Source organism: Marinobacter sp. ELB17 (assembly GCF_000169375.1).
Taxonomy (GTDB): Bacteria; Pseudomonadota; Gammaproteobacteria; order Pseudomonadales; family Oleiphilaceae; genus Marinobacter.
Window position 1 is genome coordinate 115,344 of sequence record NZ_AAXY01000002.1, and the last position, 57,671, is coordinate 173,014.

At 56.0% G+C, this 57,671-nt stretch carries 47 protein-coding genes, 4 tRNA genes and 1 pseudogene (1 of these 52 only partly in view); 16 read left to right on the forward strand and 36 right to left on the reverse strand.

Going from position 1 to position 57,671, the window contains the following annotated elements:
* The 13 genes from fliM to MELB17_RS03345 form a co-directional block, all read right to left on the reverse strand.
* Window positions 1-215: the beginning of a flagellar motor switch protein FliM gene (gene fliM / locus MELB17_RS03285; RefSeq protein WP_007348714.1), read on the reverse strand. The gene continues 781 nt to the left of window position 1, outside the view; the window shows 215 of its 996 coding nt (coding positions 1-215); its start codon is at window positions 213-215; its stop codon lies beyond the left edge, outside the window.
* 71 nt (window positions 216-286) lie between these two features.
* The gene (gene fliL, locus MELB17_RS03290; protein ID WP_007348715.1) at window positions 287-796 is read right to left on the reverse strand and encodes a flagellar basal body-associated protein FliL; all 510 of its coding nucleotides are present in this window, start codon (window positions 794-796) and stop codon (window positions 287-289) included.
* Window positions 797-876: 80 nt separating this feature from the next.
* Window positions 877-2,178, reverse strand: a complete 1,302-nt coding sequence (locus tag MELB17_RS03295) for a flagellar hook-length control protein FliK (protein WP_157133241.1) — start codon at window positions 2,176-2,178, stop codon at window positions 877-879.
* A gap of 145 nt (window positions 2,179-2,323) precedes the next feature.
* Window positions 2,324-2,767 (reverse strand): flagellar export protein FliJ, encoded by a 444-nt coding sequence (gene fliJ, locus MELB17_RS03300; protein WP_007348717.1) that lies wholly within the window; start codon window positions 2,765-2,767, stop codon window positions 2,324-2,326.
* Complete coding sequence (gene fliI / locus MELB17_RS03305; protein ID WP_007348718.1) at window positions 2,767-4,206, reverse strand: flagellar protein export ATPase FliI; 1,440 nt, start codon at window positions 4,204-4,206, stop codon at window positions 2,767-2,769. Before fliI ends, fliJ begins: the two co-directional genes overlap by 1 nt.
* The gene (locus tag MELB17_RS03310) at window positions 4,187-4,963 is read right to left on the reverse strand and encodes a flagellar assembly protein FliH (RefSeq protein WP_007348719.1); all 777 of its coding nucleotides are present in this window, start codon (window positions 4,961-4,963) and stop codon (window positions 4,187-4,189) included. Before MELB17_RS03310 ends, fliI begins: the two co-directional genes overlap by 20 nt.
* On the reverse strand, window positions 4,963-6,006 hold the full coding sequence (gene fliG / locus MELB17_RS03315; RefSeq protein ID WP_036183496.1) for a flagellar motor switch protein FliG: 1,044 nt from the start codon (window positions 6,004-6,006) through the stop codon (window positions 4,963-4,965). The genes MELB17_RS03310 and fliG overlap by 1 nt, the downstream gene beginning before the upstream one ends.
* Entirely contained in the window at window positions 5,999-7,708 is a 1,710-nt protein-coding gene (gene fliF, locus MELB17_RS03320; protein ID WP_007348721.1) for a flagellar basal-body MS-ring/collar protein FliF, read from the reverse strand. The genes fliG and fliF overlap by 8 nt, the downstream gene beginning before the upstream one ends.
* A 70-nt stretch (window positions 7,709-7,778) precedes the next feature.
* Window positions 7,779-8,147, reverse strand: a complete 369-nt coding sequence (gene fliE / locus MELB17_RS03325; protein ID WP_007348722.1) for a flagellar hook-basal body complex protein FliE — start codon at window positions 8,145-8,147, stop codon at window positions 7,779-7,781.
* Between the two features lie 308 nt (window positions 8,148-8,455).
* Window positions 8,456-9,946: a sigma-54-dependent transcriptional regulator gene (locus MELB17_RS03330; protein ID WP_007348723.1), complete on the reverse strand. Its 1,491-nt coding sequence runs from the start codon at window positions 9,944-9,946 to the stop codon at window positions 8,456-8,458.
* 68 nt (window positions 9,947-10,014) lie between these two features.
* The gene (locus MELB17_RS03335; protein WP_007348724.1) at window positions 10,015-11,247 is read right to left on the reverse strand and encodes a sensor histidine kinase; all 1,233 of its coding nucleotides are present in this window, start codon (window positions 11,245-11,247) and stop codon (window positions 10,015-10,017) included.
* Between the two features lie 267 nt (window positions 11,248-11,514).
* The gene (locus MELB17_RS03340) at window positions 11,515-12,966 is read right to left on the reverse strand and encodes a sigma-54 dependent transcriptional regulator (protein ID WP_007348725.1); all 1,452 of its coding nucleotides are present in this window, start codon (window positions 12,964-12,966) and stop codon (window positions 11,515-11,517) included.
* 146 nt (window positions 12,967-13,112) lie between these two features.
* Window positions 13,113-13,439 carry a hypothetical protein gene (locus MELB17_RS03345; RefSeq protein WP_007348726.1) on the reverse strand — a complete coding sequence of 109 codons (327 nt, stop codon included), beginning with the start codon at window positions 13,437-13,439 and terminating at the stop codon, window positions 13,113-13,115.
* Between the two features lie 378 nt (window positions 13,440-13,817).
* Between MELB17_RS03345 and MELB17_RS03350 the strand changes: the two genes are divergently transcribed.
* Complete coding sequence (locus tag MELB17_RS03350) at window positions 13,818-14,294, forward strand: DUF6586 family protein (protein ID WP_007348727.1); 477 nt, start codon at window positions 13,818-13,820, stop codon at window positions 14,292-14,294.
* Window positions 14,295-14,342: 48 nt separating this feature from the next.
* Window positions 14,343-14,615 carry a hypothetical protein gene (locus MELB17_RS03355; RefSeq protein WP_007348728.1) on the forward strand — a complete coding sequence of 91 codons (273 nt, stop codon included), beginning with the start codon at window positions 14,343-14,345 and terminating at the stop codon, window positions 14,613-14,615.
* A 42-nt stretch (window positions 14,616-14,657) separates the two neighbouring features.
* Here the strand turns inward: MELB17_RS03355 and MELB17_RS03360 are convergent, their stop codons facing one another.
* Both MELB17_RS03360 and lexA read right to left on the reverse strand, forming a co-directional pair.
* Window positions 14,658-15,122: a cell division inhibitor SulA gene (locus MELB17_RS03360; protein ID WP_007348729.1), complete on the reverse strand. Its 465-nt coding sequence runs from the start codon at window positions 15,120-15,122 to the stop codon at window positions 14,658-14,660.
* A 42-nt stretch (window positions 15,123-15,164) separates the two neighbouring features.
* A complete protein-coding gene (gene lexA / locus MELB17_RS03365) occupies window positions 15,165-15,773 on the reverse strand; it encodes a transcriptional repressor LexA (RefSeq protein WP_007348730.1) in 609 nt (202 codons plus the stop codon).
* 202 nt (window positions 15,774-15,975) lie between these two features.
* Between lexA and MELB17_RS03370 the strand changes: the two genes are divergently transcribed.
* A complete protein-coding gene (locus tag MELB17_RS03370) occupies window positions 15,976-16,977 on the forward strand; it encodes an amidoligase family protein (protein WP_007348731.1) in 1,002 nt (333 codons plus the stop codon).
* Window positions 16,970-17,701, forward strand: a complete 732-nt coding sequence (locus tag MELB17_RS03375) for a gamma-glutamyl-gamma-aminobutyrate hydrolase family protein (protein ID WP_007348732.1) — start codon at window positions 16,970-16,972, stop codon at window positions 17,699-17,701. The genes MELB17_RS03370 and MELB17_RS03375 overlap by 8 nt, the downstream gene beginning before the upstream one ends.
* A gap of 29 nt (window positions 17,702-17,730) precedes the next feature.
* On the opposite strand, the gene MELB17_RS03380 is transcribed toward MELB17_RS03375, so the two are convergent.
* Both MELB17_RS03380 and MELB17_RS03385 read right to left on the reverse strand, forming a co-directional pair.
* Entirely contained in the window at window positions 17,731-21,534 is a 3,804-nt protein-coding gene (locus MELB17_RS03380; protein WP_007348733.1) for a translocation/assembly module TamB domain-containing protein, read from the reverse strand.
* A complete protein-coding gene (locus MELB17_RS03385) occupies window positions 21,531-23,294 on the reverse strand; it encodes an autotransporter assembly complex protein TamA (RefSeq protein ID WP_007348734.1) in 1,764 nt (587 codons plus the stop codon). Before MELB17_RS03385 ends, MELB17_RS03380 begins: the two co-directional genes overlap by 4 nt.
* 184 nt (window positions 23,295-23,478) lie before the next feature.
* Between MELB17_RS03385 and MELB17_RS03390 the strand changes: the two genes are divergently transcribed.
* Entirely contained in the window at window positions 23,479-24,486 is a 1,008-nt protein-coding gene (locus MELB17_RS03390; RefSeq protein WP_036183503.1) for a hypothetical protein, read from the forward strand.
* Window positions 24,487-24,682: 196 nt separating this feature from the next.
* The gene (locus MELB17_RS03395) at window positions 24,683-27,739 is read left to right on the forward strand and encodes an EAL domain-containing protein (protein ID WP_157133242.1); all 3,057 of its coding nucleotides are present in this window, start codon (window positions 24,683-24,685) and stop codon (window positions 27,737-27,739) included.
* On the opposite strand, the pseudogene MELB17_RS03400 reads toward MELB17_RS03395, so the two are convergent.
* From MELB17_RS03400 to MELB17_RS03410, 3 genes and pseudogenes are all read right to left on the reverse strand, one after another.
* Window positions 27,729-27,917, reverse strand: a pseudogene (locus MELB17_RS03400) (hypothetical protein); the annotation flags it as partial. The gene MELB17_RS03395 and the pseudogene MELB17_RS03400 sit on opposite strands and share 11 nt — an antisense overlap.
* 57 nt (window positions 27,918-27,974) lie before the next feature.
* A complete protein-coding gene (locus tag MELB17_RS03405) occupies window positions 27,975-28,298 on the reverse strand; it encodes a hypothetical protein (RefSeq protein WP_007348738.1) in 324 nt (107 codons plus the stop codon).
* Window positions 28,299-28,463: 165 nt separating this feature from the next.
* Window positions 28,464-28,540: transfer RNA gene (locus MELB17_RS03410), tRNA-Met, on the reverse strand.
* Window positions 28,541-28,905: 365 nt separating this feature from the next.
* On the opposite strand from MELB17_RS03410, the gene MELB17_RS03415 reads away from it, so the two are divergent.
* On the forward strand, window positions 28,906-30,309 hold the full coding sequence (locus MELB17_RS03415) for a 3-oxoacyl-ACP reductase (protein WP_007348739.1): 1,404 nt from the start codon (window positions 28,906-28,908) through the stop codon (window positions 30,307-30,309).
* A 66-nt stretch (window positions 30,310-30,375) separates the two neighbouring features.
* On the opposite strand, the gene MELB17_RS03420 is transcribed toward MELB17_RS03415, so the two are convergent.
* The 4 genes from MELB17_RS03420 to MELB17_RS03435 all read right to left on the reverse strand — a co-directional run bounded on the left by MELB17_RS03420 (window position 30,376) and on the right by MELB17_RS03435 (window position 31,846).
* Window positions 30,376-30,451 (reverse strand) — tRNA-Val (locus tag MELB17_RS03420).
* A 7-nt stretch (window positions 30,452-30,458) separates the two neighbouring features.
* A tRNA-Asp gene (locus MELB17_RS03425) sits at window positions 30,459-30,535 on the reverse strand.
* Window positions 30,536-30,601: 66 nt separating this feature from the next.
* Window positions 30,602-30,677: transfer RNA gene (locus MELB17_RS03430), tRNA-Val, on the reverse strand.
* A gap of 176 nt (window positions 30,678-30,853) precedes the next feature.
* Window positions 30,854-31,846: a hypothetical protein gene (locus MELB17_RS03435; RefSeq protein WP_036183413.1), complete on the reverse strand. Its 993-nt coding sequence runs from the start codon at window positions 31,844-31,846 to the stop codon at window positions 30,854-30,856.
* A 109-nt stretch (window positions 31,847-31,955) separates the two neighbouring features.
* On the opposite strand from MELB17_RS03435, the gene purE reads away from it, so the two are divergent.
* The 5 genes from purE to MELB17_RS03460 all read left to right on the forward strand — a co-directional run bounded on the left by purE (window position 31,956) and on the right by MELB17_RS03460 (window position 37,473).
* Window positions 31,956-32,447: a 5-(carboxyamino)imidazole ribonucleotide mutase gene (gene purE, locus MELB17_RS03440; protein WP_007348741.1), complete on the forward strand. Its 492-nt coding sequence runs from the start codon at window positions 31,956-31,958 to the stop codon at window positions 32,445-32,447.
* 230 nt (window positions 32,448-32,677) lie between these two features.
* Window positions 32,678-33,796, forward strand: coding sequence for a 5-(carboxyamino)imidazole ribonucleotide synthase (locus MELB17_RS03445; protein WP_007348742.1), 1,119 nt, complete (start codon window positions 32,678-32,680; stop codon window positions 33,794-33,796).
* Window positions 33,797-33,890: 94 nt separating this feature from the next.
* Complete coding sequence (locus tag MELB17_RS03450; RefSeq protein WP_007348743.1) at window positions 33,891-34,469, forward strand: superoxide dismutase; 579 nt, start codon at window positions 33,891-33,893, stop codon at window positions 34,467-34,469.
* A gap of 349 nt (window positions 34,470-34,818) precedes the next feature.
* Window positions 34,819-35,403, forward strand: coding sequence for a LemA family protein (locus tag MELB17_RS03455; RefSeq protein ID WP_007348744.1), 585 nt, complete (start codon window positions 34,819-34,821; stop codon window positions 35,401-35,403).
* A gap of 15 nt (window positions 35,404-35,418) precedes the next feature.
* The gene (locus tag MELB17_RS03460) at window positions 35,419-37,473 is read left to right on the forward strand and encodes a M48 family metallopeptidase (protein ID WP_007348745.1); all 2,055 of its coding nucleotides are present in this window, start codon (window positions 35,419-35,421) and stop codon (window positions 37,471-37,473) included.
* Between the two features lie 40 nt (window positions 37,474-37,513).
* On the opposite strand, the gene gspD is transcribed toward MELB17_RS03460, so the two are convergent.
* The 4 genes from gspD to MELB17_RS03480 form a co-directional block, all read right to left on the reverse strand.
* Window positions 37,514-39,436, reverse strand: coding sequence for a type II secretion system secretin GspD (gene gspD / locus MELB17_RS03465; protein ID WP_007348746.1), 1,923 nt, complete (start codon window positions 39,434-39,436; stop codon window positions 37,514-37,516).
* Window positions 39,437-39,677: 241 nt separating this feature from the next.
* Window positions 39,678-41,330, reverse strand: coding sequence for a chaperonin GroEL (gene groL, locus MELB17_RS03470; protein ID WP_007348747.1), 1,653 nt, complete (start codon window positions 41,328-41,330; stop codon window positions 39,678-39,680).
* Between the two features lie 82 nt (window positions 41,331-41,412).
* Entirely contained in the window at window positions 41,413-41,700 is a 288-nt protein-coding gene (gene groES, locus MELB17_RS03475; RefSeq protein ID WP_007348748.1) for a co-chaperone GroES, read from the reverse strand.
* 201 nt (window positions 41,701-41,901) lie between these two features.
* The gene (locus MELB17_RS03480; protein ID WP_007348749.1) at window positions 41,902-42,423 is read right to left on the reverse strand and encodes an FxsA family protein; all 522 of its coding nucleotides are present in this window, start codon (window positions 42,421-42,423) and stop codon (window positions 41,902-41,904) included.
* A 443-nt stretch (window positions 42,424-42,866) separates the two neighbouring features.
* Here MELB17_RS03480 and iscB point away from each other — a divergent pair, with 443 nt between their 5' ends.
* The 3 genes from iscB to MELB17_RS03495 all read left to right on the forward strand — a co-directional run bounded on the left by iscB (window position 42,867) and on the right by MELB17_RS03495 (window position 45,439).
* The gene (gene iscB / locus MELB17_RS03485; RefSeq protein WP_083796338.1) at window positions 42,867-44,210 is read left to right on the forward strand and encodes an RNA-guided endonuclease IscB; all 1,344 of its coding nucleotides are present in this window, start codon (window positions 42,867-42,869) and stop codon (window positions 44,208-44,210) included.
* Window positions 44,211-44,267: 57 nt separating this feature from the next.
* A complete protein-coding gene (locus MELB17_RS03490) occupies window positions 44,268-45,029 on the forward strand; it encodes an SDR family oxidoreductase (protein ID WP_007348751.1) in 762 nt (253 codons plus the stop codon).
* Between the two features lie 137 nt (window positions 45,030-45,166).
* Window positions 45,167-45,439, forward strand: a complete 273-nt coding sequence (locus tag MELB17_RS03495) for a helix-turn-helix transcriptional regulator (RefSeq protein ID WP_007348752.1) — start codon at window positions 45,167-45,169, stop codon at window positions 45,437-45,439.
* On the opposite strand, the gene MELB17_RS03500 is transcribed toward MELB17_RS03495, so the two are convergent.
* The 8 genes from MELB17_RS03500 to MELB17_RS26040 all read right to left on the reverse strand — a co-directional run bounded on the left by MELB17_RS03500 (window position 45,440) and on the right by MELB17_RS26040 (window position 54,690).
* Window positions 45,440-45,805, reverse strand: a complete 366-nt coding sequence (locus MELB17_RS03500; RefSeq protein WP_007348753.1) for an MGMT family protein — start codon at window positions 45,803-45,805, stop codon at window positions 45,440-45,442.
* A gap of 4 nt (window positions 45,806-45,809) precedes the next feature.
* Complete coding sequence (locus MELB17_RS03505; protein WP_007348754.1) at window positions 45,810-47,156, reverse strand: AmpG family muropeptide MFS transporter; 1,347 nt, start codon at window positions 47,154-47,156, stop codon at window positions 45,810-45,812.
* 74 nt (window positions 47,157-47,230) lie between these two features.
* Entirely contained in the window at window positions 47,231-47,713 is a 483-nt protein-coding gene (locus tag MELB17_RS03510; RefSeq protein ID WP_007348755.1) for a YajQ family cyclic di-GMP-binding protein, read from the reverse strand.
* A 91-nt stretch (window positions 47,714-47,804) separates the two neighbouring features.
* Window positions 47,805-49,016 carry an argininosuccinate synthase gene (locus tag MELB17_RS03515; RefSeq protein WP_007348756.1) on the reverse strand — a complete coding sequence of 404 codons (1,212 nt, stop codon included), beginning with the start codon at window positions 49,014-49,016 and terminating at the stop codon, window positions 47,805-47,807.
* Window positions 49,017-49,101: 85 nt separating this feature from the next.
* Window positions 49,102-49,500, reverse strand: a complete 399-nt coding sequence (gene fliS / locus MELB17_RS03520) for a flagellar export chaperone FliS (protein WP_007348757.1) — start codon at window positions 49,498-49,500, stop codon at window positions 49,102-49,104.
* Window positions 49,501-49,557: 57 nt separating this feature from the next.
* The gene (gene fliD, locus MELB17_RS03525) at window positions 49,558-51,540 is read right to left on the reverse strand and encodes a flagellar filament capping protein FliD (protein ID WP_007348758.1); all 1,983 of its coding nucleotides are present in this window, start codon (window positions 51,538-51,540) and stop codon (window positions 49,558-49,560) included.
* A 291-nt stretch (window positions 51,541-51,831) separates the two neighbouring features.
* Window positions 51,832-52,308, reverse strand: coding sequence for a flagellar protein FlaG (locus MELB17_RS03530; RefSeq protein ID WP_007348759.1), 477 nt, complete (start codon window positions 52,306-52,308; stop codon window positions 51,832-51,834).
* A 69-nt stretch (window positions 52,309-52,377) separates the two neighbouring features.
* Window positions 52,378-54,690, reverse strand: coding sequence for a flagellin (locus MELB17_RS26040; protein WP_007348760.1), 2,313 nt, complete (start codon window positions 54,688-54,690; stop codon window positions 52,378-52,380).
* Window positions 54,691-55,085: 395 nt separating this feature from the next.
* Between MELB17_RS26040 and MELB17_RS26285 the strand changes: the two genes are divergently transcribed.
* A complete protein-coding gene (locus tag MELB17_RS26285; protein WP_007348761.1) occupies window positions 55,086-57,620 on the forward strand; it encodes a flagellin in 2,535 nt (844 codons plus the stop codon).
* The last annotated feature ends 51 nt before the right edge of the window (window positions 57,621-57,671 follow it).

Consider the following 57,671-nt stretch of genomic DNA (forward strand, 5'->3'; position numbering starts at 1 on the left):
CGCAGCAGGTTGAACAGGCTAATGCGGGTATAGCGGGCAAAACGCTCGTTAATCATTTCCAGTGTCGGCATGCGCCCGCGGACGATGCGGTCCTGGCTGGCCAAATCGTAGCTTTTTACACCGCCTTCGTCGGTGTCGTCTTCGGTGTCGATGTCACCGTCGTCTACTCCATGAAGGAGCGCATCGATTTCGTCCTGAGACAGCAAGTCCTGCATAGTCGATTCCGCTGTGTAGATTCCAGCCGCATGGCGGCTATATCAAACGTCCACCTTACTGAACAACAAAATTACTGAACAACAAAGTTGCTGAACAATACCTGGCGAATAGCGGCTGCGTTCTCGTTCGCCAACAGCTCATTGACCTTGTCAGTCATCGCCTGTGCTAGCTCCTGGCGGCCCTCTAGGGCGCGCAAGCTGTTAAAGCTGCGACTGCCCATTAGCTGAATCAGCTGGCTGCGCAGCAATGGCAAATGCACTTTGGCGGCGTCCAGCACCGCCTGGCTTTCCGCTTCCAGTGACACATGTACCTGAGCGTAACGCTGGCGGCCTTCAGCTTGCACGGTGGTCAGCAAGGGTTTTTCCAGGTCCAGATAAACGCTGGGTAGAAATTCCGGTTCTTGGACCTGTTCATCAGCGGTTTCATCACCACCCATGCCGGGCAGGCTGCCATTCATAAACCAGAGCGCACCGGCCACAGCCAGACCAATGGCCAGTAAAATCAAAAAGCCCAGCAACACAAAGAGCTTGAGTTTGCTTTTTTTCGCTACGGGTTCATCAGCGCTGGTGTTCTCCGCCATAAGTAATCGGTCCTGTAAAACTCAAATAAGCCGTTGCGCGCAGTTTACCGTTCAGCCCAGCCCTGGGCAAAACAGTTTGCCTAGGCAAACACGTCAACCTCACCACGCCAGCTCAAATCCAGCTGCCCGCCTGCTAAAATGACGTCCTGACCACCAAGTTCAGACGCCAGGCCATCGCCACCGCGGCGGCCCTGGCCACCGTTACTGCCGGCCTCCGCATTACCTTGTCCACCGGATTGCTGACGGGACTGGTCAGACACATCAAATCGCTCCAGCGAAACGCCCTGCTCACTCAGCATCTCACGCAAACGGTGGGAATGCTGTTCTAACTGATCGCGCACCATTGGGTTGGCCGCGTGCACCGTTATGCTGGCCTGATCGTTGTGCATACGCACCTTTACTTCCATCGGGCCCAGGTCTGCCGGGGACAGATGAATTTCAGCCACCGACATGTTGCGCGCGGTAAGCCAGCTGAGTTTGCCCATCACCTTGTCGCCCCAATCGGCCTGGCCCACCGGCACGTCTACAGACGTAGTGTAACCGCGCAGAGCCAGTGCCGGATCGGTCTGCACCCGGGCGGCGCTGTTGGGCTGCTGCAACAGACTGTCGGCGCTGCCTTGCAGACGGCTGTCGGCCACCAAATTGGCGCCGTCTACCGGGCGCAGGCTTTCCCCTTTGCGCAATGTGTCGGTGAGGGCCAGGCCCGCGGCTTGGCTGGCGCTCAAGCCGGTCGCGGCGCCCTCTGTACCGCCCTTTATAACGCCAGGCGCCGCCAGCGGATTCAGTGATTGCCCTGGAATGCCTGCGACCGGCATGGCGCCGGCGCTGGCCAAGGCAACGCCGGCGGCGCTATTAATAACCACCGCGCTGCCAGCGGCACCAGGGGCAGGGGCCGGCGCCAGCATGGCCTGCAATTCCATAAAGGTGAGGGCCACCGGTTCCGTATCGGGCAGGTCTGCGGTGTCGGTATTTTCGGCAGAGTTGTTCTGCGGGTTGGTTATAGCCCCAGGCTCGGTGTTCTCGCTTTGGGGTTCATTGACCTTGCCAACGTCGTCCGCTTCGGCCTGGCTGCTACGGTCAGCATCGACAGGTTTTTTGGCGGTATCCGCTGCCTGGGGATTAGCAGCGTTTTTATCCGCTGCGTTGGCCCTATCGGCGTCGGCTTTTGAGTCTTTCGCAGCCGCTTGCTGAGCGGCAGAACGGTTTTTAACCTGATCCTGACGTGCCAGGGTTTGCGTGTGTTCACGGGACACGTCTTGGTAACGGCTGTTGCCGCCGTTGCCACTGTCGGCGTAACCGCCGTCACGACTTTTTGCCGGGCGACTGGCCGCCTGCTCGCTGATTGCGCTGGCAGAGCCTTGGGGGAGAAGCATTTGGGACATGGCAACCTCTTGCCGCGTGTGGCCGCGTAGTAGCTTGAAAGTAGCTTGAAAGTAATCCAAAAACCGGAAAACGGCGTTCAATGGCCGTTATTCCGCGTAAGTAACAAAGCTAAAAGAGGTGTAGCAAGATCGGTGCCAGAGCGCGTCAGCGGGGTCGGCCCAGAAACGCCCGGCCTGCGGCTTCGTCAGCCTGCTTCTGTTCGCGAGAATCTTGCTCACGTTGCTCCTGCTGGCGACAGGTTGTGATGAAATTCTCCATGCCACGGCGTTTTTCCCAGGCTTTCAACCATTCGTTGCGACGAACTTCAAACACCTGATTTGCCTGTTCAAGCTGAACCTGCTGCTGCCCGATTAACTGGTCAAGCTGACCCATAAACGCCTGCCAGGCTTGCAACCGGCTAACCGCAATCACGCCCTGCTGGCCGTCACGAATTTGCTGGCGATATTCCTGATGATAGCGCTGAAGCTCCTGAATTTGCTGCTCCCGTTGAGCCATCAGGGTGCGAGCCTCGCCCATGCGTTCCAGCGCCTGTTTCTCTTTGCGCTGTTCCACCGCCAGCACCACCCCAAGGCGTTGCGAGCGCTGCATTATGGATTACTCCCGGCGGCGGTTGGGTTTGGCGCAGCCACCTGCATGCGTTCGGGCGAACGCCGCTCCGGCACCACCGCAAGCAGTTGCTCAACGCTGTCGTTCAGCGAGGTTTTTTCACTGAGCCCCTGCTTCAGGAACTGCCGCATATTGGCAATGTGCGCAATGGCAAAGTCGGTTTCCGGATCGCTGCCTTTGACATAAGCGCCCACGCTGATCAAATCCCGCGCCTGCTGGTAGCGTGAATACACCTGTTTAAAGCGCTGCGCCCGGGCGAAGTGCTCGGGCTCGGTCACCTGGGGCATAACCCGGCTGATGGACGCTTCAACATCGATAGCCGGGTAGTGGCCTTCTTCCGCCAGCCGCCGCGACAAAACAATATGGCCGTCCAGAATGGCCCGGGCGGCATCGGCAATCGGGTCTTGCTGATCGTCGCCTTCGGTCAGTACCGTGTAAAAAGCAGTAATGGAACCGCCGCCGGGGCGACCGTTGCCGGTGCGTTCCACCAACTGTGGCAACTTGGCAAATACCGATGGCGGGTAGCCCTTGGTGGCCGGGGGTTCACCCACTGCCAGGGCAATTTCACGCTGGGCCTGGGCATAGCGTGTCAACGAATCCATCAGCAGCAGCACACGCTTGCCCTGATCACGGTAAAATTCGGCAATGCGTGTGGTCAGCATAGCCGCGCGCAGGCGCATCAGAGGTGAGTCGTCGGCGGGTGAGGCCACTACCACGGAACGGGCCAGGCCTTCTTCACCCAGAATGTCTTCAATGAATTCTTTCACTTCGCGGCCGCGCTCGCCAATCAACCCGACCACGGTGACGTCGGCGTTGGTAAATCGGGTCATCATGCCCAGTAGCACACTTTTGCCCACGCCGCTGCCGGCGAACAGGCCAAGGCGCTGGCCCTGCCCCACGGTAAGCAGCGCGTTAATGGCACGAATGCCCACGTCCATAGGTTGGCGCACCGGCGCTCGGTTCAGCGGGTTGATGATATCGCCGCTGAGCGACACGCGGGCTTCGGCGTGCAGCGGGCCTTTTCCATCCAGCGGCTCGCCACTGCCGTCAACTACTCGCCCAAGCAACTGATTGCCCACCGGCACCCGGCTAGTGGAAGACAAGGGCACCACCAAAGCGCCAGGGCGAAGGCCTTCAATGGCGGTCAGTGGCATCAAATACACTTTTTCATCTTCAAAACCGACCACTTCGGCTTCGACCACGCTACTGCCCTGACTCTGGATCACGCAGCGGTCGCCCACCACCATAGGCACGCCCACGCATTCCAGCGTAAGCCCAACCATGCGGGTCAGGCGGCCAGCCAGTTCCGGCGTTTGTTGTGCCTGTACGTTGCGGCTACGACGGTTCAGGCGTTCGGCAAGGCTGCCAGACAAGCTACCAGGTGAGCTGTCAGGTAGGGCATCAGAGAGCGGAGCTGTCATCGCCGAGCTCCTGGGATTCGTTTGTGCTGGCATCGTTTACCAAGGCGTAAACCACCTGTTGAAAACGTTTTTCAACGGTGAAATCCACCAGCGAGTAGCGGGTTTCCACGCGGCAACCGCCGGGGCTGACAGCGGCATCTTCCACCAATTTCGTGGACGCATCAAGCCGCGCCAAAGACGCTTGCAGCGGTTCAATATCCTGGGGATTGGCGCTGATGCGCACGGTTTCAGTGGTGGATGGCAGTGCCGCCATAGCTTGGCGCACCACCTGCAAAATATGGCTGGAGTCCTGGGAAAGCTCGCGCTGCACAACCGCTTTGGCCACGGCAGTCGCAAGCTGAACCAACGCCTCTTCCAGGTCGTTTTGCTGCTGGCGAATGGGTAATACCAGTGATTCCATCACTAAGTCGAGGCGCTTTTCCAACGCCTGCATCTGCCGCTTGCTGTGTTCGCGTTCCGCGAGCTCGCCTTTCTCGCGGCCTTCAACAGTGCCAGCCTTCACGCCTTGAGCAAAACCTTCTTCACGGCCTTTGGCAAAACCTTCCTGATGGCCTTTTTCAAGCCCGGCCCCGCGGCCTTCCGCTTCCGCCTGTTGGTGAATATCCTGCAGCTCCGCGGCGGTCAGCGGTTTGATATCACGCTCTTCTTCACGGGGAACTTCGTTGCCACGGGCGTCAAGCAGGGGCAACTCCCAACGCTCGTAAGCGGTGAGCTGTTCTTTCGGGATGCGGCTGCGGTCGTTGCGGGAGTCGGCCATTACATCATTTCTTCGCCGCCGCCACCGAGGATGATTTCACCGGCTTCGGCCATGCGGCGGGCGATGCTTATAATGTCTTTTTGTGCGCCTTCTACTTCACTCACTTTAACCGGGCCCTTGGTTTCCAGATCGTCCTGCAAGAGTTCAGCGGCACGCTTGGACATATTCTTGAAAATTTTGTCTTTGACTTCTTCGTCGGCGCCCTTGAGCGCAATCACCAGCACCTCAGACGACACTTCACGCAGCAAGGCCTGAATGCCACGGTCGTCCACGTCCTTCAGATTGTCGAATACAAACATCAAGTCTTCAATGGTGGTTGCCAGATCCGGGTCGGTTTCCTTGATGGATTCCAGCAGACTGGATTCAATGCTGCGGTCCATAAAGTTCATGATGTCGGCGGCGCGCTTTACGCCGCCAATCCGGCTGGTTTGCGCCGAGGAGCTGCCAGAGAACTGTTTTTCCAGAATGTCGTTCAGTTCCTGTAACGCCTGGGGCTGTATGGTTTCCAATGTCGCAACGCGCATCATTACATCTAATCGCACTTTCGGGTCCAGAGCAGCCAGGATTTCGGCAGACTGGTCCGGGTCAAGATAGGAGATAACGATGGCCTGAATTTGCGGGTGTTCGTAACGGATGATATCGCCCACCGCGCGGGGCTCCATCCACTTCAGAGTGTCTAGCCCGGTGGTATTGCCACCAATCAGAATACGGTCAATCAGGCTGGCGGCTTTGTCGTTACCCAGAGCCTGGGTCAGCATGGCACGAATGTAATCGTCGTTGCCCACGCCCAGGCCGGTCTGGCCGCCCACGGCGTCGATAAAGTTGTTGAGTACGCCACTGACGTCGTCTTTGCTGATATCGCGCATTTGTGCCATCGCCATTCCAACTTTCTGCACTTCCTTCGGGCCCATGTGCTTTAGCACTTCCGCAGCGTCGGCTTCGCCCAGCGACATCAACAGAATGGCCGCCTGCTCTACCCGCGAGATTTTGCGTGCGGGTTTCGCCGGCGCGCTGCCGACGCCCTGGTTTACCTCATCAGTCATCAACATTCACCCATTGGCGCATTACCTGTGCAACCCGTGCCGGATCTTCGGCAATCAGCCCTTTCAGGGCATTGAGCTGCCTATCATAGCCCCCTGTGCTGCCGGGTAAAAGCAGGTCGTCCTGATTGGCCATGGCTCGGCGCAGAGAATCGCCGCCTTCGATGCCGTCCAGATCGCCGTAACCTTCATTACCGCTACCGGCCAAGCCTCTATTGCCGCTCGCCAGATTTTTCAGGGTGGGCCGCAACAGGCCCAATACCAGCACCAGAACCACCAGGCCGGCCAGAAGCTGTTTCATCAGGTCCCAAAACCAGGGTTGCTGCCAAAAACGGGGGGCGTCATATTCCAGCACCTGTTCCGGGGCAAACGCGGTATTCATCACTGTGACGCTGTCACCGCGGGCCGCCGAATAGCCCACTGCGTCGCGCACCAGCATGCTCAGGCGCTGCAGTTCCTGCTCCGGCCAGGGCTCGTAAGTAACCGCGCCGGTGTCCGCATTGACCACTTTTATATCATCCACCGCCAAGGCGACGGTCAGGCGCTTGATCCGGCCCAGTTCCTGGCGAACGTAGCTAACAGTGCGATCCATTTCGTAATTGCGGGTGGATTCGCTGCGCACATCGACTGGCGCCGGCGCAGGCTCGGCACCGTCAGCATTAGCGCCGGCATTGGCTTGTTGCGGCACAGTCGCGTTCGCGGGGGGCTGGTTCGACAGAGCTCCGGGAATGCCAATGGGGCCGTCACCAGCGCTGCGCCTTTCGGTTAACTGGCGTTCGCTGCGAACCGCCTGCTGTTCCGGGTTGAACAACTCTTCGGCTCGTTCCACCGAAGAGAAATCAAGATCTGCGGACACCTCGGTGCGATAGCGGCCTTCCCCTACAATTGGCGAAATCAGCGACGACACCCGGCGGCTCAGGCGCTCTTCCACCCTGTCGGTGTAGTCGTACTGGTCGGACATGCGATCAGTGTCGGTTTCAGCGTCGGCGCCGGTCAGCAGATTGCCATTCTGATCAACCACGGTCACACCGGACTGGGTCATCATCGGCACGCTGCCAGCCACCAGATTAACAATGGCAGCAATGTACTCCTGCTCCGGGCGGCGCCCGGCAAACACTTCCAGAAACACCGAGGCTGACGGCTCGCGGGCATCGCGGATGAACACCGAACGCTCAGGAATGGCAAGGTGCACTCGGGCGCTGCGCACGCCGCGCATGCTGGCAATAGTCCGCGCCAGTTCGCCTTCCAGGCCGCGGCGATAGCTGATGGTTTCCATATATTGGGAGGTACCCAGGCCACGGTCCTGATCCAGCAATTCAAAGCCCAGGGTTTTTTGGTCGGTAACGCCTTCAGCCGCAAGTCGCAGGCGCGCGTTATATACCTGATCGGCCACCACCAGGAGTGCACCGGTACGCGGGTCCATTTTATAGTCGATTCCGCTGCTGTCCAGAATGCTGGTAACGTCCTGCGGGTTGTACGATGACAAGTCACCCAATACCGGCTGGTAGTTGGGTTCCTGGGCCCAAAGCACCACCGCCACACCCAGAGCAACGCTGGCTGCCAGGCCCACCATCAGGCCAATCTGACGCAGCAAGTCCAGTCTATTGAAGCCCATGAAGGCGCGACTGCGGCCTTCGCCGCTGCTGTCTGCTGCGGAGGCCGCCGGCAAATTCGATTGTGTGGTCTGTGCAGGCACGCTGGCCATGATGCTGCTCTCCGGTTAAACCTTGATTCGATGGACTAACAAAATCCTGACACGCTCTGAAACGCGCTGGTTATACCGGCATGTTCATGATGTCTTCGTAAGCTTTGACGACCCGGTTACGGACCTGGGTCAGCGCCTCAAACGACACCGATGATTTCTGCGCGGCAATCATTACCCGGGTAATATCCACGTTGGGCTCGCCCATGTCGTAGGCTGTGCGCAGATCACCCGCGGTTTTCTGCGCATCCGCCACATTGCCAACAGCCTGCCCCAGCATAGAGCTAAAACTTGCCGTTCCGTTGGTTTCGCCTACTTCGCGCGGGCCATCAATACGGCCGCGCACAGATTGATTCTGCTCTACCTGCTGGTTCTGCGTCATTTGCGAACGCAGGTTGCGGATGTCGGCAAGAACACTGTTGATATCGGCGCGCTGAACCATAACTTTCTCCCGGGCTACCCAGATGGAGTTGGGTTATCTATCTCGTTACCGAAGATTGAGCAAAGCTCAGACCAACTTTTTAAAAGTGTTTTTAATCAGTAGGATACCTTTTCATTAACGCCCAAAAACCTCGACTTCAAAAGGTTGGAACGGATAAGCGTCGAAGTTTTGACAGGAATCGGGGAGCCTGCGGCCGAACAAAAAAGGCACCCAAAAGGGAGCCAGGAAGGAGTGCTGCGTAAAAAATAGTACTGAATAAAAAGAAGTGCTGCGTAAAAAAGCGGTTAGGGAAACCGGCGGCCCTTAAATCAGGCCAAAGCCATTTCCGCGTCCAGATCAATACCGGCCTCTCGGATCTGCGCCAGCTTGTAGCGCAAGGTGCGGGGGCTGATGCCCAACTGCTCGGCGGCGCGGTTACGGCGACCACGCTCCTGGCGCAGAGTCTGAATAATAAGTCGGAATTCCTGCTGGCGCAGATCGCCTTCAAGTGTCCCTAGGGAACCTTGCTGGTTTGCCATAGCTCCCGCTGTGTCAACTGAGTCGGGCACTGCCGGCTGCGAAACCAGATGAGCTGCGTGCGAATCAGCGGTAGTTGATTCCACATCTACTTTTGCGGCCGCTGATACCATGGGCGCTATTGGGGCAACGGGTGCTGCAGCGCGCGCGCTGATGCCTAAGTCCAGGCACAGGTCGTCAACGTGAATCACATTGCTCTGGTGCAACACTAGCGCTCTTTGTATGGCGTTATCCAATTCGCGTACATTGCCCGGCCATGGGTGAGCCAGCATTGCCTCGCGGGCGTCAGCCGCAAACCTGACGCCATTGAGTTTCAGTTTGCGGCTGTGATTTTTCAACACCGCATTAGCCAGGGGAAGAATGTCCAGCGGCCGCTCACGCAGCGGTTGCCAATGCATGGGAAACACCGTCAGTCGGTAGTACAGGTCTTCACGAAAACGGCTTTCGCGCACGTGTTCGGCCAGATCCCGGTTGGTGGTGGCAATCACCCGCACATCCAGAGCAATGGTTTTTCGCCCACCTACCCGCTCCACTTCCCGCTCCTGCAGCACTCGCAGCAATTTGGATTGCAAGCCTGGGTCCATTTCCGACACTTCATCCAGCAAGATCGTTCCGCCGTTGGCTTGTTCGAACTTGCCTGGTGATGACGCGATGGCACCGGTAAAGGCGCCTTTTTCATGGCCAAAGAGCATGGCTTCAAGCATGTTTTCGGGAATGGCTGCGCAGTTGATGGCAATAAACGGCTTGGTGGCGCGGGGGGAATGCTGGTGAATATAGCGCGCAAGCACCTCCTTGCCGGTGCCGCTTTCACCTGAGATCATGACCGTTGAGTCGCTGTTGGCTACCTTGATTGCCAGCTGGAACATGCGTTTGCTGACCGGGTCTTCTGCCACCGGCTGATCGCTGTCGGCCTGGCGCTTGCCGCCGGTAATTTTGCTAACCGCGTCGACCAGGGTATGGCCTTCAAACGGCTTTACCAGGTAATCAATGGCACCGGCCTGCATAGCCGACACCGCATGGCTAATCTGGCCGTAGGCCGTCATCAGCATCATCGGCAGCCCCGGGTACAGGCGCTGTACTTCAACCAGCAATTCGTGGCCAGACAGCCCCGGCATATTAACGTCGCTAACCACCATGTCGACTGGCACCTGGGACAGCTGCCGCAGAGCTTCGTGGCCGTCTGCCGCCTCATGAACGCGAAATTTGGCCAGCTCCAGGGTTGTCACCAAGGCTTCGCGCAGGTCACGGTCGTCCTCAACAATCAGAATCCGGGGCTTGGTCATGGTGCTGTTCTCCACTGCGTATTCGATAGTGCGTGCCGGTGCGGCTCGCCAGATTTAATCAAGTGCTGCTATTGATTCGTGCGATTCAACAATGGCAGGTAAATCGTGGCCTGAGCCCCGCCTTGGCCGTTTGAGATCATCGCAAAGCGGCCTTGATGTGCGCTCACTACCGCTTGTACGACCGCCAGGCCAAGGCCGGTGCCGTGGGATTTTGTGGTGTAGAAAGCTTCTTGCAATCGCGGAGCCATAGCCGGGTCAAACCCCGGGCCGTTATCGCTTACCTCGATGGCCAACTCATGATCACAACCGCGAAGGTTCAGGCGCACGCTGGTTGCCCCTGCTTCGATGCTGTTGTTGACCAAATTGGTACAGGCACCAACCAGAGCGTCACGGTTACACAACAGGTGGCCCTCAGCCCCCCGTGTGTCCAGAATTAGCTGAGCTCCACTGCGTTCAGCAATGGCGTCTACTGCAGACTTCAGTGCAACCGCCAGAGTGGTTACCGACAGTTCTTCCGCCAAACGGGTTTCACCGCGGGCAAAAATAAGCATGTCGCGCACCTGCTGTTCCAAATGCGACAGGCGCGACATGAGTCGGTTGGCACAGCGCTGGCGCATTTCTTCATCCAGATCGGCTTCGGTCAGGTGACCGCCGTACAGAATTGCCGCCGACAGGGGCGTGCGAATCTGATGGGCCAATGAAGCGACCATCTTGCCCATCGCGGATAAGCGCTGGGCATGGGCCAGCTGTGACTGCAGCTGTCGGGTTTCGGTCATATCCGTCAGCAAAATTAACTGACCGGGCTGATTTTCCATGGTGCGAATTTCAATACTGACCCGACGACCGTCTTTCAGTGAAATTTCGTGACCGTCGTCCTGGCGTGGCGCAAAGCAGCGCTGAATCACACCAATCCAGTGCTCGCCATCCAGCGGCTCACCCAAAAGGCCGATGGCCGCAGGGTTGGTTTGAGTAACCACACCCTGGCTGTCCAGCACCACCACGCCGGCTGGCAAGGCCTTCAACAGCGTGGTGAGTTGGTCTGCCAACTGTTCTTTTTTCTCCAGCTCTTGCTGGCGCTGCAGACTCTCTTCCGATAATTCGCCGGAAAGCTGGTTAACACGAGACTCCAGAGTGCGGTAAGAATCGGTGATCTGGCGCGACATACGGTTGAACATGTCCAAAGCGGAGTCTACCGCGTCATCACTTTGCTGCGGGAATAGCGCCGTTACTTTGCCATTCACATCGGCGGCGGCGTTAGCCGGTGCATTGGTCTGCCCGATTGCAAATTGTGCGTGATTCATAACCCTTTCCCTTACCCAAGGTGATCGATATTGGCGCTGCGCAGACCGCTCACTGGTGATTCGTTATGATTTACCAAGCTAGCTTCATGCCAACTCAATATTTCTTAGGATTTTCAATAGGAAAGAATTTTTAGAAAAAGGCAGATGACGGGTTTCCGTCACTTTAAAACGACAAAAGCGCCAGCGGTTACAAACCGTTGACGCCATTTTAAGATTGCTGCACCGGTGTTTTCAGCCGGCTGATCGAACCTCTGGGGCATCGCGCCCTCAGGCTTGGCCCGCCTCTTCACGAAGACCGTACTTGCGGACTTTTTCCACCAAGGTGGTGCGGCGAATACGTAATTTTTCCGCAGCCCGGGCCACGACTCCGCCGGCTTCGTCAAGCGCCTGCTGGATCAATTCACGCTCCAGGTTACCCAAATAGTCTTTCAAATCGAGCCCATTAACCGGCAATAACGCAGGTGAATCTAACCCAACCGAGCCAGACGAGAGAGATGATAGGTCAGGCTCATCAAAATCGACGTGATCTTCGTCATGGTCGTCAACGTAGCGAAATTTTTTCGGCAGTTCCTGCACACCAATCACCCCAAACGGGTTCATGATTGCCAGCCGCTCTACCAAGTTGGCTAGCTCACGCACGTTGCCGGGCCAGTCGTGACGACACAAATTCAGAATGGCAGCGGAGTTCAGGCGCAGCGATCCGCGTTTTTCTTTTTCCATGCGCGCAACCAGTTCGTTAATCAGCAGCGGAATGTCCTCAACCCGATCGCGCAGCGCCGGCATCTCAATGGGAAACACATTCAGCCGGTAATACAGATCTTCGCGGAAGCTCCCACTTTGAATCATGTCTTCCAAGTGTTTGTGGGTGGCGGCGATGATGCGCACGTTGGCAAATTTGGTGTGGTTGCTCCCGACCCGCTCGAACGTACGTTCTTGCAAGACCCGCAAAATCTTCACTTGCATATTCAACGGCATGTCGCCTATTTCGTCCAGAAACAGGGTGCCGCCCTCGGCCAACTCAAAACGACCCACTCGAGTGGTTATCGCGCCGGTGAACGCGCCTTTTTCATGGCCAAACAGCTCGCTCTCCAGCAGTTCCGCAGGAATGGCGCCGCAGTTTACCGGCACAAAGGGTTTATCGCGGCGGCTGGAATGGTAATGCAGATTACGTGCGACCACTTCTTTGCCGGTACCGGATTCGCCCGTCACCAACACACTGACTTCTTTGTCTGCCACCTGCTCCATCAACTGGCGTACCTGCTGCACCTTGCGGCTGGTACCCACCAGTGAGCGGAACAACTGAACGCCGCGCATCTGGCCGCGCTTGCGGGCTCGGCTGTAGTGGTCTTGGAACACCTGGGCACGGTATAGCGAATCAATAAATTTGGTGTAACCCAATGGCCACTCCAGGCGCGCAATAATTCGCCCACGCTGTTCGTCATTCAGACCGGAAAAATCAGAGTCGCCAATACACAGCACGGGGATGCTGGGAGACCATTTGCACAAAGCCCTGATCGTGGCTTCGGCGCTGGCATCGTCGCCTTGCACGATGACCACAGAGACCGCCTGTGCGTCTGCCTCGTCGGCGCCTGACAACACATCGCGTGCCTTGCTGCCAGCCAACCAGCTCTCTTCGCCGAGAAACTCGAGAATGGTCGTAATATCGCGGCAGCGGTCAGCAGCTTCACTGAACACCAGCACTGTGTTGGATTTCAACATTCCAGGCCATCTCTTGTAGGTTTTGTGCGACATTTAAGACCTTAACCGCCTCGGAGTCAATTTTATGACGCCGAGCCCTACAAAATCTTGCTTACACGCGCCAGCGATCTGGCGCTGCCCGCAATCTGGCTACTGCCCCGTCTGGCTCAGGGCCGAGACGAGGACACTTTATGGTAGGCTTTAGCTGCGCTGCTATTACGGTTGACTTCTTTCAATTCGAGCTGTGCTGCGGCCTTGGCCTGGCGGGCAGAGCCGTCAGCGGCGTCGACAAACTCTTGTACCCTCTGTAATTGACTGCGCACGGTTTCAGCTGGCAGTTGCCCTTGTTCTAACGCTTCAAGCAGCGGTTCGATAGCGGGCTTTATCACTGGGTTCAGACGGCTAATCAACTCCCAGTCCTGGTCTTTCAGAGCCTGCTGCATGTGCTCAAGAAGCTGGTCCAGGTGTGCCATTGCAGGATGGTCTGCGGCCATTGTTCATTGCTCCTGTGCAGTGATCTGCAACCGGGTGCGAAACCCAGTGTGCTTACATTTAACCATATTACACCTTAGCAACGCACAACAGCACGACGTACAACAGCCGCGGCGAGTCGCCATGACCTAACCCAGGCAAACATCTCAGGTATTTGTTGTTTGATTTGAACGGAGGTTTTAAGACACAGCTACGCTTTTTTTGGCGGCTTTTGACTGTTCGGGCAAACTTCTCAAAACTGAAGTAGACAGCGGGCACCGCGGCTTTGAAACTGTTATAGTATGCTGCTTATTTCCGGCTTTAGAGAATTCCGGTGCCCGTGAATTTCACAGCGTCCATTACGCTAACATTAACAGCAGCAACAGCAGTCGCGAGGGTATATGGCAGCAGCGTGGCATTCCCATCTTGCCGGTAAACTGGCACTGGCGCAGACATTGTTACGACTTGCGGTTAACAGCAATCAGCCCTTACAGCAGGAAGCTTGCAAACAAGGTGCCATTGAACTCATGCTGCGATCGCGAACGCTGCTGCTGTATACCCTGGCAGTGTGCTATCAGCAACGCAAAGGGCAACCCCAAAGCATTGACCAACTGGGCAAGCTGATCGGAGCCGATGCGCCGGAAGCTCAGCAACTGCTGGCATTGCAAGCCAGCGCTGACAGTTGGTGGAACCATCTGGAGCAACTTGGAGACGCGCAGAACCGGCCACCTGCGGCAAAAAAAACCGTCAGCAACGACAACATTATTGCCATCACTGCGGCCGTTGGCGCAGACCGTTCGCTGGCATCGGTTCAAGCCAGCCTAAGCGCAATAAAGCAATTTTCAGCCGATGTGGAAGCAAGACACAGCGAATGGTAAAACATCCCCGCGTACACTTTCCCATTGGCGAACATAAAGGTTCGGATCATGTCACCATCGTTTTTTGAAATTATTCAACTCAGCAATGGCGACTACGCTTTGCGCCGCGTTGACGACGACGGCGCGCCATTGGTGCGTATCAGTTTTTCCGAAGAAGCCAAAGACATGATGGACGACCGCCAGATGCAAGTGGCCAAAGCCATGATTGCGGCAGGCATTGACGCAGCGGGCGATAGCGCCCAGGACCTGGACTGGGATAGCACTGACAGCGGCAGCGACGTTGAGTGGTTTGATGCGCCCCACAGTCCGACGCTGCACTAACGCTAACGTAAAACTCTATTAACGTTGGCGCACCACTCTTTACTAACGTTGACGCAAAACGACGCCATGGCTATTGCCCGCGGCGGATGCCGCCTGGAGTGCCTCGAAACACGCTTTGTTCAGCTTTTCGGTCCACAGCACCACCGCATGGCATGTGCCCACGCTGAGGGCCCGCTCCGCCAACTTGAGCGCTGGATGCTCGGCGCTGGAACGCAAAACCAGCAGCTCACCCGCAATAATGCCGTGCATTTTTTGCCATTTGCTGACCAGCTCTTGAGGTGGGTCAATCCATGCCAACCAGCGCTTTTCCTGGTTCAGCTGGGTCAGCATTGGCAGTAACAGCTGAAAATTTTCCACTTGGCCCTGGGGCAAGATGATTTCGGTGACGTTACCAGCAGACACCGGGGCTGGCCGGGGCTGAACTCGCACAGGCGGCGCCTGCTCTGCCACTCGCGCTGCGATCTGTTGCTGATATGCAAGATTGCCGTTAAAGCTCAGTTGTTCCATGATTCCCCGCCCTTCTTTGTGTCGGTTTACTGTCGCTACGGATCAGTGCAGGTCTGAGCGGCGGATAACGCCAACGCCCAACCCTTCAATGAACAGATCCTGCTCGGTCAGATCTACTTCAATCGGCGCGAAGTCGTCGTTTTCCGCCACCAGATACACTTTGTTACCTTCTTTACGAAAGCGCTTCACGGTCACTTCATCACCTACCCTGGCCACCACAATCTGGCCGTTGTGAACGTCCTGAGTGCTGTGTACTGCCAGCAAGTCACCGTCTAGAATCCCGATATTCTTCATGCTCATACCACGCACTCGCAGCAGGTAATCCGCCGCCGGCGAAAAAAAGCCAGGCTTTAAAGTGCAGTGGTCTTCCACGTGCTCCTGAGCCAGAATCGGGCTACCGGCTGCCACTTGGCCAATCACCGGCAAACCCAGGTCCTGCTCGCTTTCTGGCAGGCGAATACCGCGGCTGGCGCCGGGCACCATTTCAATAGCGCCTTTGCGTGCCAAAGCCCGCAAATGCTCTTCTGCCGCATTGGCGGAGCGGAAACCCAGCTCAGCTGCAATTTCGGCGCGGGTGGGCGGATACCCGGTTTCATCCAGGTAGCGGCGGACGATATCCAGCACTTGGGACTGCCTGGCAGTGAGTTTCATATTTGGGATCCGCTGCGTCATAAAATACCCTGTTTGTTTATACAGTGGTTTGACTATATACAGTGTTTTATCCAGTGTAAACCCTGTTTATGGCATTTTCCCCACTTGCTCGGTTACCAGAGTCAGGCACCTAATATGCTATGGTAATTCTGTCGTTACAGGCCGCGCTTGCAGCGCTGAAGACTGATTGAAAGGTGTAATAATGACGCAAAAGAACGTCTGCAGAATTCCCTCTGTAACCCACACTGCCGGCGGAGCAGAGCGCCGGGTTGGTGTAGAAATCGAGCTTTCGGGTTTAAGCTATGAAGCGCTGGTGCACGAAGTCGCCAATCTGCTGAACGGCGCGCCGCAACCGCGGTCGCGCTACGTAACCGCAGTAGACACGCCACTGGGCGAGTTCGTGATCGAGCTGGATTCTGATTCCATTAAAGATCTGGACCTGACCGGGGCCGACGTGCCGGAAAGCCTGCGCGAGATTGGCGGGCAGGCTATGGACGTAATCGACGCCGCAGCCGAGCGTATTGTGCCGCTGGAAATTGTCGGGCCGCCCATCGGTTTTTCCCAGGTGGAAGAGGTTGAGCGGCTGGTCAAAGAACTGCGGAAACTTGGCGTTCTGGGCAGCCGCGAGTCCATTTATTATGCCTTCGGACTGCAACTGAACCCGGAACTGCCAGATTTACAGGCGCCCACCATTACGCGCTATTTACAGGCGTTTGCAGGCTTGTACGAGTGGCTGAAAAAGCGCCATCAACTGGATATCAGCCGGCGTTTTACACCCTACATAGAGCCCTGGGCGACTCGCTACACAGAACTGCTGATGAAAGATGACTACGCGCCATCGTTGGAACAGTTGATGGAAGACTACCTGCAGCACAACCCCACCCGAAACCGGGCACTGGATCTGTTGCCGCTGTTTGCCCATCTGAATGCACCGTTGCTGGCGCGGTACGTAAAAGACCCGCGCATCAAAAAACGGCCCACCCTGCATTATCGGCTACCGGATTGCGACATCGACAACCCGCAGTGGAATTTTTCTTCGGTATGGAATGACTGGGTAATACTGGACGACATTGCCAACAACAGCGAAGACCTGGCGCAACTTCGGGCTCAGTTTCGCGATTCCGGCACTATCAGCCTGCACAATCTGACCCACAGCAAACCGGAGACCATTCACCACTGGCTTGAACACAAAGGCTATGTCTGAATCGATATCTGAACGGATGGAAAAAGAGTCCCCGCCCGGGCTGACCATCGGCATCAGTGGCCCGCGCCGACGCGGACTGGCCCAGCGGTTGATTATGCTGGCGCTGCACATGCAAGGCGCGCGCACCCATTACATACGCCCCGGTGCCAGGGTGAACGTGAGCCTACTGGACGGCCTAGTGCTTTCCGGCGGCACTCACGTGCAACCGACGCTCTATGGCCAGTACCCCATGGTAACGGCAGATTACGATAAACGCCGTGATGAAACCGATCAGCGCCTGCTGACAGAAGCGGAAACCCTGGACCTGCCGGTGCTGGGAATATGCCGCGGCGCACAGTTGATTAATGTGCATCGCGGCGGCTCCCTGTGCCAAAACGTGACTCCACTGCGGCAGAACACACGCCATCGCCCGCTGCTATTGCCCCTGCAAACCGTTAAGGTGGTGGATCACACTCGCCTGAGCCAGATCATGCGGGCGCCGGTTATCGGTGCAAATCGTATTCACAGCCAAACCATTAAAAGACTGGGGCAAGACCTGCGCGTAGTGGCTGTGGATAACGATCTGTTCGTGCAGGCCATCGAAAATACCCGTGGCCAGTGGCTAATGGGGGTGCAATGGCACCCAGAGTATCTGCTTTACCACAGCGGCCACCGCCATATACTCCGCCATTTTGTAGACGAAGCCTGTCGCCTGAAAATGGCCAGACTGAACGCCGAGCCTTAGCCGTGCGTTAACCGTTTTTTAACCGTGCTTTAAAAATCCCGGGTATAAAAAATGTCCAGCGAGGCCGCCAGACCACTGGCGGCCTCGAGATAGAAATAGCGCCCTAAATCGTACCGCAACGCCACCGTGGTCACCGGCTCAAAAATGCCCACGCCGTAACGGATGCTGAGTTCGTCGGTCAGATAACCGCTGGCCACCACCGCGGTCTGGTCGCCGCTGCCCTCGGCTTCAAGGGTTAAATCACGAATGCCAAACTCTGCGCCCAACGCGCCCGTTATCTTGTTGGCTTGGTTCAGACCCAATGACAGCGCTGCGCGACTCATTTGACCGTCGTCTTGCTGGCTTTGCGGGGCACGGCCCAGAATCAGGTACGACAGCGCATCGGTTTGCGGCATCTCCGGGCTGGAAAACACTTCGGTCTCCGGCGACTGCACCGGCCCCTTCAACCGCAGCCCTGCGACGACCGACCCGACCGTGCGCACAGCTTCCAGTTCCAGATAAGGCTGGCTCAGGTTGCCTACAAACAGCAACCGGGCTTTACGCAGGGTCAAATCCTGGCCATAAGCCTCAAAGCGGCCTTTGTTGAGCCGCAAAGTGCCGCGGGTATCCATATTGTTGCCAATCCGCAGGGTTCCGCTAAGGTCGCCGGTAGCGCCGAACGCCGCAAACGTGACCTTGTCATCGGGGCTGCCTACGTTCACCACCACGTCCATCGTTAACGAGCGAATCACCGGCTCGGGTTTTTCAACCCCCACAATCACTTCGTCATCAGACACAGATACCGCCCGCAGCGGCAGCCCGCGGATTTCTATAGCGCCACGGGGCACATTAATACGGCCGTTAACCAACAATTCCCCACCGGAAAAGGCGATGGTCAAGTCCGGCGCGACTTCCAGCTCGGCGTAAGGCTCAATGTTGATGGGCAGGCGTTCGCCGCGCAAAGACACGCTGCCGCTGGGCAGGTCGCTTTGCCAGTCAAGCTCGCCCTGAAGCACCAGCTCGCTGCGTTCATTGGCTCGAATCACACCATTAAGGTTGGCGTTGTAGCCTAGCATTTCAACGGTGACGTTGATTTGCTCCATGGCCAGGGGCAAACGCGGGTCGATCACCCGGCCGTCAGACAGGGTTAATTCGCCATTCACCGCGGGCCGCATTAGCGGGCCAGACAGCTTACCCCGGCCGTTAATCTGGCCGGCTACCTCTTCCAGACCGGTGAAAATGCCCAACAGCGCAATGTCCATGCCGCTGAGCTGGAAGTCGCCGCTAAGGGTGCGTTCGGACGCAGCCGGATCGATACTCAGGTCTGCCTTTAGTGATCCCAGTTTTGGCCCGGCCAACGCCAACACTAATTGCGCCTCAGACGGCTGCAACGTCAAGCGGGTAGACAATGCGCTGTGGCGCAAGGTTTCCCAGTCGCCATCCAGCAGAATTTCGAAGTCACCCGCGCCCGCATCCAGCTCTATCGTGCCGCTGGGTCCTCCAACGCCCATGGAAAAATCGATGCGGCCATTGATATTGGCGTGCCAGCGCAGATTTTCCGGCAACAATGGCGCCAGCGCCTTCGACGGCAAGTTAATGATGCGGTATTCAACATCTGCCACCGGCAACAGCGTCTGGTCGCCGGCGCACAAAGCGCTTTGCTGCCACTGCCAGCAATGTTCGGCAAAAGTCAGTTGCGGCTCGGTGCTTCCTGTCGCGGCCTTGAAAAACAGGGCTGCGGGCTGGCGCAGCTGCCAGCGTTGGTCCTGCCCGGTTACCAGCACCTCACCGCGCCTGAGCTCGCCTTGCCATTGCTGCCACTGCTCACCCGCCGCACCAGCCAGCGCCAAGCGAACTTCAACCTCGCGGTGAATCATGTCCAGAACCAGCTTATGTTTCTGGCGCGTGCCATCCAGCGTTGCGTCCAGCTGCTCAACGGTCTGGCCACCGGTTTCAATACCTCGGGCTTGAAGCCGGCTGCGGATTGCCCCCGCCGCATCAAGGTTGGCGCTAAATTCCACGCCCGCAAGTTGCAGCTGATCTGCCCAGGCCAAAGCCGTTGCTGAAATACGGATATCCGCCTGGGGCTGCTGCAACGTGCCTTTTACTGTTAAACGGGCGCTGGCCTGCCCGCGCAGACTTTCCAGAATCGCTTCTGGCTCAGGCAAATTCAGGTCCAGCTCGGCTTGTAACTGCTGGCCCCACTGCCCTTTGCCAGCCAAGGTGTTGTCGCCAATAGCCGCATTTAATTGAGGCACCTGCCAAAGCCCGTCTGCGGCACTGGCTTTAATCTTTATACGGGTGGTTTGCCCACGCCACAGGCCGGCCAGATCTACGTCTGCGGACATCTCTGGCATGCTCGCCGATTCTGGCCACTGGCCACTGGAACGGATGCTGCCATCCAGACTGGCCTGCAATTGCGGCACCCAATAACCCGGGTTGAATTTCTGCATCTCCAGCGTAGCCTGCCACGATAGCGGCTGCGCCAGACCAACGTTGGCATTACCCATCAATGTGCCGGCGCCGGTTTGCACCTGTAAGCGGGAAACAGTCAGTTGCTGCAGATCGCCCTCAAGTTCCGACTCCAGGCTGGTATCTCCGGCAGGGCCGCCGGCAGTAGCCGCCAGCGTGGCGGTATAGCGTTGGTCTTGCCAGTTTGCCCGCAGCTTCAAGGTATCAATGTTGACCGGAGGTTCCTGCATATCCGGCAGCAACGTGTGCCAGGGAAAGGCGTTCATGGTCAGATTGGCATCGGCGGCCAGCTCGGGCAGCCAGGCTGCGCTGCCGGTCAGCGCCAAGGTCCCGTCGCGCCCGGCGTTGTCTGCAGCCAATGTCAGCTCCATATTGTCGGCGCCCTGGGTGGTCACTTTTCCAGCAAGGTTAAGCTCAACCGGGCCAGTGGTTCCTGGCAAAGTAGCCTGCACGCTGGTTTCGAAACCGTTGGCTAAAGAGCCCTGCAACGCCAAGTTCAGACTGTTCAGCGTGAGCGTTGGTGGTAAAGAGGGGGCTGCCAAAAAAGTATCTGAACGAATGTTCAGGCTAGCGGGCAGGTCTGCCCGCAGTGGTTCAACGCTGCCTTCCAGAATTGCGTCGAGGTAACCCTGACTGCTGCCGCGAACGCGCAGGTCGCGCACGCTGCCCGCCAAAGCCAGGTCTATAGTCCAGTGATCCCCCGAGGGCGGTGGCAGTACGGCACTGAAGTCCAGCGCAACCGGCCAGTCGCCGCGGGTTTGAACCCGCCCGGATGCGGTTAGCTGAATGCCGTCACGCTGATAAAACGCCCGGTCTATCAGCCAGCTTTCACCGGCACCGCCGGCAACCAGCTCTACCGTGTCCCAGATTTTGTTGCCGTTAACAAAAAACTCGCCCAGGCGAATCTGGTCTGCGCGAATACCCAACGGCAGACCGATGTCGGGCAGCAGAATGTCCGATCTGGGGCTATCGTCTTCGTCGGCAGACGGCTGCAGATTCAGCTCTATGGTTTGCGCTCGTAGATGGTTCACACACAGCCGCTTTTGCAGTAAGCACTGCGGCGACCACTGCAAATCCGGCGCCTGCAATTGCAAATCAACGCCGTAACCACGCCAGCTTAAAGAGGTAGCCTGCCAGCGGCCCAACAACGAGCCCTGCCCGGCTTGCACTTCCAGCCCCGGGGTCTGCTCAATAAACCAGGCCGTGCCGGTTTCCGAGCGCAGCGCCAGCAGCACAAAAGTCAAAAGCAAAAGCGGCAACAGCAGTACGATGGCAGTCACAATAAGCACCCAGAACCACCAGCGCTGGCGCCGCGGTTTTTCCGTGGCTGCGGACTTGGCTGACGGCTGCGGCTGCTGTTTTTGATTCTGTTCTGTATTCACAATTCCGGCCCCATGGAAAAGTGTATGCGCCAATCACCGCCGAATTCCGGGTTCAGGCCCTTGGCAATATCCAGCCGCAGCGGCCCTACCGGACTTATCCAGCGCACACCAACGCCGACTCCGGTGGCCAGTGGATCAAGCAACTGATTAATGGCATTGCCGTGGTCCACAAACAGCGCAGAACGCCAATTATTAACAAACTCGTACTGGTACTCAACACTGCCAGCAATCAGATAGCGCCCGCCTTCGGTGGCACCATTATCATTTAGTGGCGACAGGGTTTCATAGCCGTAGCCGCGCACGCTCTGATCACCACCGGCAAAAAACCGTAACGACGGAGGCACATCCGTGAAGCTGTTGGTTCCTAGCCCGCCGATTTGGAAACGCGCCAGAAAACGGTGCTTGTACGCCAGCGTGGTCAGGCCCTTGGCCGAGGCCTTGATGTGTAAAATGTCGGCCGCAGACAGCAAGGCCCGATGAGCACCGCTGACGTCGATGCGCAGGTTATAACCCTTTGACGGGTCCAGCGCCGAGTCTTGCACCAACCTGGAATAACTGGCACCGGGCAGCAGCAGGCTACTGGTGCCGGTTTCGTCGTCGTCACCGATCGTGTATCTCTCGCCTTCCCAGCGCAGCGACAAAATTTGGAGCCAGTCGGTTTCAAATCGGTGTTGCCACTGCAGACCCACAGTGGCCAGCTCCGATTCAACGTCTTCGATGTCCTCACGCTGCAAACCGCCACCGAAGCGCAGGCGGTCGGCCATTGGCGGGTCCAGCGGGATTTCATACCAGGCGCTGACGCTCTGCCGAAGCTGCGCGAGCTCGGTGTCGGCACTGCGGCTGTGGCCCTGCGGGTTTACCCAATGCTCGCGCCAGTTACCGCGAAAACGCGGCCCTACGTCGGTCGAAAACCCCACGCCGGCAGACAACGAGCGGCGTTCGCGACGGGTGAGCTCAACCTGCACCGGAATGACGCCGTCTTCCGCACTTTTTGGAACGGCGTCAATATTAACCCCGGCAAAATAACCGCTTGCGGACAGGTCGCTGCTTAGCTTGGCAATTTGATCGGCGTGATAGGGGGTGCCCGGCTCAAAACTGACAAACTTGTCCAGAAGTTCTAACTCAAACCAATGGCCTTCGGCAAAGGCAACCTCGCCCAGGCGATAGCGCTCACCGCTGTCATACGCTAGAGCAATGTCAGCTTCGAGGGTTTGCGGGTTTACGGTCAGTGCACGGGTGGTCAGTTTGCCGTCAAAATAACCGCGGCGGCGAGCGCGGGTAGGCAAAGTATTGCGCAGGGCGTCGTAATCGCCATGATTGAGTATGTCGCCCAACGCCGGCTTGGCCGGCAGGTTGCCACTAAATCGGGAGTCTTTTGCCCCCGGCCCGCCAATATCGACTTGCCGTGTTTTTACCCGCACCGGTTCACCGGGCACAACGGTTAGAAGCAGGCGTGGCTGATTGTCAGCGTCGGCATCGCCCGGCTCCAGCTTCCAGCTGATCTCTGGGTTGTAATAACCCAGTGCCTGCAGCGCTTCGCTGACCTGACTTACCGCGGTAGAGGCATAACGCCGCAAATTACTGGCGCTGCGCCCGTCTACATCGCCAATAAACGCTTCGGCGTTATCCTGCAATTGCGGATAATTGCCCTGCACCTGTACTTTCACCTGCTGGCCCAGAGCTGGCATTGACACGCCAACCAGTGCGAGCATTACAAGCACGGTGCGCCGCAGGCTGGCCAGAATTTTTTTTGATGCCATGGAGTGAATTCTGTTCCTAAGCCGCCAGGAGTCTATGCAATCTGGCGCGCCTGAAATTTTTTATAAGATGCCGCAGTGTAGCTTACCCACTGCTGACAAGTCGTTCAGCCACTTAAAATGCGCTAACCTTGGCGGGCAACCCTCTTTAAAACGCTCACACATTACCAGCCGGACCTCTTTCATCATGTTGAATATAAACCGTCAAAAACTCAGATCCAGCCGTGAGTTTATCTGGTTTCTGCTGGATTTTCTGATGCTGGGCCTGTTGATGGTGAATATGGCCTTCATCATCTGGGATTCCATTTACAGCTTTGTCGCCATTCAAAATACCTTGAAAGAGATCTTGCCGGCATTGCAAGCGGCTTATCAGCCAATTCACGAAAACTTTATTTTTTACGACTTAGTGTTTGTAGCCGTCTTTTTGACGGAATTTTTTGTCCGCTGGGGCCACGCTGCGAAAACCCGCGAATACGGCCGATGGTACTTCTACCCATTCATTCACTGGTACGACTTGGTGGGCTGTATACCGATCGGCGGCTTCCGTATTTTACGCTTGCTGCGGGTAATCTCGATTGTGCACCGGTTACACCGCTACGGCATCATCGATATTACCCAGTATCGGGCTTATCAGTTCATCAACTTCTATTACGAAGCGTTCATGGAAGAGATTTCAGACCGGATCGTTTTAAAAGTCATCAGTGGCATTCAATGCGAAGCCGGCCGGGGTTCACCGCTGGTGAGCCAAATTCAGCAGCAGGTGCTGTATCCGCGGCGGAAAATGATCAGTAACTGGCTGTCTGCCCGGGTTGCGAAGGCCGCCGCAGAAAGCTACGTGCCGAACCGCGGCGCCCTGCGCAACTATCTGGAAGCTCGGGTTGACCACGCTCTGCAGCAAAACATCGAACTATCGCGCTTGAAGCTGTTACCGGTAGTTGGTGGAACCATCGCCCGCACCCTGGAAGACTCGGTGGGGGATATTGTCGCCAACATTGTTCATCAAATTCTGGAAGACCTGGCCTCAAGCGCCAATCACGCATTTATTGAAGACTTGGTGGCAGCTGTGTTGCCAAACAGCGAATCAGCGCGCAAGGGGCACCAGGCTAACCAGGCGTTGATCGAGATGATTCAAGAAATTCTGGAAGCCGTAAAAACGCAGGTAAAGGTCAAACGCTGGCGCGAAAACCTACCGTGATAATGAGGACCAAAGCCCGGGTGCCGATAAGAACGCCCAGGCTTGCTGTTCTTTTTCTCCAACGTTAGGGTTATTATTCAGTAATTCTGTGACATAAATCTGTAGGCCCGCTGTTATAGTAAATAAGGCGAATCAACACTAGGTTAGCGTTTACGCCTGCTACCCATTTCTCTAATTTCACAATTTCTGGATGAACATGTCACCGCAGAAACCCGCCGACTCAGAAAAAAAGCGGTTACAGGAAACCGGATTCATTCAACCCCAGGGCGTGTTACTGGCACTGGATAGCCAGTTCTTCATCCAGCACTGCAGCGAAAACGTTGATGAATTGCTGCAATTACCTTACACCGCAGTGCTCGGCCGCAATTTCGACGAGTTCGCCAACACCGCCGACATCGAACAGATACTCAGCCTGAAAGGCCTGGGTGACTGGCGCTCTTCCGGGGTGCTGAATCTGCGCATCCGCCGGGGCAACAACTGGTTGAACTGCAACGCAGCGGTCTCTTATGACAACCACCACTGGCTGGTAGAACTGGAACTGCAGGCCGAGGCTCAGGATCAGAACGCGTTTTTCGGCCAGGTGTTCATACCCACACGGGATCTGCTGTGGCAGCTTAACCGCGAGCAGGACCTAAACAGTTACACCCAAAAAGTGGCAGAACTGGTGCGCCAAGTGACCGGTTACGATCGGGTGATGATGTATCAGTTCGATCACAACAGGGATGGCGAAGTGATCGCAGAAAGCCGTTCAGCGCAAATGAACAGCTATCTGGGAAACCGTTTTCCGGCGCCGGATATTCCGGCCCAGACCCGGGCGCTTAATAGCCAAAATCTGACGTGGGTGACCGCTAACAGAAAGTGCGCCGCGGTGCCTGTGCATGGCGCCCCGGATATCGGTACTGACCAGCCCCTGGATATGACCTATTCGGCATACCGTTCGCTGCCACTGGTTCACCTTGAGTATCTCGGCAATATGGGTGTAGCAGCTGCTCTGACCATTTCGCTGACCCAGAATGGCAGGCTCTGGGGCATGCTGACGTGTCATCACAACACCCCGAAAAATGTAACTCTGCGAGAGCGAGAGCTGTACGAATTTATCGGTAGAACAATTTCCATCAAGTTGCCAGATTTGCAGCGCAATGAGCAGCCACTGCTGCAACCAGAACAGGATTTCCGCAGACTGGCGGAGCTGTCCCATGATATGACCGTGCGTTTGCAGGGCGACGGTACGATTAGTTATGTTTCGTCAATTGTGAAAACCCTGCTGGGCCACACCGTAGAAAGCCTGCATGGAACACCGTTCACCCTTTTGCTGAACGATGAAGGCGTCGACACCTTCGAACGGGCCCAGCGAGCGCTGGAGCAAGCTGGAGTAACGCAAAAAATCACCCTCAAACTTCGGCATACAGACCGCCATTCAGTGTGGGTAGAAACCACGATGTGGCAGCCTGAAAGCGGTGCCGGCCCTGGTCAAGGCGTGGTTCTAACCGCTCACGATGTGAGCCAGCGCCAGAAATATCAGCTGCTTATCGAGGAGCTACACCAACGCAATAGCCTGCGACAACAAGACCAAGACGGCAATGATCAGCAACCGGTTACCAGCCAAACCTTTTTAGACCAGACGTCTGAAGCCGTGGTTATTGCCGGTGCCGATGGACGAATCCAGTCCGTTAACCGCTCGTTCTGTGAAATTACCGGTTACACCTCAAAGGAAGCGATAGGCGGTAGCCCTTCGATTCTAAAGTCAGGGATTCACACGACTCATTTTTATGAAGCGTTGGGGCTCTGCCTGAGCGAAAACGACCGTTGGAAAGGTGAAATCTGGAACCGCCGCAAAAATGGCGAGGTCTATCCTCAGCTGGGCAGCATTTCCATCATTCGTAACGACGACGGCAGTATCCGCAACTATGTGGCGGTTTTTTCCGACGTATCCAAAACCAAAGAAGCCGAAAACAATCTGTTTTTTGCTCAGAACCACGACCCGCTTACGGGCTTGCCTAACCGTCAGTACTGTCTGGATAAAGTCAGCCATGTGATTGCGGAAAGAGCTCAGACTGTGCATGAGGTTGCTGTTGTGTTTCTGGACATTGACCGATTCAAACTGCTCAACGATGCTCGAGGCCATCACACCGGTGATAGCTTTCTGCGAGCGGTCGCCCGGCGCCTAGCCGAAGCTTGCCCGAAAAATGGTCTGTTGTGCCGCTGGGGCGCCGATGAGTTTGTGCTGGTGCTGGAGCAGGTCACAAACCGTGATCGCATTGCGGTTATTGTGCAGACGCTATTCAATGCGCTAGCCAAACCGCTGAAGCTCGAAGGCCATGAACTGATCCCCTCCGCTTGCGTGGGCATAAGTTTCTACCCCGAAGATGCCGCCGACGCCCAGGGGCTGATGCAAGCCGCGGAAACCGCGTTGTATCTTGCTAAGGAACGCGGGCCATCCAGCATTGAGCTGTTTACACCGTTGCTGGCCGAGCGCCTGCAACGTAAATTCGAGGTGGCCAGCGAACTTCGCCGGGCAGTTCAGAACGACGAACTGACGCTGAATTATCAGCCTCAGGTGGATTGCAAGACTGCGGCGCTGCTCGGAGTTGAGGCGCTGGTGCGTTGGCAGCATCCGGTGAACGGCTTGATGTCGCCCGCCACGTTTATTCCGTTGGCCGAAGAGCTGGGGCTAATCGGGTTACTGGGCGACTGGGTACTCGAAAAAGCCATGGCGCAAATGGCCCGCTGGCGCGACCAGGGCCACCCTATTCCGCAGGTGGCGGTGAACATTGCGCCACAGCAACTGGTGCCGGGATTCGCCGATCATATCCGCGACCTGCTAGCCAAACATCAATTACCGGCAAGTATGCTGGAACTTGAGATTACCGAAGGCGCTCTGGAGCGGGATGACCGCATCATCGGGTTGTTACAGGCATTGCGGGACATGGGCGTTCTGTTGGCCATCGACGATTTTGGCACCGGCTATTCATCCCTGGCCCACATCAAGCACCTGCCGGTAACCTGCCTCAAAATTGACAAGGTGTTTATAGACGACTTGCCAGACGACGCCTATAACGTTGCCATTATCAGAACCGTTTTGGCTTTGGGCCACAGCCTTGGCTTTAGGGTGCTGGCCGAAGGGGTGGAAACCGAAGAACAGTTCCTGTTCCTGGTGGAACAAGGCATCGACACTATCCAAGGTTACTATTTCGGTAAGCCCATGGAAGCCGGCGCATTGGAGCAGTGGATAGACAACCGTACTAAAGGGTAAGCGGTAGAGGATGAAAGCCAGACGTCGTATTCGGAGAAGTACCCGCTGCCAGTGGCAACTTCCAGACTTCCAGTTCTACCTTGCTGTTTGGCTCTACGGTGCGAATCATCGCCGGGTGGTCGTCGTTAATGGACCATAGGCGATAGTGGCCGTCAGTTTTGTCTTCGCGCACAAAAACGCCGCCGGCGTTGGCAGGTTACAATTCAGGTTCCGGTACGCCCACCAATAGCCTGCATCAGGGTGCTGAAGTCAGGTTGTCCAGCCATTGCTCGGCAGGCTGGCCGAAGTTGATTGCACCCTTTCCACGCCGGTGGCAATAGTCGTGGTGCAATTTTCTGGCCAACAAGGTACGAATGCTGTCTATTTCAATGATTTCCTGAGGCTGGGGGTTAGCCACACAGGGGCGCAAAATAAAGCCGACCCGGGGGCGGTGGTAATGCCTGCACCAATCTGACCCACGCCGGCTTTTTGTGGGCAATACCTGCATGAAACCCAGCACCGGGCCACACATATCTTGCCAGGCGATCGAAAGTATTTTGGGTACTGGTTCAGAACGCATATTATGCGTGCCAAAAAGTGACTTACGGTCGTTTCTGGGTGTAAACCAAATGACAGCGTTACAGTGCTTGGCACATATGTGTCACATAGTCGTCACAGAGCTTTTCTGCTAACCCAAACACGAAAAAGGCAGACCAGTAAGTTACCGGTCTGCCTTTCTATTATATGGTAGCGGGGGCAGGATTCGAACCTACGACCTTCGGGTTATGAGCCCGACGAGCTACCAGACTGCTCCACCCCGCATCAAACTGTGAGAACTTTATACTATGAATACACCGTCAGGTCGGACTCATAAGCCGAAGGTCGTCTCTCCCTTCGTCTTTCAGGGTAATAGGAGCCCGAAGAACTACCAGAATGCTCCACCCCGCATCAAACTTGTTGTTAACTGAAAGATTTTTGATCTGCTTCCGGCTAACGAGGAGCGCATATTACGGGCTGATTGCCCTGGTGTCAAAGGCTAAATTTGTATTCGTTATGTAAGCCTTCCAACCGCCAATACTGTTTGCCAATAAAGCTTCGATTAGCGCCGGGAGCTATGCTTGCGGGTATGATGAATAATCGTATCTTGCGTTAAATATCGTCACGAACATCGCCAGAGGACCACTGCCATGTCGGATCTGTACTTCAAACTGATCAACACCTCATTAGGGCAAACCGCAGCCAATACTCTGGGCTTACCCGCTCCGGTCCCTTTGCGGCGGCTAAAACGGGTCGACCAGCCGTTTATTGAGGGCGATGTTCTGCTGGGTGCGGCCGGCGGTGGGAAGCTGATTTCTGAGGTGGGGCGAACACTGGGCGCCAGTGCGGCCAAGCTCTATCACGCCAGCGGCGATAAACGACTGGTGGATTCAGCCAAGGCTGGAAACCGGACAAAGCCCATGGTTCTGCCGCTGAGCAAGCCTGGCAACTTTTCTGCCCTGGTGTTTGACGCCAGCGGCATCAAAACGCCCGACGAGCTGAGCGGGATGTATCAGTTTTTTCACGCCAGTATAAAAAGCCTGGCTCAACACGGGCGGGTGCTGGTTCTAGGCCAGCCCGTAAAGAACTGCCGCAAACCGGCCCATGCAGCGGCACAACAGGCGTTAGACGGGTTCGTGCGCAGCGTCGCGAAAGAAATTGGCAACAAAGGTGCCACTGCAAACCTGTTAAGGGTAGCCACGGGCGCCCAAAGCAACCTGAACTCCAGCCTGCGGTTTTTTCTGTCTGCAAAATCAGCGTATGTGTCCGGACAGGTTGCCCAGATCGATAAAAGTACCAGCGCGGCAGTCTCCAACCCTGTGGCGCCTCTCACCGGCAAGCTGGCCCTGGTGACCGGCGCGGCCCGCGGTATTGGCTTGGCCATCGCACAAACCCTGAGCCGCGACGGCGCTACCGTCATCGGAGTGGACTTACCCGCCGCACGACAGGAATTACATCAACAGATGCAAAGCCTGAAAGGCCATGCCCTGGCGCTGGACATTACCGAAGCCGATACGCCCCAGGTGATTGCCACGTTTATTGAGCAGCTCGGTGGCTTGGACCTACTGATTCACAATGCCGGCCTTACCCGCGACAAAACCTTGGGCAATATGCCAGAACAGTCTTGGAACGCGGCCATCAGTGTGAATTTGACAGCGGCCATGGCCATTACCGAAAGAATTCAACGGCATGAGTTATTGCACGCTAACGGGCGCATTGTGTGCCTGTCATCGGTTAGCGGTATTGCCGGCAATCGCGGGCAAAGCAATTATGCTGCGGCAAAAAGCGGGCTTATTGGCTATGTACAGGCTGAGGCTCGGCAGCTCAAAAACGGCACCACTATAAACGCGGTTGCGCCCGGATTTATTGAAACTAACATGACAGACGCCATGCCCATCGCCGTTCGCGAAGCGGGGCGGCGCATAAACAGCTTGTCCCAAGGGGGGCAGCCGGTGGATGTGGCCGAAACCGTCAGCTGGCTTTGCAGCCCTGGGTCGGGTGGCTTAAACGGCAATGTGGTGCGGGTTTGCGGGCAGTCTTTACTGGGCGCTTAGCGCCGGCAATTATCATTGCACATAAAAAAACGGGCAGCCTCAATGAGACTGCCCGTTTTTCAAATATGGTGGGTGGTACTGGGATCGAACCAGTGACCCTCGCCTTGTAAGGGCGATGCTCTCCCAGCTGAGCTAACCACCCAGATAGTTGGCGGAGCGGACGGGACTCGAACCCGCGACCCCCGGCGTGACAGGCCGGTATTCTAACCAACTGAACTACCGCTCCGCAGCCATCCGGATTTACCCGAATGCAATGTCAGGTGTTGTGCCTGACTGATCTTTAAAGGATAAGTGGTGGGCGGTACTGGGATCGAACCAGTGACCCTCGCCTTGTAAGGGCGATGCTCTCCCAGCTGAGCTAACCGCCCGCTTTGACCTTTCAAAGATTCACTGTTTGCATCTGCCGCTTGGCAAACGTGTCTCAAACAACTGAGCGGCGCATTCTAAGCATTTCTGCCCCGGTGTCAAATGTTTTGCCTAAAATTCCTTTAAAAAGCCGTCACGCCGGAAATTTGTTCATTCACTGACCTATTTACCGATCCGCCTACTGGCTGGCGAGCTTCGCCTGCAGGTTATTCACTTCCTGCGACAATCGCACCAGGCGCGATGTCATTTGCGAACGCGACGAATCAATCACCTCAACGGTTTTTTTCAGCTCGGCGATTTCCCTCTGCACGGCGTCCGGCCCGTTACCACTGGTTGTGCTTGTAACCGCTTTTTCCAGGGCAGCAATACGGCTTTCAATACTGCTGGTGGTCAGTTTCTGTTCCTGCTCAAAACGGCGAATAGACGTCGCGATACGCTCGTCAATGCTTTTGGTTAAGGTATCGGTTTTCTGATTTGCCGCGGCCAGTTCGGTTTTAAGCGACGATGCGCTGGTCTGAACAACGCTCACTCTGGCCACCAGCTCGGCGCGCTCGCTCTGTTGCAGTTTTACGGCTTCGCTAAAAGCCGCTTCTGCGCTCGCCACCGAGGTCTGAACGCTCACCAAATCGTTACGATTTTTGCCCAGTGCCGTTTCAAGTTCGCTAATCGCAGCCGCTTGCTGCTCTAGCTGCTGCTTGTTGCGCTCATTGGCAATAACCCACAGCTTGCGAATTTCACTATCGGCGTTATCCAGCCGCGCCTTCTGTGACGCCAGTTGTTCATCCAAAGACAAACCGGCTTGCTGGAGGTTTTCGCCAGTTTCAGACAAGGTACCTTCAAATCGCGCCAGCGCCAGCTTGCTTTGGCGTACCCAGCTGTCGGCTTCTTCCACCTGGTTTTCCAGTGCCTCAATACGCTGACCCTGAATGTACCAGCCGCCACCGGCCACGCACGCCAACAAGATAACCAGCAGCCACAAAAACCCAGCGCCACCACTGCCATTACCTTGCGACCCGCTGCCGGCCGCGGCTTTCGGGGTTTCAGGGGCCTTCCCCGGCTTGCTCTGGCTGGTTGGCGCGGGTTTGGCGCTGCCCGCAGCCTTGGCAGAGCCCATTGGGCTATCCGGCCGCTCGGCTCTTAATTCATCTTTATCTGGTCGAATAGGTTCCATATCGGGTCCTTAACTGAGTCGCTGTTCTGTGCTTGCGCCGCGCCGATTGCATGGCTTTGGGCCACATCATACAATAGGCGGCTTTCCAATCATCGAAGGATTGTTGCTTATGCAACCGCTGGTAGGACTCATCATGGGTTCCAAATCCGACTGGCCCACCATGGAAAACGCCGCCAACATGCTCGACAAACTTGGCGTGGCCTATGAAACCAAAGTCGTTTCCGCCCACCGCACCCCCGACCTGCTGTTCGAATACGCCAAAACTGCAGCCGATCGCGGCCTGAAAGTTATCATAGCCGGCGCCGGCGGTGCAGCCCACCTACCAGGCATGGTAGCCTCGCAGACCTCCTTACCTGTGCTAGGCGTTCCCGTTCAGTCCAAAGCCCTGAACGGACTGGATTCACTGCTGTCTATCGTGCAGATGCCCGGCGGCATTGCCGTGGGCACTCTGGCCATCGGCAACGCAGGCGCCACTAATGCCGGTTTGCTGGCTGCACAAATTATTGGCACCTTTGACCCGACCGTGCGCCAAGCTGTTGACCAATTCCGCAGCACGCAAACACAAACGATTCTGGACAACCCGGACCCGGCGGTTCCGTAACGGTAGCGCCAGAATCAATAAGCGCATTTTCATCGACGCGCCCGATGCTGTAATGAAGCAAGCACCAAAGTCAGCCAGCACGGATGGGGTGGCACTTCCAAAACTGTGCGGAGCCATGGATGGCGGAGCTCAAGCCGCACAGGGACGTTTTAAGGCGTGTTTTGGAAGCGTTGCCCCATCCGTGCGAACACTCGAATCAAGTTGCGAATCAAAATGACAGGAGAAAACAAATGAGAATTGGCGTACTAGGCGCCGGCCAACTGGGAAGAATGCTCGCCCTGGCAGGTTACCCACTGGCCAAAGACTTTGTATTCTACGACATGTCAGGCAGCCCCAGTGCCGGCATAGGCGAAACCATCAGCGACCCTAAAGGCCAAAGGCTGGACGAGTTTCTGAGCAAGGTTGACCGCGTAACTTACGAATTTGAACACCTACCGGTAGAAGTCGCCGAAAAGATTGCAGCGAAAACCACCGTGCACCCCTGCCCCCGCGCATTGCGGATATGCCAGAACCGCGAAGCCGAAAAAACACTGTTTGGCCAGCTGGGCATTCCTACACCGCAATGGAAAATCGCAGACAGCGCCGAAACGCTGCGGGCCGCCGCTGAAGAGCTCGGCTGCCCGGTAGTCGCCAAGTCCAACACCGAAGGTTACGACGGCAAAGGCCAGGCAGTATTGAAAAGCTCGGAAGACGCCGCCGCTGCCTGGCAGAGCATCGGCCACCCACGCCTGATGGTCGAAAAGTTCGTCGACTTCAGCCGCGAACTGTCGATTATTGCCGTGCGCGCCGAATGCGGCGATGTGGCGTTTTACCCCATGGCGGATAATGACCATCATCAGGGCATTCTGCGCTACTCCGTTGCCCCGGCGCCAAAATTACAACCCCACCTGCAAAGCGAAGCAGAAGACTATATTCGCGGCTTACTGACCGAATTGGACTACGTGGGCGTATTAACACTTGAGCTGTTTGAAACACCAAACGGCCTGGTAGCCAATGAAATGGCTCCGCGAGTGCACAACTCCGGGCACTGGACCATAGAAGGCGCCATGACCAGCCAGTTCGAAAATCATGTACGTGCCGTCAGCGGACACGCTCTGGGTAATGTGGAGCCACGGGGGGTCAGCTGCATGATCAACATTATTGGCGAGCACGGCGAAATCGAACGGATTTTACAACTGCCCTACGCCCATGTTCACCTGTACAACAAGCAGGAGCGACCTGGCCGCAAATTGGGCCACGTGAATATTCTGGCCGACAGTTACCAGGAGCTGGTATGGCGGGTTCTAAATTGCGCTCAATTTTTGCCCGGTTGCCCGGAATTTAACAGCTCCTTAATTTCAAAGGGTTGATCTGGCATAAAGCGGACCTATAGTTAGTAGGTGTAGCGAAGCACTGATAACGAAGCAATCTATATAAAATCGAGAGAAAACGGAGAACGACCTCATGGCCTTTGAACTACCTGCACTGCCGTACGAAAAAAATGCTCTGGAACCGCACATTTCCGCGGAAACTCTGGATTATCACTACGGCAAGCATCACAACACCTATGTCACCAAGCTGAACGGCCTGGTTGACGGTACCGACGACGCCAACAAGTCGCTGGAAGACATCATTAAAAGCGCCAGCGGCCCGCTGTTCAATAACGCAGCCCAGGTGTGGAACCACACTTTCTACTGGCATTGCCTGAGCCCCAACGGTGGCAACGAGCCAACCGGCGCAGCGAAAGACGCCATTGAAAAAGCCTTCGGTTCTTTCGATGACTTCAAAAAAGAATTCAACGACAAAGCCGCCAACAACTTCGGCTCTGGCTGGACCTGGCTGGTTAAGAAATCCGACGGCAGCGTTGCCATTACAAACACCAGCAACGCAGAGACGCCACTGACTGGCGCAGACAAGCCTGTGCTGACGGTCGACGTTTGGGAACACGCCTACTACGTGGATTACCGCAACTCACGTCCAGATTACCTAGCCGCTTTCTGGAAGCTGGTAAACTGGGACTTCGTGAACAAAAATCTGGCTTAAGCAGGTCAAACCAGGGACGAGCCAAAATAGAGGACGGATTTGAAATCCGTCCTCTAGCAAAGTAGACCGCGAAGATAGGGGGACAGATTTCAAATCTGTCCCCGGTTTCTGTCCCCGGTTTCACCCAAAAAAATGCCCGCCGAGTGCGGGCATTTTTGTGGGTGAAAAGCAGCGAACACCTGTATTTCCGAACAGAGTTGCCACACAGGTCAGTGTTTTTAAGCCATCAAGCCGCTAAACTCTATCGGGGACGGATTTCAAACCCGTCTCCGATAAAGTTTACTAGGGACAGATTTGAAATCTGTCCCTCGTTTTTGTCCCTGCTTTAAAAACACCAAAAGGACACGCCATGACAACTACGATCGGCCTGATTATAATTGCCGCCATTGCCCTGTTCCTGATCATTATCTACAACCGGCTGGTGGCTTTGCGCAACCAGTTCCGCAACGGATTTGCGCAAATTGATGTGCAGCTGCAGCGCCGCCACGACCTGATCCCTAATTTGGTAGAATCCGCCAAAGCCTATTTAAGCCATGAAAAAAACACCCTCACCCAAGTGATGAACGCCCGTAACAACGCCGTTGATGCACAACAGGAAGCGGCTAAAAATCCCGATGACGGCAAGCGTATTCAACGCCTGGGCGGCGCCGAAAACATGCTGACCAAAGCCCTCGCCAACTTTTACGCCGTGGCCGAAAACTACCCGGATCTGAAGGCCAACGAAACTATTCAGCAATTGATGGAAGAGTTGTCCAGCACCGAAAACCGCGTGTCATTCGCACGCCAGGCCTATAACGATACAGTAATGACCTACAACACCTATCGCGAGCAGTTCCCCAACAACGTGATTGCCGGGTTGTTCGCCTTTCAAGAAACCTCGCAGCTGCAACTGGAAACCCCGGAAGCTCGCCACGTACCCAAAGTCTCATTTTAAGCGGCGCCGACACCCATGGCCCATTCGCCGTTCTTTCAGCGCCAGGCCAAAGCCCGGCGTAACACTTTACTGCTGGTGGCACTGTTTTCGACCGCAGTCATGCTGATTACGCTGTCGGTGTGCGTGGTGGGCTACATGGTTACCCGCAGCAGCGCCAGCGCCCTGCCCTTCCACCACTGGCTGCTAACCAGCCACGGCTTAATTACCGCCGGCGCCAGCATCGCGCTGATGGGCGTGGGCTCGCTAATACGCTGGATTGATCTGGCCGATGGCGGCCGGCGGGTAGCCGAAATGGTGGGTGCCCAGCCTATAAACCCAGACACCAACGACCCGCTGGAACGGCGCCTACGCAATATTGTTGAGGAAATGGCCATCGCCAGCGGCGTGGCAGTGCCCGAACTCTACGTGATGGATCAGGAAACCGGCATTAACGCCTTTGTGGCCGGTTACAGCCCCGCTGAAGCAGTGATGGTGGTGACCCATGGCGCACTCACCCAGCTTACCCGCGATGAGCTCCAAGGCGTGGTAGGCCACGAATTCAGCCATATTCTGAATGGCGACATGCGCCTGAACGTGCGCCTGATTGCCTTATTGGCGGGCATCCTGATGATTGGCCAGATTGGGCTATTTCTGGCTCGCGCAGGCTTCTACAGCGGCGCAGTGCGCACACGCCGGGACAGCCGCGGCCAGTTCGCCCTGGGTACCTTGGGCGTAGTGCTTGTTGTGATTGGCTACGCCGGCGTGTTTTGCGGCCGGCTGATTCAGGCCGCCGTGTCCCGCCAGCGCGAACGCCTGGCCGATGCCTCATCGGTGCAGTTCACCCGCAACCCGGATGGTATTGGCGGCGCGCTGTTCAAAATAGGCTTGCAAGGCAGCCATCTGGACACCACCCGCCACGCCAGCGACATGAACCACATGTGTTTCGGCGAAAGCACCCGCATGAAGTTTATGGGGCTGCTGGCGTCGCACCCGCCCATTGAAGAGCGCATCAACGCCCTGCAGCCAGGGCTGATCACCCGCTTGCGCAGCCGCCTGCGTAATACCCGCAGCAGCGAGGCACTGCGCAACACACAGGCCGAGAACAGCGCACAACGCCAAGCCAACACTCTAGGCAATGCGCCAGGCAGCACACCAGAAAGCATCCAAACCAGCACACAGGCCAGCGCCATGGGTTTTGCTGACCCGGCTCCGTTTAACACCAGCACCAACAGCGGTTCCGGCTCGCCGCTGGCGGGCAACAATCGCTACCGAATAGCCGCAGATACGCCTATGTCGGTGCGCGTTGGGCAGGTGTACCCGGGTAGTGAAAGCTATGCCAAGGACCTGCTGAGCCAACTACCGGCCACTTGCCGCGGGTTGCTCTATACCCGCGCCGGTGCGGTGCAGCTCAGCTACAGCCTGCTGATTGCCGACTTGCCCGCAGACCAGCAGCAAAGCTACCTGGCCCTGCTGCCTGCGCATCCGGTGGTCGGCCACCAAGAGCCGATTCTACAAAAACTGCTGCCTACAGTAACAGCGCTGGGCGCAGCAGCCCGCTTCCCGCTGCTGGAGCTGGCCATGCCGGCCTTACGCAAGCTGGACCCAAGCGAACAGCAACAGTTAATCCGCAATGTGAAAGCCCTGGCTGTCGCCGACAAGAACGTTTCACTGTTCGAACTCGCCCTCACCAGCTTTTTTAGCCGCCATTTATCACCCCGGGCGGGACGGGCCGTGGCGGTGAAGCACCGCAGATTTCATCCGGTATTGCCGGCTTTAAGGCAGCTGTTCAGCCTTTTAGCCAGAGCCAGTGCAGACAACCCGCAACAGGCTCAGGCGTTGTTCAGCCAGGCCATGGCCGGTTTTGGTGTGAGCGGTGATGCGGTTCCGGAAATACGGACAAGCGTAAGTCTGCGCGAGCTGAATCAGGCCCTGGCAGAGCTTAATAAACTGTCGCCGCTGTTGAAGCCTGCGATTATCGACGCCAGCGCCGAATGCGTGAGCCAAAATGGCCACATCAGTGTGCGGGAATACGAGATGATGCGACTGGTCGCAGACCAGCTGGACTGCCCCATGCCACCGCTTATCGACTAAGCGTTGGGACCGGCCCGGGGACAGATTTTAAATCTGTCCCTTATCTTGGGCTGAACAAGCCGTCAATCGAACGGTCCTCGCCGTTATCCGGAAGGCCCAGCTTTTCACGGATGTGCAGGTCGATTTCCCGCAACGACTGGTACTTGTTGTCGGTGACTGCCGCGGCGTCTACTTTGCCCAGCATGATGGTCGGGCGCAGAAATACCAGCAGATTCCGCTTCACCCGGCTTTCTGATTCCGACGAGAACAGCCGACCCAAATAAGGAATGTCGCCCAGCAAAGGCACTTTGCTCTTCTGCACTTCGTAGTCGTCTTTCATCAAACCACCCAACACGATGGTTTCACCGTCGTCTGCCAGTACGGTGGTTTTTATTTCACGCTTGTTGGTGATCAGGTCGGAGGCCCCGGCAACGGTGGTGGGCACCACATTCTCGGTGGTTTGCTCCACCACCAGGCGCACCAAACCGTCAGCGCTGATGGTCGGCGTTACTTTCAGGGTTAGGCCCACGTCGCGACGTTCGATGGTGGTAAAAGGATTGGTGAGCCCTTCACCGCTCACCGCCGCCTGGCCGGTACGAAACGGCACGTTCTGGCCCACAATGATTTCGGACTCCTGATTGTCCAAGGTTATAATACTGGGCGTAGACAACAGATTCGCCGCAGACGATGTTGAAAGCGCCTGAATCAGAAGCCCCCAGGTTACTCCGTTGCGGTTGCGGTCACCGGCGCCTGCGGTTAAACCACCGGCCAGAGCCGGCACCGTGCCATCGCCCAATACCGCACTGATCACCTGATTCAAACCCAACATACCGCCACTGGCCAGGTTGGTTCCTAGCACCGGAAAGCCGCCAGAACTCTCATCACCCGCGGCTAACTGAACACCCAGCTGCTCCCCCATGTTTTCGCTAATTTCCACGATTGCCGCTTCAATCATCACCTGGGCGCGGCGTATATCCAGCGCCATAACGATTTGCTCAGCTTCTTGCATTAATGATGGCTCTCCGCGAATGACCAGGGCATTCAGGCCTTCATCGGCAAATACCGCGAACTGACCACTGGGGCGATTGTCGCCTGCGGTTTCTCGCACCAGCTCGCCCATCACGCCTTTAAGCAAGTCCGCCAAGGATTTGGCGTCGGCGTTTTTCAACCGCAGCACCTTGGTAGCGCCGCCGCTAGCCGAGGGCTGGTCCAGCTGGCTAATAAGGCCACGCATTTTAGCGCGAAAGTTTTGATCACCCCGCAGAATCAACCGGTTACTGCGCTCGTCGGCGGTTACGCTGTACTTGCGAACCGCGTTTTCAGTGCCATTACGGGCCAACTCATCCGGCGCCAGTTCCTGTAACAGGGTAACCATGTCGCCCACCCAGGCTTCGTCCAGCTGAATCACTTCCACCTCGTATTTGGCCGGGCTGTCGAGCTCTTTTACAAGCTGTTCAATGCGTTGAATATTGGCGTAGTGGTCACTCACAATGAGCGCGTTGGCCGCCGGCACCGCTGCCAAATGGCCGTACTTGGCGACCAGCGGGCGCAATATCTGCTCCAGCTCCTGTGCGTTGGCGTTATCAATCTGAATCACCCGGGTAACCAACTGTTCCGAAGGCGTAGTGGAAAAACGGTCGAGCGACTCAGCAGACTGTTTGGCGTCTACCTGCTGCACCACCTTGATGACTTCTTCGCCGGGAATGGCCGTAAAACCGTGGACGCCCAGCACCGCCAGAAACAGATCGTAAATCTGGTCTTTGTTCATCGGGGCGCTGGACAGCACCGTCACTTTGCCTTGTACTCGTGGGTCAATCACGAAGCTGTAACCGGTAATGTCGGCTACCTGGGCCACAAAAGCGCGAATGTCGGCGTCTTTCATGTTCAGCCGCCAAGTACCTTCCTGGGCCAGCGCCGAAGACATCAACGGCAGTAACATAAACAGGGCAAGCGCCCGCATCAGGTTGGTCGTGTAAATAGGCATCTGGCAGTTATATCCCGTTTGTGAAGCCTGGTTAACGTTAGTCTGTGCAACTATAGCACCAGCGCCAGCAGTAAAAGACGTTACCGGGGCGAAAAAAGGTTTCTAGGCGCCATAAAAAAACCCCCGAGGGTGGCCGCAGTTTTCTGCAAAGCACCATTCGGAGGTTTTTTAGCTATAGGCGAGCTATAGGTACGACTTTAGATACAACAGGCTGGCCGCTGTTAAACAGCGGCCAGGGGCATTACATCATGCCGCCCATGCCTCCCATTCCACCCATGCCGCCCATATCGGGCATGCCGCCGCCAGACTTATCGTCTTCTGGCTCGTCGGCAATCATCGCTTCGGTAGTGATGATCAGACTGGCTACGGAAGCCGCTGCCTGCAGCGCAGAGCGGGTGACTTTGGCTGGGTCAAGAATACCCATCTCCAGCATGTCGCCGTACTCTTCGGTGGCTGCGTTGTAGCCGTAAGCACCAGTGCCTTCGCGTACTTTCGCAACAACAACAGAGGCTTCGCCGCCGGCGTTGTATACGATCTGGCGCAGAGGGGCTTCCATTGCGCGGCGCAGAATGTTCACACCGGCTCTTTGCTCGTCGTTGTTAACGTCCACGTTATCCAGAGCCGCCAGAGCGCGAATCAGGGTTACGCCGCCGCCAGGCACAATGCCTTCTTCAACCGCTGCGCGGGTGGAGTGCAGTGCGTCTTCAACGCGGGCTTTCTTTTCTTTCATTTCTACTTCAGAACCGGCACCAATCTTGATAACGGCAACGCCGCCAGCCAGCTTGGCTACACGTTCCTGCAGCTTCTCTTTGTCGTAGTCTGAAGTGCTGTCTTCGATCTGCTTACGGATTTGCTCAACGCGGGACTGAATATCAGCCTGTGCGCCGGCACCGTCAATAATGGTAGTGTTTTCTTTGGTCAGGTTCACACGCTTGGCGGTACCCAGGTCGTCCAGAGTGGTGTTCTCCAGGCTCAGGCCCACTTCTTCGGAAATCACAGTTCCGCCAGACAAGATGGCGATGTCCTGCAGCATTTCCTTGCGACGATCGCCGAAACCAGGCGCCTTCACAGCGGCTACTTTCACAATGCCGCGCATGTTGTTGACGACCAGAGTAGCCAACGCTTCGCCTTCAATGTCTTCAGCGATGATCATCAGCGGCTTGCCCGATTTGGCAACAGCTTCCAGCACCGGCAGCAATTCGCGGATGTTAGAGATTTTCTTGTCTACCAGCAGGATGTACGGGTCATCCAGCTCGACGCTCATGTTGTCTTGGTTGTTGATGAAGTACGGCGACAAATAGCCACGATCGAACTGCATACCTTCAACTACGTCCAGCTCGTCTTCCAGGCCACGGCCTTCTTCAACGGTGATAACGCCTTCTTTACCCACGCGTTGCATGGCGTCAGCAATCAGCTGGCCAATGGTTTCGTCGCCGTTGGCAGAAATGGTCGCTACCTGGGCAATGCTGCGGCTGTCGTCGCAGGGCTTGGACATATCACCAATCGCTTTAACCGCAACGATAGTGGCTTTGTCGATGCCGCGCTTCAGGTCCATCGGGTTCATGCCAGAAGTAACTGCTTTCAGGCCTTCGTTAACGATGGCTTGGGCCAGAACGGTAGCGGTGGTGGTGCCGTCACCGGCTGTTTCGTTGGCCTGTGAAGCAACTTCCTTCACCATCTGCGCGCCCATGTTTTCGAACTTGTCTTTCAGTTCGATTTCTTTGGCTACAGATACGCCGTCTTTAGTGACTACAGGTGCGCCGTATGACTTTTCCAGTACCACGTTACGGCCTTTGGGGCCCAAGGTGACTCGTACTGCGTCGGCCAGAACGTTAACGCCTTTAACCATGCGCTTGCGTGCGCTGTCACCAAACTTAATTTCTTTAGCTGCCATGTCTTCTGTTCCTATCCGTTAAACCGAAATGATGAAATCACCGGGTTAATGAGAATGTGCGCAATATGCCAGAGCTTTCAGATCACTCAAGCACGCCGTAAATGTCGCTTTCGCTCATGATAAGCAGGTCTTCGCCGTCGATTTTCACGGTGTTACCGGCATACTGGCCGAATACCACGGTGTCACCAGCCTTAACGGCCAGAGGACGAACTTCGCCGTTGTCTTGAACGCGGCCATTGCCCACAGCGATGACTTCGCCCTGGGACGGCTTTTCTTTAGCATTACCGGGCAGCACGATGCCGCCTGCGGTTTTCTCTTCTTCTTCTTTACGGCGCACGACAACGCGGTCGTGTAGCGGACGAATTTTCATTGCTCGAATGCTCCAATAGTCAGATTAAATGTGGCAAGAACAGTTGCTAGAAAAGAGGGCGAACCCGCTTGTGCACTGCCCCGCCGGGATTACCCGACCTGCTCGCCTGCTAACGTATCAGCGGCTGCCTGCCTGCGGTGAACTTGTGAAAGGTATTTGGGGTAATGCGTAGGGGTTTTCAACGCCCGCCCGAAAAAAATTTTACTTTTTATCAATGCGATCGTGGTGGGTTTCAGTTTCGTCGTGGTATTCGCCTTCAATGATGTCGCCGTTGGCGTCGCGGTCGAACGGTTTTTGGCGCCCGAACGGACCCTGCCCACCACCAAACTGACCGGGCTGGCCATTAAACGAGAAACCACTTGAAGAACCAACAACCGTCAGCCGCTTTATGGCTTGCCCCACCAGCCACTGGCGGGTGAACGGCAGCAAACACATAAAACCGAAGAAGTCCGTAATGAACCCCGGTGTTAACAGCATCGCGCCACCGGCCGCCAGAATCAGCCCCTCAGCCACTTCCTGGGCGGGCAGTTCGCCTGAATTCATGCGCTGGCGGGCTCTTAGCAGCGTGGCCAGGCCCTGCTGCTTAAGCAGCCAGGCGCCCAGAATCGCCGTCAGAAATACCAATGCCACAGTCTGCAAAGCACCTATCATGGTGCCTACCTTTATCAGGACAACCAGTTCTGCAACGGGCACAGCAATAAATAGCAACAGAAAAAATGGCACCGAACTCTCCTTCAAGCGTAATTTCGATAGCAACGTACATATAATAGCAACGCGCATATAGCGACCTGTTATACTAGCGCACAAAATACCTATAACTGCTCAGCGGGCACACAGTATCCGCAATAGTAATGTTCACTGACTATTTTAGGGCAAATTGTCAACTACCCCGCCGTGAACGACGGGGCTTGTAGAGAACACCCTACACGCCAAGTTGACCAGGGAAAGCGGACACCAACCCGCTACGTTTACCACAGGTCGTTAAGACCCACTCCGGTGTGCTACCTCAGCACCGGACACTGGAAAACAGGGATCACGCTGGCGAAAGGCAAAGCGCCGAAGGTCTCAGTTGCCGCGCAAGCGGGAGCCGGTGGTAGACATTCCCGAAGGGAGAGAGGTTTCGGCCTCCGTCACCAGACCCGTAAGGGTGATTATTGGAAAACGATATGGCTGTTTTTGTACTCGACAGACAAAAGAACCCACTGATGCCGTGCTCGGAAAAACGAGCCCGGCTCCTGCTGACCCGCAAACGAGCGGTGGTGGTGCGAGTGTATCCGTTCAGCATTCGCTTGAAAGACCGCACTGGCGGTACTGTTCAGAAAGTCGTGATCAAAATCGACCCTGGCAGCAAAGAAACCGGCTTAGCGGTGTCCAGAGTCAGCGCCCAAGGGGAGCATGTAGTGTGCTTAATCGAGCTGATTCACCGTGGCCGTCAGATCAGCAAAGCATTGGACCAGCGCCGGGGATTTCGGAGTCGGCGCCGTGGTCAACTGCGCTACCGTGCACCAAGATTCAACAACCGGACAAAGCCAAAAGGTTGGCTGGCGCCCAGCCTGCAGCATCGAGTGGATACCACCGCCAGCATCGTCAAACGTCTTCGTGCCTTGGTGCCGGTCAAGTCGATCAGCCAAGAACTGGTGCGGTTTGACCTGCAACAGATGGAGAATCCCGAGATAAGCGGTGTCGAATACCAACAAGGCACTTTGTTGGGCTACGAGGTTCGGGAGTATTTGCTGGAAAAATGGGGCCGCGAATGCGCTTATTGCACGGCCATCGATACGCCCTTAGAGATCGAACACCTTGTCCCAAAATCCAACGGCGGCTCTAACCGAATCAGCAATCTGACCATCGCCTGTCACGACTGCAATCAGGAGAAAGGCTCGCAAACTCTGGCCGAGTTCTTCCAAACTTCCAGTCGCCTGAAAGACAAGCAAAACCGAATGGACAACGTGCTGATTCAGTGCAAGCGCCCCTTGAGGGACGCCGCGGCGGTGAACTCAACCCGCTGGGCGCTGTTCCAGTCGCTGAAAAACACAGAGCTTCCCGTGAACGTCGGCACCGGAGGACAAACCAAGTTCAACCGTCAAAGACTCGGTATCCCCAAAACCCACGCCCTTGACGCAGCTTGTGTCGGCGTTGTCGAACAAGTGTTTGACTGGCAAAAAACCACGCTACGGATAAAAGCCACCGGGCGCGGCAGTTACAAACGCACACGCTTAACAAAACACGGCTTCCCTCGCGGTTACCTCATGCGAGAGAAATCAGTTCACGGATTCCAGACCGGCGATATGGTTCGAGCGATTGTCCCAACCGGCAAAAAGGAAGGCACCTGGCTAGGCCGGGTCGCCATCCGAAAAACCGGCAGCTTCAACATTCAAACCTCGGACGGAGCCGTTCAAGGCATTCATCACCGGCACTGCCGGCTCATGCAAAAAGCGGATGGCTACGGCTATCACCTACAACCCACACCACAAAAAGGAGAAGGGAAACAGGAAAGTCTGTCGTGCTAACGCACGACGCGCACTCCCTCCCCGACCCAAAAGGACGGGGTTTCCCGCGCAAAATCGATGATACTTCAAGATTCCGTAGTTGCAATTACCGGCGGTGGCCAGGGTTTGGGGCGCGCCATGGCTGAATTTCTGGCGTCCAAAGGCGCCCGTCTGGCGCTGATTGACCTGATGCCGGAAAAGCTGGAAGAAGCCGTTGCCGCCTGCAAGGAAGCCGGGGTTGAAGCAAAAGCCTACATTTGCAACGTAGCTAAGGAAGAAGACGTTGAGAAAACCTTCGCGCAAATCGCTGAAGATTTTGGCCAGCTTAACGGACTGGTCAATAACGCCGGCATTCTGCGCGATGGCCTGATGGTTAAAGCAAAAGACGGCGAAATCGTTAAGCGCATGGAGCTCGCAAGCTGGCAGGCCGTTATCGACGTCAACCTGACCGGCGTATTCCTGTGTGGCCGTGAAGCCGCTACCCAGATGATCAAGACCGGCAGCCGGGGCGCGATCATCAACATCTCATCCATTGCCCGCGCCGGCAACATGGGCCAAAGCAACTACTCCGCCGCGAAAGCCGGCGTAGCCGCACTGGCCACCGTATGGGCGAAGGAACTGGCCCGTTACAACATCCGCAGTATGGCCATTGCACCGGGCTTTATCGAAACCGATATGACCGCGTCTATGAAGCAGGAAGCTCTGGAAAAATTGTGCGCAGGCATCCCGGCCAAGCGTATGGGCCAGCCTTACGAAATTGCCCAGACCGTAGCGTTCATTCTTGAGAACGATTACGTCAGCGGCCGCGTGATTGAAGTCGACGGCGCTATGCGGCTGTAGTGTGTTCGCTGAATTCTGGCTAACGGAGTAGTTAAATAGTCGATTAGCTGAAATGATCGCCTCGAATGGCTAAAATACTTTACAAAAAGTGCAATCAAAGCTTAAATGTAAAGTATATTAGCCAACCGAGGTGCATCGTGGATTATCAAACCTTATGTCAAACCCTCTCAGCACTGCGCCAGCAAAACGGCGTATCCCAGCAAACGCTGGCAAACCATCTCGATATTTCCCGCGCCACCATCAATGCTCTTGAAAATAACCGATCAGGCGATACCGGCATCCGCAAAGTCATGAAGATACTCGATTACCTGGGAAAAGAGCTGGTTATTCGAGACAAATCGCCGTTCCCGACGTTTGAGGAACTGCGCGATGAAAATGAACTGAATATTCGCGTGCATGGCAAACTCTGATTACCAACCAAATCGCGACATCGAAACCCGCCCGCTAACCACGTCAACGCCTTCTTCCTGTAAGCGGCTGACTTGTTTCTGATAGGTCTCTGAACCTGGCGCAAAGGCAATCTGGCCGCTACTGCGGATGACGCGATACCAGGGCACGCTGTGGCCTTGTGGAAGCTTGCCCAAAGCACGGCCGATGTAACGGGCCTGGCGACCCAGGCCTGCCATGGCAGCAACCTGGCCATAACTTGCTACCTTGCCCAGCGGTATTGCCAGCACCACCAACCAGATTTTCTGGTCCTTGTTGGGCTCCACAACGCTATCAGGCTTTATCGTCTTACTGTCCATAGCACTGGTGTTTACAGCACCATCCTTCATAGCACTATTCCCTTCCTGTCTCGCTCGCAGGCGCATCCTCGCTGCCCGAGTTGTCCGGCGCCAGCGCATCCAGGCGTTCGCCGTGGCGCATCATTATCATAGTCAGCACGATGGCCGGCACGCCCAGCAATCCCGCCACCAGGAAGAACTCCGCGTAGCCGTAGCTGGCCACCACCATGCCGGAGAAGCCACCCAAGAATTTGCCCGGCAGGGTCATCAACGAACTGAACAGCGCGTATTGGGTGGCCGTGAATGAAGCGCTGGTCATGCTGGACAACCAGGCAATCAGCGCCACGTTGGCGATGCCGCCGCTTAAGTTATCGGCGCTGACCACAACGGCAAGAGTCGCAAGATTCGGTGGATATTGAGCCAGCACCACAAACAGCAGGTTGGTCAGCGCCGTCATAATCGCGCCCAGTAGCAATATACGCCGCACGCCGTAACGTATTACCAGCAGGCCACCCAGCAGCGAGCCGCCTATGGTCATGAAAAATCCAAAGATCTTTGTAACGTCGGCGACCTCGGTTTTACTAAAGCCCATAAAGGTCAAATAAAACGGATTGGCCATCACGCCCATGGCGATGTCGGAAATGCGGTATACCGCCACCAGCAGAAGTATGGCCACCGCCAGTTCGCGATAACGTTGGAAGAAATCCACAAACGGCCCGGCAATCGCCACGTAAAACCAGCTTGCGAACCTCGCCATGCGTGGCGGAAGATGGGCATGGTGTACGGCCTGCAGCTGAATTTTTTCGGCAATATCCTGCGCCGCCTTAAAGTGATTTACGGTCGGCTCACGCACGATCAGAACCGTCGCCATGCCCACGCCCACCAGCGCAGCCATCACCTCGTAAGACACCTGCCAGGACCAGAATTCCGCCAGATACAGGGCGCCGGCACCGGCTACCAATAAAGCCAGCCGGTAGCCGAAAATATAGGTGGCAGCCAGCGCGGCTTGCAGGCGTTGTTCGGCGATTTCAATACGATAGGCGTCTATGGCCACGTCTTGAGTGGCCGACGAGAAAGCCACCAGCAGGCCACATAGAGCCATCAGTTCAGGTGCGCTAGTGGCATCGGTGTGGGCCATCAGATACAGGCCAGCGGCTATGCCTACCTGGGCCAGCAACATCCAGCTGCGGCGCTTACCCAGCAACTTATCCAAAATGGGCAATTTCAGGCGGTCGACCACCGGCGCCCAGATCACTTTTATGGAATAAGTAATGCCCAGCCAGCTGAAAAAGCCGATGGTGGCGGTTTCCACGCCCACATCTGCTAGTCGGGCGTTCAGCGTAGAAAAAACCAGCAGAAATGGCAGGCCAGCCGAGAACCCCAAAAACAACAGGGCAACCACCTGCCAGCGGGAATAAAGTCGCAGGGTTTCCCTCCAGGCGGCCCTCCGGGGTTCAACAGAAATGATAAGCCGCCTTAATCGCGGAAGTTGTTAAATTGCAGGGGCACGTCCAGCTCGGCTTCGCGCAGCATGGCCATGGCTTCTTGCAGGTCATCACGCTTCTTGCCGGTTACCCGCACCTTGTCGCCCTGAATGCTGGACTGAACCTTCATCTTTTGGTCTTTGATCAGTTTCACGATCTTTTTGGCCATATCGGTTTCAAGGCCTTGCTTCAGCTCCAAGTGCTGCTTCACCAACTTGCCGGCTTTGCTGTCACCGTTTTCAGACAGCGCGCGGCCGTCAATGTTGCGCTTGGCGAAGGCCATACGCAGCATGTCCAACAACTGCTCCAGCTGGAATTCTTGCGGGGCGCTGATGGTAATGCCCTTGTCGTCCAGCTCTACATCAGCGTCTACATTTTTGAAGTCCCAACGATTGCCAAGATCGCGCTTGGTTTGGTCAACCGCGTTGGTCACTTCGTGCATGTCGATTTCAGAAACAATATCAAAAGAAGGCATGGGGAACCTGTTCTGGTGTTGTTACGGGAAATGAAACGCCCGCAAACGTGATGGCGGGCGCATTGTGAAGCCTGAACAGAAGAACTCAGACTTAAAGCTTACGGCCCTTGCTGGCCGCAATGCGCAGGCGCAGGGCGTTCAGCTTGATGAAGCCTTCGGCGTCTTTCTGATTGTAAGCGCCTTCGTCTTCTTCAAAGGTGGCAATCTTCTCGTCAAACAGGGAGTCGTCTGACTTACGGCCGACTACGTCTACGTTGCCCTTGTACAATTTCAGGCGCACGGTGCCGTTGACATAGGCTTGGGTCTGGTCAATCAGCGCCTGCAGGGCTTCGCGCTCTGGCGACCACCAGTAACCGTTGTAGATTACCTCGGCATAGCGCGGCATCAAGCTGTCTTTCAGGTGCGCTACTTCGCGGTCCAGAGTCAGGGACTCAATGGCGCGGTGAGCGCGCAGCATAATCGTGCCACCCGGGGTTTCGTAACAGCCGCGGGACTTCATGCCCACATAACGGTTCTCTACGATGTCCAGGCGGCCAATGCCGTTGTCGCCGCCAACCTTGTTCAGGTGCTCCAGCACCTCGTGGGCTTTCATCGCCTTGCCGTCTACGGCAACAATGTCGCCTTTGGCGTAGGTGACTTCAATGTAGGTCGCGGTATTCGGGGCTTCTTCCGGCGATACGCTCCAACGCCACATGTCGTCTTCGGCTTCGCACCAGGGGTCTTCCAGGTTCATGCCTTCGTAGGAAATATGCAGCAGGTTGGCGTCCATAGAATAAGGCGATTTGCCTTTTTTCATGTCGACCGGAATGTCGCGTTCGGCGCAGTAGGCCAACAGTTTTTCGCGGGAATTCAGATCCCACTCACGCCAAGGGGCGATCACTTTCACGCCGGGCTTCAGAGCATAAGCGCCGAGCTCGAAACGAACCTGGTCATTACCTTTACCGGTTGCGCCGTGGGAAATGGCATCGGCACCGGTGGAGTTGGCGATTTCAATCAGGCGCTTGGCAATCAGCGGGCGGGCAATGGACGTGCCCAGCAGGTACTCGCCTTCATAAACGGTGTTAGCGCGGAACATGGGGAATACGTAGTCGCGCACGAACTCTTCGCGCAGATCTTCAATGTAGATTTCTTTTACGCCCAGCGCCTTGGCTTTGACCCGCGCCGGTTCTACTTCTTCGCCCTGGCCGATGTCAGCCGTAAAGGTAACCACTTCACAACCGTAGGTGTCTTGCAGCCACCGAACGATAACCGAGGTATCCAGGCCACCGGAATAGGCCAGTACTACTTTGTTAATATCAGACATGCCCTTGCTCCACACACAATACTATGGATGTATCGAAATTAAGCGACACAGTGTACGGCAGCAAGGTGGCCTTGGCTATTAGGCCTTATACAGCTTGGGCTGTGGCCACCGCTTCCCCACGAATGCCGTCCCAACCGTCTTTCACCGCGTGTAGCAGTTTGGCCACCTCGTCCAGCTTGGCAACGTCATTTTTGGCGTTGGCTTCGAACAGGGTGCGTTCCATGTAGTCGTACAAGCCTTCCAACCTTGCTGACAGCTCGCCGCCTTTTTCAAAGTCCAGAAAGCTGCGCAGCCCGCCAATAATCTCTATGGCTTTGCTAATCAGCTTGCCCTTGCCTTCAAAATCCTTGGCCTGCATGCGGGCCTTGGCCATATTGATGCGCTCCAGCGCACCGTTGTAAAGCAGCTGAATCAGCCGGTGCGGGTCGGCATCGGTGATGCTGGTTTGGGTGTTTATCTGCTGGTATGCTTTTAAACCTTTCATGGGTAACCTCGTTTCTCGCCGGCTGCGCCGGACTTATCAAAGCGTTAGCCGGAATGACTACTTGTTGAAATTCTGGGGTGCCAGCGCTTCAAGCTGCTGGGTTACGAAATCGCGGGTGCTGTTGAGCTGGGAAATCAGCGAATCGGCAGCGCTGAACTGCTTCACCAAGCGCTCGCGGTAAGATTCGATGCGTATATCCAGCTTTATCTGGTTTTCTTTAACTTGTTCCAGTTCGCGGTTCAGGCTGCTGGTGCGGGATTCCAATCTGCCCTCAGCACCTACAAAGCTATTCACCAAGTCGACAGTGTTTTTACCTAAGCCCTGCACAAAATTTATAGAGCCACGGCCACCGGTCTGGTCACCCAGAATGCGGATCTGCAAGCCGGATGCCGGACCGGAACCGCTACCCAGGAACAGAACCTGTCCATCACCCTCTGCCACCTTACCGCCAATGGTGCCGGCCACATTCTGGCCAGCCGTTCCGCTAGCGCCAGTCAGGCCAAAAGCATCAGCATCTTCTTGCGAGCTAATACTAACGTTGGATTCAGAGCCGTATTTACCGGATGTGAATACAAGCTTGTTGTCACTGTCCAGCGACACCTGTACCGATTCGCCAGAGGCGCTCAGGGCTGCGTTGCTGTTTAACTGGGCCTGAATGTCGTCTACCAGCGCCTGAGCCGTAACACCCGTGCCCTGAGTAAGCTTCAGGTTTACCGTAGTTTCGCCATTGACCGTTAGTGCGAACTCATCGTTTGTGTCCGTCACATCAACTGACGATGCCAATGCAGAGCCCGCAGTCAGCTGGCCCCGGGTAGCCGCTTGGGTAACATTGATATCGTACCGGCCCGGCTGAGTGCTCAATCCACTGCGCACAAACTCCACCTGGCCATCGGTCGTTCTGCCTTGCTCGGCAAACAGCGCGGTTACATCGTCCGGATTGTTCTTGAGCTGGGTTTCAAAAATACTGCGATCAAACTCCAAAGCGCCGGTATTCGGATCGGTCTTTATGCCCACGTCGGCCAAGCTGCGCACGTTGGCGTTTTCCAGCCCGGGCACGACGCCGGTCAGCACTTGCCGTAGTTGGCTCTGCAAAGCACGCACGGTGCTGTCGCCAGTCAACAGGCTGCCTACGCCCGCTTCGGCATTAAAACCCGCCAGGCTATCGATGGTGACCTGCAATGCGTTGAACTTTTCAACAAAACCCTGAACACGATCGGTAACCGCACCCACGTCCTGGCTGACTTTGACGGTGGAAGTGCCAATGTCCTTAATGTCAAACGACAGACCATCAATCACATTTTCAAAGTTGTTGGTAGAGCGCGTCACTTCAATACCGTTGATTTTCATTACCGCATCGGTAGCGGCAATGGTTTGGCTAAATCCAGCGTTTGCGGCCATATCGGCGTTAAAGGCAAATCGGGACAAGCCAGTGTCATCGGTATTGGTGCCATCGCTTTCGGTGGCTGTAATACTCACCGCGTTAGCCGTACCGGTTTCGTCTGCCGACAGCACCAACTGAAAGCCATTACCCGTATCAATGACGCCGGCGGACACACCCACACCCGCATCGTTAATAGCGTTGGCAAGACCTTGCAAAGAATTGTTGCTGCTGTCGATAGTGATGTTGGCGGTTTTGTCGCCCACAGCGATGGTCAGCTTGCCTTCGCCCACTGAGGTGGTGTCGCGATCGGCGAACACGTCTTGTGATGCCAATGCCTGAGCGGTGGCCAAGCTGGTGACATCCAGGCTGTAGCTGCCGCGACTGGCTTTGGCGCTGTTCACCGACACACCGATGTCTTCATTGGATGAGGTGGCGGAAAAAGCCTTCAGATTGTCAGCGGAGCTTAGCTGGCGCATGGGCAGGCGCAGTTCGGTAATGGCACTGCGCAGCTGGCCATAGGCAGACAGCATCGCCTCAGACTGCTCGGTTTTCCGGGTAAACCGGTTGTCAGCGGGCGCGCGCTCTGCCTTAACCAACTGATCTACCAAGTCTGACGTTAACACGCCAGAGCCAATTCCCAGTGATGAAATATTTGCCATACCCATGCCTCCTTGAAGGGGCCAATCACTTCATACTTTATGTAACGGCCGCAAGCGGCAAAACTTTGCCTCTTGCGTAAAATATATTCCGTATCCAGGGGACAGACCTTAGGTCTGTCCCCGTTTTTTATAGGTCTGTCCCCGTTTTTTACCGCGAGACCGGGGACGGACTTAAGTCCGTCCCCTTCCCGTCCCCTACCTAAAACCAGAACACCGCCGGCCCCTTAAAGGTGCGGCGGTGCTGAACAACCATTGCCAACATCAAATCAAAAGCGGCAACTCTTTACACTTTTATACCTTGATGTTAAAAAACGTCAGCGGTTCATCCTGCTGCAAGTTCTCTGCCAACCTTAGCGCCAGTTCGTCAGGCATCTGGCGAATTACCTGCTGGGTTTTCTGATCCACCACTTTCACGATGACTTGGCCCAATTCGCTATCCACCTCGAACTGCAAATCCCGCTGCACATGCTGAACATAGCTGTTCAGTTGCGATACCGCACTGGACAGTTTCTCTTTCTGCGATTCCTTCACTTCCCTGGCCTGAGCGGCCTGGTCAGCTAAACTCAAAGCTTGGGGCTTCGCCACCTTGCCCGCGGCAGTCGCATTATTCACGATCGCAGCGGCATTCTGGGTAGCCACAGCGCTATTAGCAACAGAGCCTGTAGCACGATTACCTTCAGCGGAAGATGACGACAGTGCCCGAGCCGGAACCGCCTCGCCAAAGCGAGCCAGTTTCAGATCCGTACTGTTCAGGGTAACGTCATTCATAGCTTACCTCACTGTACTCAAACGGCGTAAAACCGGAGCCCGAAGGCTCCGGTTGTTACCGCTAACCCCTTACTGCAGGAGCGACAAAACCTGCTGCGGACGGGCGTTAGCCTGGGCTAGAACCGAGATACCAGCCTGCTGCAGTACCTGAGACTTGGCCAGCGCCGCCGTTTCCGAAGCGAAGTCTGCGTCTACGATACGGCTGTTGGCCGATGACAGGTTTTCCACTGACGTGCTCAGGTTGGCAATGGTGGACTCAAAGCGGTTCTGGATGGCACCAAAGGTGCTGCGCAGGTCACTGATTGAGTTCAGCGCCGCATCGACACGCTGTAAAGTCTCGTTGGCGCCTGCCACGGTGAGCACGTCGGCGTCATCGAGGCTGCCTGCTACGGCATTTTCGCCGGCGGTAAAGACGGTACCGGCATCAGTACCCGCGGTTGCTACAGTGAAGGCATCACCGGAGGTGATGGTGAGTACGTTATCGTCACCCAAAACGGCGTTTGCGTTGCCAGCCAGCGTTGTATTCACCGCATCCACGAAGGATTGAGCCGTGCTGTAGGTGCCGGCTTTAACAGCTAAGGCATCGCCATCGCCGAACTGGAAGGTGAGGTCGTTGGCGGCTAGGGTAACGGAGCTTGCGGTTACCTGGGCTACGTCAGTAACACCGGCTGCAGTGCTGGCCGCCACGTTTTCATCAGTGATCAATGTCTCGTTAGTTCCACCGATTGCGAAACTACCAGTAAGGTTAGCCCCGTCAGTTAGAAGAACATTGGTGCCATCAACCGTGGCTGCGAAGTTTCCTGCACTATAACCGGCTGCGCTCGTGATTGCGGTGACAACATCTGAAGCGCCGCCGATATTACCATCGAGTGTTACTGACAGCGTGTTGGCGCCATCGGGGTCGGTTATTGTGAAGGTCCTGTTAGCGGACGTGTCTTCGGCAGAACCGGTGGTGACATCTGCCACTACGGTAGCGTCATTCGCTGTAACCGTACGGCTTGCATCTGATGCCGTGCCTACCGCTGTATCCGCGATAGTGGCGGTCGTTGTAGAACTTGTAGCACTTAAACCATCCAGAGCCGTACCGGTACCAGCGCTACCCGAGTCGGTGACCGCTGCACCAAACGCAGTAGCGAATGCGGCAGTTGCGTCGTCTTGGGTTGCACCGCCAGCAAAGTCAACATTAACCGTCACTGCAGTGGCACTATCAACCGTGCTCGCATCAGTCGAATCGGCAAAGGTAAACGTTACGCCGTTCACAACCACTTCGTCTGTTCCGTCAGTACCGGTAACATTTTGAGTTACCGCAGCGGTACCGGTAGAGGTAGTCGCTGCAACCGTACGTCCTACCGTTGCTGCCAGGCCTTGCGTATCATCAGCGATGGTGAGAGTCAAGGATGCACCACTACCGTTTGTAGCACTTAAACCATCCAGGGCTGCACCGGTTCCGTCGCTACCAGCATCGGTTACCGCAAGAGCAAACGCAGCAGTTAATTCGTTAGCTGCGTCCTGCTGCAGGGTTCCTCCGGCACCGTTGAAATCAACATTGACTGTCACTGCCGTGGCAGAATCCACCGTACTAGCGGTTGTTGCATCGGCAAAGGTAAACGTTACCCCATTGACTACGGCTGTGTCGCCAGCAGCAATAGTAGACGAAGAAAAATCAATCGTATCTGACCCTGTTGTGCCGGCATCAATCGTACCTGTAGAAAAATCAATCGTATCCGAACCTGACACGGCCGCGACTGTCGAGTAGTCGCCACCCAAGTTTGTCGCGTCAAAGGCAAAAGTTGCCGCCGAGCCCGTTACCGCGGCAGTGCCTTTGGCAATCACTGTGCTCAGATCCTCCGAGGTCGCCTGGGCGATACTGCCGACAGAGTCGGTCCGCACGCTGGTGTTCAGATCGAGACCAATGGTTTCACCCACGTTGGCGCCCACCTGGAACACGGCGTCACCGAAGCTGCCGTCGAGTACTTTCAAGCCGTTGAAAGCCGTTTGCCCCGCAATGCGGTTTACTTCTTCAATGCGCTGCTGGACTTCCTGGTTCAGTGCTTCGCGGTCGGAGCTACTGTTGGTGGAGTTGGCAGACTGAACAGCCAGTTCACGGATACGCTGCAGGTTGTTGGTCACCTCGTTCAGCGCGCCTTCCGCTGTCTGCGACAAAGAGATTGCGTCATTGGCGTTACGCACAGCAACGTTCAAACCGGTGATTTGCGAGCTGAACCGGGTAGAGATCGCCAGGCCAGCCGCGTCATCCTTGGCTGAGTTGATACGCAGGCCGGAAGAAAGGCGCTGCAGGGCCTGATCATTCTGAGCCTGGGATTTGCCCAATTGATTCTGGGCGTTGAGTGATGCGATGTTGGTGTTGATTCCGAGAGCCATGGTGAATCTCCTTCGACTGTATAGTCGTTATTGCATGAAAGAGGTCTGGCGTTCTCTTTTAGTTTGGAGCGCCGCCCTGCTATTTCACTTAACGGCGCATCCCTCGGTTCCTTTAGGCGGATTTCTAAAAACTTTGTAAAAGAATGTAACTTGCTCAAAAAAGCGGCAAGGCACTGCCGACCGCCTTGCCAAAAAATCGCCGCAACCATCAATGTAGCAGCTCCCGATTTTATCACTTTCCTTTTCAAAACAGTTCTCTGGTAGCCGTAATTCCATTCTGGCATGGCTTTCGCATTGATTCAGAACAAACGGCAATCACTTGAATTTTGCTGGCCAGGGGTTCTGTTATTTGTTTCACCCTGTTCCGGCCCTTCACAAGAGCAGGGAGACATACAATGCCTCAGGTCATTAATACCAACATCGCATCGCTGAACGCACAGCGCAATTTGAACGCTTCCCAGAGCGACAGCAACGTTGCCCTGGAGCGGTTGTCTTCCGGCCTGCGCATCAACTCAGCCAAGGATGACGCGGCGGGACTCGCCATCTCTACCCGCTTTCAGGCTCAGATTACCGGCCTGAACATGGCACAGCGCAATGCCAACGATGGTATTTCCCTGGCGCAGACGGCCGAAGGTGCTCTGGACGAAGTAACCAACAACCTGCAGCGTATCCGTGAGTTGTCAGTCCAGTCATCGAACGCAACTAACAGTACGTCGGACCGTCAGGCCCTGAACCAGGAAGTGCAACAGCGAATTGCGGAGATTAACCGCATTGCGTCACAGACCTCGTTTAACGGCCTCAAAGTACTCAATGGCACTTTTGGCGAACAAACGTTCCAGGTTGGAGCCAACGCTGGCGAGACCATTGGTGTCAGCGGACTGGATGCCCGCGGTAGCCAGATCGGGGGGGTTATTTCTCGAACAGCCAACCTGCTTACCCAACCGCTGGGCACAGGGCCAGCGGGAGAATTGTCCCTCGACATCTCCGCCCTAGACTTCACCGCAGGTGCAGGTGTAACGGCGAACATCTCTCTCAATGGCGGCGCCGACCTCGGCTTGGGCACATCAACCTATGCGGATGCCGATGCTTTTGCATCAGCAGTCGATGCAGCGATTACTACCGTTGGCTTTTCTGCGGCTCTTTCCGCGGACGGCAACTCCCTGGTGTTTTCCAACGCCACCGGCGATGAAGTAACAACAAACGTCGCCATTAACGACAGCACAGGCACTCAGGTGAACGTTGCCGGGCTCACCCCCAGTCTGAATGCAGCCACAGCGAACCCTTCAAACATCGAGCTGTTTACAGCTAGCAACTTGGGCAACCTTGATCTGGAGACGGGGGCAACGGTCTCCTTCAGTGTCGATGGCAACGCCTTTACCTATACATTGCCTGCAAGTGGAGCCAACGATCTTACAGCCCTGGTCAGTGGCATTAACGGGAAACTGACTACTGACGGCTATACCGACCTCAGCGTTGCTGTAAACGGCAGCGCCATTGATCTTCAAAACAGCTCGCAGGCTGACACCTTCGCTATTGCTGGCAGCGGTATTACCGATAATAATCCCAACTCAATCACTGGCGCTAACCAAGCCATTGCACCTTCTGGTGTAAACTCCGAACTGTTCGCAGCTACCGGCCTTCAAGGTTTGGACACCCTTGACCTGTCTACTGCCACAACGATCTCCTTCACTGTCGATGACGGCAGCGGCAGCGCCCCCCAAGCCTTTAGCTATACAACGACCGCTGGAGATAGTCTTACTACCCTAACCTCTGGTCTTAACACGGCACTGAGTGCTCAATTTTCCGACCTCGGCGTTGTTGCAAACAGCGGTGCCATTGATCTTCAAACCGGTGCGACTTCTGGGGGCAACACCTACACGATTGCTGCCACCGACATTACTGATAGTTCTGTCAACTCAATCTCTGGCACTGACCCTACCGCTGCCGTTGCTAGCGCGCCCACGCCTGACACCGCTGCCTTGGCTGATTTCGGCAGCACCATCGATCTGGACTCGGGGGTCACAGGCTCATTTGTGGTTAACGACGGTACAACCGATACCACGGTTAGCTTCACCCTGGCGGCCGGCACCGGTAACACCCTCGCCATGCTTAATACTGCCATCAATAATGGGCTGACCACTGCAGGGCTAGATGCTAACCTGAGTACGTCGGTTAATGGTAGCACCGCCACCCAGATCGATCTGACCAACAGTTCCACGGGCGCGGCCTATTCAATCTCTGACTTCACCGCCGCTGACGGCGGCACAGCAAACGTCTCTGTCGCTAGCACAACTCCCATCGGTGCCGCCACAGGGCCGACGCTCGCCGAAAGCTTTGAAAACGGCGACAGCGTCAAGTTTGACGTCGACGTTAATGGCACAGCGTTTCAGATTGAAGCACGGTCACTCAATGATATCGTCGCGAAAATCAACTCATTGACTGTAGAGACCGGCATTCGCGCCAACCTGAACGCTGCCAATGAAAGTATTATTTTTTCCTCTCAGTTTGGTGAAAGCTACGATATCTCGATTACAAGCCCCAGCCTTCTCGATGTGGATGGCATAACACCCCGCATAAACGAGGTCCTGAATGCGACGGTCGCAAACAACACCGTCTCCGTGAACGATCTCGCAGTCGACACCCGTCTCGGCGCCGAAGAGACCCTGGTTGCGATCGATTACGCCTTCGACAAGATCAACGGCTTCCGGGCGGAACTGGGCGCGCTGCAGAACCGCTTCGAGTCCACCATTGCCAACCTGAGCACCACCACCGAGAACCTTTCAGCCGCTAACAGCCGGATCCGCGACGCGGATTTTGCAGCAGAAACAGCGGAACTGGCCCGTACCCAGGTACTTCAGTCAGCAGGCCTGTCGGTTCTGGCCCAGGCTAATGCGCGGCCGCAGCAGGTATTGCAGCTGCTGCAGGGTTAAACGCCCAAAGCAGACGAAAGGGCAAAGCCGGGACAGATTTGAAATCTGTCC

Excerpts from the sequence above, each read along its gene's own strand:
- fliL (WP_007348715.1), bottom strand. The coding sequence starts at position 796 with ATGGCGGAGAACACCAGCGCTGATGAACCCGTAGCGAAAAAAAGCAAA.
- MELB17_RS03295 (WP_157133241.1), bottom strand. The coding sequence starts at position 2,178 with ATGTCCCAAATGCTTCTCCCCCAAGGCTCTGCCAGCGCAATCAGCGAG.
- fliJ (WP_007348717.1), bottom strand. The coding sequence starts at position 2,767 with ATGCAGCGCTCGCAACGCCTTGGGGTGGTGCTGGCGGTGGAACAGCGC.
- fliI (WP_007348718.1), bottom strand. The coding sequence starts at position 4,206 with ATGACAGCTCCGCTCTCTGATGCCCTACCTGACAGCTCACCTGGTAGC.
- MELB17_RS03310 (WP_007348719.1), bottom strand. The coding sequence starts at position 4,963 with ATGGCCGACTCCCGCAACGACCGCAGCCGCATCCCGAAAGAACAGCTC.
- fliG (WP_036183496.1), bottom strand. The coding sequence starts at position 6,006 with ATGACTGATGAGGTAAACCAGGGCGTCGGCAGCGCGCCGGCGAAACCC.
- fliF (WP_007348721.1), bottom strand. The coding sequence starts at position 7,708 with ATGGCCAGCGTGCCTGCACAGACCACACAATCGAATTTGCCGGCGGCC.
- fliE (WP_007348722.1), bottom strand. The coding sequence starts at position 8,147 with ATGGTTCAGCGCGCCGATATCAACAGTGTTCTTGCCGACATCCGCAAC.
- MELB17_RS03330 (WP_007348723.1), bottom strand. The coding sequence starts at position 9,946 with ATGACCAAGCCCCGGATTCTGATTGTTGAGGACGACCGTGACCTGCGC.
- MELB17_RS03335 (WP_007348724.1), bottom strand. The coding sequence starts at position 11,247 with ATGAATCACGCACAATTTGCAATCGGGCAGACCAATGCACCGGCTAAC.
- MELB17_RS03340 (WP_007348725.1), bottom strand. The coding sequence starts at position 12,966 with ATGTTGAAATCCAACACAGTGCTGGTGTTCAGTGAAGCTGCTGACCGC.
- MELB17_RS03345 (WP_007348726.1), bottom strand. The coding sequence starts at position 13,439 with ATGGCCGCAGACCATCCTGCAATGGCACACCTGGACCAGCTTCTTGAG.
- MELB17_RS03350 (WP_007348727.1), top strand. The coding sequence starts at position 13,818 with ATGGCAGCAGCGTGGCATTCCCATCTTGCCGGTAAACTGGCACTGGCG.
- MELB17_RS03355 (WP_007348728.1), top strand. The coding sequence starts at position 14,343 with ATGTCACCATCGTTTTTTGAAATTATTCAACTCAGCAATGGCGACTAC.
- MELB17_RS03360 (WP_007348729.1), bottom strand. The coding sequence starts at position 15,122 with ATGGAACAACTGAGCTTTAACGGCAATCTTGCATATCAGCAACAGATC.
- lexA (WP_007348730.1), bottom strand. The coding sequence starts at position 15,773 with ATGAAACTCACTGCCAGGCAGTCCCAAGTGCTGGATATCGTCCGCCGC.
- MELB17_RS03370 (WP_007348731.1), top strand. The coding sequence starts at position 15,976 with ATGACGCAAAAGAACGTCTGCAGAATTCCCTCTGTAACCCACACTGCC.
- MELB17_RS03375 (WP_007348732.1), top strand. The coding sequence starts at position 16,970 with ATGTCTGAATCGATATCTGAACGGATGGAAAAAGAGTCCCCGCCCGGG.
- MELB17_RS03385 (WP_007348734.1), bottom strand. The coding sequence starts at position 23,294 with ATGGCATCAAAAAAAATTCTGGCCAGCCTGCGGCGCACCGTGCTTGTA.
- MELB17_RS03390 (WP_036183503.1), top strand. The coding sequence starts at position 23,479 with ATGTTGAATATAAACCGTCAAAAACTCAGATCCAGCCGTGAGTTTATC.
- MELB17_RS03395 (WP_157133242.1), top strand. The coding sequence starts at position 24,683 with ATGTCACCGCAGAAACCCGCCGACTCAGAAAAAAAGCGGTTACAGGAA.
- MELB17_RS03405 (WP_007348738.1), bottom strand. The coding sequence starts at position 28,298 with ATGCGTTCTGAACCAGTACCCAAAATACTTTCGATCGCCTGGCAAGAT.
- MELB17_RS03415 (WP_007348739.1), top strand. The coding sequence starts at position 28,906 with ATGTCGGATCTGTACTTCAAACTGATCAACACCTCATTAGGGCAAACC.
- MELB17_RS03435 (WP_036183413.1), bottom strand. The coding sequence starts at position 31,846 with ATGGAACCTATTCGACCAGATAAAGATGAATTAAGAGCCGAGCGGCCG.
- purE (WP_007348741.1), top strand. The coding sequence starts at position 31,956 with ATGCAACCGCTGGTAGGACTCATCATGGGTTCCAAATCCGACTGGCCC.
- MELB17_RS03445 (WP_007348742.1), top strand. The coding sequence starts at position 32,678 with ATGAGAATTGGCGTACTAGGCGCCGGCCAACTGGGAAGAATGCTCGCC.
- MELB17_RS03450 (WP_007348743.1), top strand. The coding sequence starts at position 33,891 with ATGGCCTTTGAACTACCTGCACTGCCGTACGAAAAAAATGCTCTGGAA.
- MELB17_RS03455 (WP_007348744.1), top strand. The coding sequence starts at position 34,819 with ATGACAACTACGATCGGCCTGATTATAATTGCCGCCATTGCCCTGTTC.
- MELB17_RS03460 (WP_007348745.1), top strand. The coding sequence starts at position 35,419 with ATGGCCCATTCGCCGTTCTTTCAGCGCCAGGCCAAAGCCCGGCGTAAC.
- gspD (WP_007348746.1), bottom strand. The coding sequence starts at position 39,436 with ATGCCTATTTACACGACCAACCTGATGCGGGCGCTTGCCCTGTTTATG.
- groL (WP_007348747.1), bottom strand. The coding sequence starts at position 41,330 with ATGGCAGCTAAAGAAATTAAGTTTGGTGACAGCGCACGCAAGCGCATG.
- groES (WP_007348748.1), bottom strand. The coding sequence starts at position 41,700 with ATGAAAATTCGTCCGCTACACGACCGCGTTGTCGTGCGCCGTAAAGAA.
- iscB (WP_083796338.1), top strand. The coding sequence starts at position 42,867 with ATGGCTGTTTTTGTACTCGACAGACAAAAGAACCCACTGATGCCGTGC.
- MELB17_RS03490 (WP_007348751.1), top strand. The coding sequence starts at position 44,268 with ATGATACTTCAAGATTCCGTAGTTGCAATTACCGGCGGTGGCCAGGGT.
- MELB17_RS03500 (WP_007348753.1), bottom strand. The coding sequence starts at position 45,805 with ATGAAGGATGGTGCTGTAAACACCAGTGCTATGGACAGTAAGACGATA.
- MELB17_RS03510 (WP_007348755.1), bottom strand. The coding sequence starts at position 47,713 with ATGCCTTCTTTTGATATTGTTTCTGAAATCGACATGCACGAAGTGACC.
- MELB17_RS03515 (WP_007348756.1), bottom strand. The coding sequence starts at position 49,016 with ATGTCTGATATTAACAAAGTAGTACTGGCCTATTCCGGTGGCCTGGAT.
- fliS (WP_007348757.1), bottom strand. The coding sequence starts at position 49,500 with ATGAAAGGTTTAAAAGCATACCAGCAGATAAACACCCAAACCAGCATC.
- fliD (WP_007348758.1), bottom strand. The coding sequence starts at position 51,540 with ATGGCAAATATTTCATCACTGGGAATTGGCTCTGGCGTGTTAACGTCA.
- MELB17_RS03530 (WP_007348759.1), bottom strand. The coding sequence starts at position 52,308 with ATGAATGACGTTACCCTGAACAGTACGGATCTGAAACTGGCTCGCTTT.
- MELB17_RS26040 (WP_007348760.1), bottom strand. The coding sequence starts at position 54,690 with ATGGCTCTCGGAATCAACACCAACATCGCATCACTCAACGCCCAGAAT.
- MELB17_RS26285 (WP_007348761.1), top strand. The coding sequence starts at position 55,086 with ATGCCTCAGGTCATTAATACCAACATCGCATCGCTGAACGCACAGCGC.